The organism is Terrabacter sp. Soil811 (assembly GCF_001429655.1).
GTDB lineage: Bacteria > Actinomycetota > Actinomycetes > Actinomycetales > Dermatophilaceae > Terrabacter.
This window is the reverse complement of record NZ_LMSX01000008.1, coordinates 460,473-518,143: the sequence shown is the minus strand read 5'-3', so window position 1 is coordinate 518,143 and position 57,671 is coordinate 460,473. Positions and strand designations below refer to the sequence as shown.

The window sequence follows — 57,671 nt, the reverse complement described above, 5'->3', positions numbered from 1 at the left end:
GGGCATCGGTGTTGATGGCGATGAACTCGACACCCTTGAGGCCGACCTCGATCATGCGATTGATGGCATTGACGCCGCCGCCGCCGATGCCGACGACCTTGATGACGGCCAAGTAGTTCTGCGGTGCTGCTGCCACGAGAGTGGGCCTTCCTGACTGGTGGTGCCGGTGCTGCGGGTGGTCTGGGGGACGGGCGGTGCGTGGTCTGGGTGGTGCGGCTCGTTCCGAGCGTGTAGCCCTCAAACCTTAAACGTAGACATAAAGGTTACAGTTTGGTCACGAACCAGTGCCCTGACGGTATGACGAGGCACAGGGTCGATCAACCCACGCCGCGGCGTGTCGTCACCGGGATTGACCCAATTCCGGGAGCCGCGCCCCAAGGGCCACACCAGCACCACCGGACACTCGGGTCACGACCGCCCGGGGATCACCCTCCCACGACCGGCCTGCGGGCCCGTGGGCGGGTCCCGTGGCGGACGAGACGCCCCGGCCGTGGGTGTCAGCGTGTGACCGGTGACGACGGGACGCTGACGTCGATCGTCGAACCGGGTTCTGGCAGAAGGATCTTCACGAGGTTCGCCTTGCGTTTGCCGTCGGCGGCGCCACCCCAGACGACCGTCTTGCGCTTCTCCCCCTTGGCCTTGACGGTGAAGGAGACCTGGTCCGCCGTCGACACCGACACCCCTGAGACGTCGGCACGCAGCGACGGGTCGAGGGACCCCAGCGCGCCCAGGGCTGCCTCGACCCCGGCCTTGGTGACCTGCGCGGACCCCGAGCTGACGAGCGGGACGCCGTCGGGGGCACTGCCGACGGTGCGGAAGGCGACCCCGTCGCGGTCCACGACGTCCACCTCACCTCGAGGGTTGCGGACGGCGAGCACGGCGACCCTGGGGGTCACCGTGATGACGACGGTGTCGGGCAGACCGCGGCCGACGGTGACCGAGCTCCACGCCTTGCCGGCGAGCAGCCGCTGCGCGACGGCGTCGGTGTCGACGCGCATGAGCGGCCCGCCGAGCGGCACCCGGGCGACGGCACGCACCTGCGCGGAGGCGGCCGCGCTCACGCCGTGGACCTCGACGCGAGACGCCGTGAGGGTACTGCTGAACCACCCCACCCACACGAGCAGCCCGGCGCCCAGCACGAGGGCCGCAAGGATCCCCGCGACGAGGCGAGGACGGCGCCGAGCGGCGGCCGCGCGGCGCTCGAAGCGGGTGCGCGACGAGGCGAGCCCGGTGCCCGCGACCCGGCGGCGGGCGTTGCCGTGCTCGAGCATCATGGCGTGCCTCCCCCGAGGATCCGCAGCACCTCCGGGCCGATCATCGTGACGTCGCCCGCGCCGACGGTGAGCACGAGGTCCCCTGGCCGGGCGAGGCCTGCGACCCGACCGGCCACCTCCGACCACGAGGGCACGTAGTGGACCTCCACCTCGGGCCGGGCCGCCGTCACGGCGTCGGCGACGAGTCGGCCGGACACTCCGGGCACGGGGTCCTCGCGGGCGGCGTAGACGTCCATGAGGACGACGACGTCCGCCGGGGACAGACCGGCCCCGAGCTCGGCGGCGAAGTCGCGCGTGCGGCTGTAGAGGTGCGGCTGGAAGACGACGACGAGCCGGCCGGTGTCGCCGACGAGGTCCTTGGCGGTCTCGACGACCGCTGCGACCTTGCCCGCGTTGTGGGCGTAGTCGTCGACGACGACGACTCCGCCGGCCTCGCCCTTCGGCTCGAAACGACGGCGCGTCCCTGTGAAGGACGCCAGCCCGGCCAGGACCTGGTCGGGCGCCTGACCGAGCCCGTGGACGGCGGCGGCGTACGCGGCCGCGGCGTTGAGCGCGTTGTGGCGGCCCGGCACACCGAGCGTCATGCGTCGCTCGACGCCCTCGTCGAGCAGCGTGACCGAGGACGTGACGCCGTCCTGGTGGTGATGGTCCAGGACGACGTCGGACGACGGCTCGAAGCCGTAGGTCAGCACGCGCGTGCCCGCGGCCCGGGCTCGCTCGGCCAGCGCCACGGCACCGGCGTCGTCGGTGCACGTGACGAGCAGGCCCCCGGGACGGATCGTGCCGACGAAGGCGTCGTAGGCCGCCTGGACAACCTTGAAGTTCGAGTAGAAGTCGAGGTGGTCGGGCTGGACGTTGGTGACGATCGCGACCTCGGGACGGTAGACGACGAACGAGCCGTCGCTCTCGTCGGCCTCGACGACGAAGACGTCGTCGGAGCCGTCGTGCGCGTTGGTGCCGTGCTTCGCGAGCTCGCCGCCGACGGCGAACGACGGGTCGAGACCGCAGCCCTGCAGGGCCACGGTGAGCATCGAGGTCGTCGTCGTCTTGCCGTTGGCACCGGCCACGGCGACCGGCCGGCGTCCGCGCATGAGCGCGGCGAGTCCCTGCGCGCGGTGCAGCACGGGCACGCCACGCTGGCGCGCGGCGACGAGCTCGACGTTGTCGTCGCGGATCGAGGAGCTCATGACGATGGCGTCGGCACGCTCCTGGTGCGCCTCGTGGAAGCCGACCCACACGCCGGCGCCCTCGCTCTCGAGGGCCTTGAGGACGGGCACGTCCTTGGCGTCGCTGCCCGTGACGCGGATGCCACGCGCGAGCATGATGCGGGCGACGCCCGACATGCCGGCGCCGCCGATGGCGAGGAAGTGCACGCGACCGAGCTCGTCGGCGCCGGGCACGACGGCCCGGAAGTCGAAGCGCGCCGCCGCGAACGGGTCGTCGACGGTGGGGGTGCGCGGGGTCTGGGTCACGTGCGGTTCCTGCCTGCTGCGGCCCGGTCGACCAGGTCGGCGAGCTTCTCGTCGGCGGCGGGTTCGCCCAGGGCCCGGGCGGCCGCAGCCATCCGCGAGATCCTCTCGCGGTCGGTCGCGAGCCCGAGCAGCACGGCGTCGACCCACTCGGGGGTGAGGTCGGCGTCGTCGACGAGCAGGCCACCACCGGCGGACACGACGTCGGCGGCGTTGACGCGCTGCTCGCCGTTGCCGACGGGCAGCGGGACGTAGACGGCCGGCAGGCCGACGGCCGTCAGCTCGCACACCGTGTTGGCACCCGAGCGTGCGACGACGAGGTCGGCGGCGGCATACGCCAGCTCCATCCGGTCGGCGTACGGCACGACGACGTACGGGGCCCCCTCGGCCGGCGGCTCGGGGACGAACTCCTTGCCCAGCCCGGTCACGTGCAGCACCTGCACTCCCCCGCGGCTCAGCTCGGCCACGCGCGCCCGGAAGGCGTCGTTGAGGCGCTGGGCGCCGAGCGACCCGCCGGTGACGAGGACGGTGGGCCACTGCGGCTGGAGCCCGAAGAGCTCGAGGGCCTCGGCACGCACGGCTTCGCGGTCGAGCGTGGCGACCTCACGGCGCAGCGGCATGCCGATCCGCTGGGCGTGCGGAAGGGACGTGACCGAGAAGGTCGTCGCCACGGCACTCGCCCAGCGGGCGCCGAGACGGTTGGCCAGGCCCGCACGGGCGTTCTGCTCGTGGACGACGATGGGGACGTGACGGCGCCGCGCGGCGAGGTAGGCCGGGGTGCTGACGTAGCCCCCGAAGCCGACGACGACCTCGGCACCGGTCTCGTCGATGGCCGCGCCGGCGGCGTCGACGGCCGCCTTGAGACGGCCAGGGAGCCGAAGCAGGTCGGCGCTCGGGCGACGCGGCAGGGGCACCTTGGGCACGACCCTCAGGTCGTAGCCCCGGGCCGGCACGAGGCGCGCCTCGAGACCCTCCTGCGTGCCGAGCGCCGTGACCCGCAGGTCGGGGTGGCGCCGACGGAGGGCGTCCGCGAGGGCGAGCAGCGGCGACACGTGGCCGGCGCTGCCTCCCCCGGCGAGCAGGACGGAGGTGGGCGAGGACAGGGGGATCACCGGCTTCTGCGACGTTGCGGGACGGACCGGACGCGGGACGGGAGCACCGCGAGCGACCGACGGACGAGACTCGGGCGCGCGTCGAGCAGGGCCTTGCAGCCCGGTTCGTTGCGCGCGAAGGACAGCAGGATGCCGAGGGCCAGGAGGGTCGTCACGAGTGAGGACCCTCCGGCCGAGACGAGCGGCAGCGGGACACCGATGACCGGGAAGAGCCCGATGACGGCGCCGATGTTGATGATCGCCTGGCCGAGGAGCCACGCCATGATGCCGAAGCCGGCGATGCGCACGAACCGGTCCTGCGTGCGGCTGACGAGCCGGAAGCAGGCCCAGGCGAGGATGCCGAAGAGGAGCAGCACCATGAGCGTGCCCGGCAGCCCGAGCTCCTCGCCGATGATCGCGAAGATGAAGTCGTTGTGCGCCTCGGACAGCCACTCCCACTTCTCCTTGGAGGCCCCGAGGCCGACGCCCCACCACCCACCGTCGGCGAGGGCGTAGAGCCCGTGGACCGACTGGCCGCACCAGCCGTCCGGGTCGGCGTTGCAGGACGGGCTCAGCCAGTTCGCGATGCGGCTCGTGCGGTTGTTGCTGCCGGTCACCATGAGGGCGACCCCGAGGACGGCGAAGCCTCCCGCGATGGCGAACACGCGCTTCGGGGCACCTGCGACCAGCAGGACCGCGGCGACGATGACGAGCACGACCATCGCCGTGCCGAGGTCGTGCCCGGCGAGGATCAGGCCGATGACGACGGTGGCGATGGGCACGAGGTAGGGCAGCACGACGTGGAGCATGCTCGCCATCCGCGACGACTTGTTGGCGAAGATGACGGCCCCGACGAGCACGAGGCCCACCTTGGCGAACTCGGCGGGCTGGAACTGGATCGGCCCGACGGCGAGCCAGTTGCGGTTGCCGTTGACACTCCGGCCGAACGGGATGACGGCTGCGAGCAGCAGCACGGACACGATGATCGTCGGGAAGGCGAGGCGCTTCCACGTGCCCACGGCGACGCGGCTCGCGACACCCGCCGCGACGGCGCCGATGACGGCGAAGAGCAGCTGGCGCAGGAACACGGTGTACGAGGCCTCGTCGGCGAGCAGCTGCTCGACGCTGGAGGCCGAGAAGACCATGATCAGGCCGAAGACGACGAGCGTCGAGGTGGCGCCGAGGATGAGGTAGTACGTCGTCAGCGGCGACTCGAGCTTGCCGATGACGGGCAGCGACCGGTGCGTGGTCGCGGTGTCGGCCGCGCCCGCGGTGCCCGCGGCCGTCTTGTCGCCGGCGGTGGTCGCGCTCACTCCAGCCCCCCGTGTGCCTCGAGGTGCCGCCGGACCGCCTCCTCGAAGGCATCGCCGCGGGCTCCGTAGTTGGTGAACATGTCCATCGACGCGGCGGCGGGGGCGAGCAGCACGACGTCGCCCGGCTGGGCGAGTCGGGCAGCCTCCCTGACGACACGGTCCATGACTCCAGTGTCGGTGTCGGACACGTCGACGACCGGGACATCCGGCGCGTGTCGGGAAAGGGCCTGGGCGATCTGGTCGCGGTCGGCGCCGATGAGCACGACACCCCGCAGGCGCGAGGCCATCTCCTCGACGAGGCTGTCGACGTCGGCTCCCTTGAGCAGGCCTCCCGCGACCCACACGACGGAGTCGAACGACCGGATGGCCGCAGCGGCCGCGTGCGGGTTGGTGGCCTTGGAGTCGTTGACGAAGCGCACGCCCTGGACCGTCGCGAGCTCGGCGATCCGGTGCCGGTCGGGCCGGAAGGCCCGCAGGCCGTCACGCACGGCGATGGGACCGACGCCATAGGCACGGGCCAGCGCGGCCGCCGCGAGGGCGTTGGCGACGTAGTGCGGCGCCACCGACGGAGCGTCACCCCGCAGGTCGGCGATGGTGCACAGCTCGGCGGCCGAACGCTGGCGCTGTTCGACGAAGGCGCGGTCGGCGAGGACGTCCTCGACGACGCCGACCATCGAGGGCGCCGGGATGCCTGTCGTGAACCCGATCGCACGGCACCCCTCGACGACGTTGGCCTCCATGACGAGCTGCTCGGTCTGGATGTCCGCGACGTTGTAGATGCACGCCAGGTGGGTGTTCTCGTAGATCTTGCCCTTGGCCCGGAGGTACTCGGCGTAGCTGCCGTGCCAGTCGATGTGGTCGGGAGCGACGTTGAGCACGGCGGACGCGACGGCCGAGACCGAGCGCTGCCAGTGCAGCTGGAAGCTCGAGAGCTCGACGGCCAGCACGTCGTAGGGCTCGGGGTGGAGCACCGCCTCCAGCAGGGGCGTCCCGACGTTGCCGGCCGACGTGGCGCGCAGGCCCGCGGCCCGCAGGATCGAGGCGAGCATGTTGACGGTCGTCGTCTTGCCGTTGGTGCCCGTGACCGTGAGCCACGGGGCGGCGCCCTCCCGGGCGCGCATGCGCCAGGCGAGCTCGACCTCTCCCCACACGGGTATGCCGGACGTGGCCGCCGCGAGCATGAGCGGGTCGTGCGGGGGGACGCCGGGCGAGGTGACGACGAGCTCGGTGCCCGGCGGCGGCTCGACGACGTGCTCGGGGCCCAGGCGGACGTCGACGTCGAGGATCTCGAGGATCGTCGCGCGCTCGCGGATCGCCTCGGTCTCGTCGCGGGAGACGGCCGTGACGCGGGCGCCGCGGTCGGCGAGCGCGTCGGCGGCGGCGAAGCCGGACACGCCGAGCCCGACGACGAGGACGTTGATCCCCGACCAGTCCGCGTCACGGTGGGTCAGTCCCTCGCGGGGCTCGTAGAGCGGGTCGAAGCTCACTGGGACCCCACCACCCACTCGGCGTAGAAGACGCCGAGGCCGAAGGCGACGAAGAGTCCGGCGATGATCCAGAAGCGGACCACGACCGTCACCTCGTTCCAGCCGACCATCTCGAAGTGGTGGTGCAGCGGCGCCATCCTCAGCACCCGTTTACCGGTGGTCTTGAACGAGGCCACCTGGGCCACCACCGACAGCGTCTCGAGGACGAACATGCCGCCGAGGATGATGAGGAGAAGCTCGGTGTGGGTCGTGATGGCGAGGCCGGCGAGCGCGCCGCCGAGGGCGAGCGAGCCGGTGTCACCCATGAAGATCTTCGCGGGCGTCGCGTTCCACCAGAGGAAGCCGAAGCACGCGCCCATGCCCGCAGCAGCCACGAGGGCGAGGTCGTGCGAGTCGCGCACCTCGTAGCACTTGATGCCCGGGTTGGTCTGGCAGTTCTGGTTGAAGGTCCAGATGCTGATGAGGACGTAGGCGCCGAAGACCATCGTCGAGACGCCCGTCGCGAGACCGTCGAGACCGTCGGTGAGGTTCACGCCGTTGGACGCGCCCGCGATCATGACGTTGGCGAACACGACGAAGAGGATGACCCCGACGACGGTGCTGCCACCGAGCGCGAGGCTGATGTTCGTGTCGCGCACGAACGACACGAGCAGCGAGGCGGGATTGCGGTACTGCTCGTTGGGGAACTGGAGCGCCAGTCCGGCGAAGGTGATGCCGACGAGGGCCTGCCCGAGGAGCTTCTGCTTCGAGCGGAGGCCGAGGCTGCGCTGCTTGCTGATCTTGATGAAGTCGTCGAGGAAGCCGACGAAGCCGAGACCTGCGGCGAGGAAGAGCACGAGCAGCCCACTGGCCGTCGGTGGGTTGAGGGTCAGCAGGTGCGCGAGGAAGTAGGCGCCGAGCATCGCCGCGAGGATGACGGCTCCGCCCATCGTCGGCGTGCCGCGCTTCGTGTGGTGCGAGGTCGGCCCGTCGTCGCGGATGAACTGGCCGTAGCCGCGCTTGACGAGGTACTTGATGAACAGCGGGGTGCCGAACAGCGAGATGAGCAGCGAGATCGATGCTGCGAGAAGGACGCCCTTCACCGCGAGACCGCCTCTCCGGAGGTCGTGGGGACGGGTGTGGTGGTGCTCGCGCCCTCGGAGGCGAGGCGGTCGCCGAGCCAGCGCAGTCCGCTGTCGCGGCTCGACTTGAGCAGGACGACGTCGCCGGCGCGGAGGCGCGCGGCGAGCAGGTCGTGGGCGGCGTCGGTGTCGGGCACCCACTCCGAGCCGGGGACGGCCTCGGCGAGCGGACGGGCGCCCTCGCCGACGGCCACGACGTGCTCGAAACCGCGCGACGCGGCATACGACCCGACGGCTGCGTGCTCGGTGTCGCTGTCGGGGCCGAGCTCGAGCATGCCCCCGAGGACGGCCCAGCGCTCCCCCGTCACGTGCATGGCGGCGACGGCGTCGAGCGCGGCACGCATGGAGTCGGGGTTGGCGTTGTAGGCGTCGTTGACGACGACCACGCCGTCGGCCCGGTCGGTGATCTCCATCCGCCAGCGGCTCACGGCCTCGGCAGCGCCGAGCCCGGCCACGACCTGGTCGAGCGACAGCCCGAGCTCGAGCGCCGCCGCGGCGACGGCGAGGGAGTTGCCGACGTGGTGGGCACCGCTCTGGCGCAAGGAGACCCGGGCCGAGCCCTGCGGGCTGACGAGGGTGTATGCCGCCCTCCCGCGCTCGTCGAGGGTGACCTCCTCGGCGCGCACGTCCGCCTCGGGCGCGAGCCCGACGAGCTGGACCCGGGACGCGACGCCGGAGGCCATGGCGGCCACGACGGGGTCGTCGGCGTTGAGGATCGACAGCCCCTCGGCGGGGACCGCCAGGGGCAGCTCCGCCTTGGCGCGGGCGATGTTCTCGCGTGACCCGAACTCGCCGATGTGAGCGGTGCCGACGTTGAGGACGATCGCGACCTGCGGCGGTGCGATGCGCGTGAGGTAGTCGATGTGGCCGATGCCCCGGGCGCCCATCTCGGCGACGAGGAAGCGCGTGGTCGGCGTGACACGGCACACCGTGAGCGGCACGCCGATCTCGCCGTTGAGGGAGTTGACCGGTGCGACCGTCTCGGCGACCGACGACAGCACGGACGCGAGGAGGTCCTTGACGCTGGTCTTGCCCGACGAGCCGGTGATGCCCACGACCCGCAGCTCGGGAGCGCGGTCGACGACCCCGCGGGCGATCCGGCCGAAGGCCGTCTGGACGTCGTCCACGACGACGCACGGCACGCCGTCGACCGGACGCGAGGTGAGGGCTGCGGCCGCTCCCGCCGAGACGGCGGCAGCGACGAAGTCGTGCCCGTCGGCGCTCTCGCCGACCCGCGCGACGTAGAGGCTGCCCGGCCCGCACTCGCGGGAGTCGGTGGTCACCGGACCGTCGACGACGACCGCCTCAGGCGTGTCTGTGCCGTGGACGGCACCTCCGGTGAGGTCGCGGATCTCGCTGAGGGACAAGGCGATCACGACGTCACCCCCGACGAGGTGACGGCTGCGAGGGCGGCGCGCACGGCGTCGCGGTCGTCGAACGGGTGCTTCACTCCGTGGATCTCCTGACCCTTCTCGTGTCCCTTGCCGAGCACCACGACGGTGTCGACAGGGCGGTCCTCCCCCGTGCCGACCACCGCGAGGGCGATGGCCTCGGCGATCGCGCTCGAGCGCGTGCCGCCGTCGATGATCTCGGACGCCCGCGCCGACCCGGCACCGACCTCCTCGCGCGCCCCGGCGATGACGGCCGAACGGATCTCGGCCGGGTCCTCGGAGCGGGGGTTGTCGTCGGTGACGACGACGACGTCGGCGCGGCGCGCAGCGGCGGCCCCCATGGCCGGTCGCTTGCCCCGGTCACGGTCTCCCCCGGCACCGAGGACGGCGATGAGGCGACCGCCGGTCGAGGCACGCAGCGCTGCGAGGGCGGCATCGACGGCGTCGGGCGTGTGCGCGAAGTCGACGACGCAGCGCGGGCCCTCGGGTCCACCGGGCGCGACGACCTCCATACGGCCCGGCACGTCCGGGGCCACGGACATGGCGCCCTCGACCTCGCTCGGCTCGAGGCCGATGCGCAGGAGCGCGAGGGCGGCCAGCGCGGTGTTGGCGACGTTGAAGTGACCGGGCAGGTGCGAGACGAGGCTCAGGGCGCGGCCCGTGGACCGCTCCCGGAGGGTGAACGCGCCGTCCTCGTCCTCCTCGACGCCCCAGTCGGCGTCACGGGCGCCCTCGGTCGTCGTGGCGAGGGTCGTCGTCGGCACGTGGGCCTCGGACGCGAGGCGCCGACCCCAGGCGTCGTCGACGCAGACGACCGCGGCGCGAGAGCGCTGCGGCGTGAAGAGGGAGGCCTTGGCCGCGAAGTAGTCGTCCATCGAGGGGTGGAAGTCGAGGTGGTCCTGGGAGAGGTTCGTGAAGAGCGCGACGTCGTAGACGACGCCGTCGACCCGGTGCAGCTCGAGGGCGTGGCTCGAGACCTCCATGATGCAGGCGTCGATGCCCCGCTCCCGCATGAGCCCGAGGAGGGCGTGCAGGTCGGTCGCCTCGGGCGTCGTGCGCACGGACTCGACGCGCTCGTCACCGATCCGCGTCTCGACGGTGCCGATGAGCCCCGTCCGCTGACCGTGCGCCCGCAGCGCCGACTCGACGAGGTAGGCCGTCGTCGTCTTGCCGTTGGTGCCGGTGACCCCGAGCATCGTCAGCGAGTCGGAGGGCCGGCCGTAGACCTGCGCCGCGACGTCGCCGAGCACGCTCCGTGGGTCCTGCGTGACGACGACGGGCACCGTGAGGTCGGCCAGCTCGGCGAGGCCGGCCGTGTCGGTGAGAACCGCGACGGCTCCGGCGGCCACGGCGTCGGCGACGAAGCGCGCGCCGTGCACGTTGAAGCCCGGGAGGGCCGCGTACAGGTCGCCCGGGAGCACGGCTCGACTGTCGAGCGTGACCCCTGTCACGACGGCGTCGACGCCGGCTCCAGAGGGCACCTCGGCCCGGATCCGGGTCGTCAGGTCGCGGAGGCGCACACCCGACGTGGCGGGTCGAAGGGGGGAAGGTGACACGTCATCCCAACTTACAGGCCATCCCGCTTCGCCCGCGCATTGCTGATGACCTCGGGGTCGTCGGACGACAGGGGCTTGTCTGCCCAGACGTGGTAGTCGAGGGTCGACGTGGGGCTGGGCGGGGCACCGGTGCGCTCGAGCAGGTAGGACATGACCTGGTTGAAGACCGGTCCGGCCAGCGCGCCACCGAACATGCCGGAGCTGGGCTTCTGGATGAAGACGGCCACGACGTACTTCGGCGCCTCGGCCGGCGCGAACCCGATGAACGAGGCGGTGAAGCCGTTGTAGCGGCCCAGCTTCTCGTCGTAGCGGTCGGCCGTGCCGGTCTTGCCGGCCACGCGGTAGCCCTTGATGCGGGCCGCGCTCGCGGTGCCGTTCTCGCCGGTGACCTCCTCCATCATCCGCGACAGCTTCACCGCGGTGTCCTCGGTCACGACGCGGCTCGGCGTCGTCGGTGTCGACGGGATGACGGTGCCGCTGTCGTTGACGGTCCCCTCGACGAGCGACGGCGGCACGCGGACACCCTTGTTGGCGATCGTCTGGAAGACGCCGGCCTGCTGGATCGCCGTGACGGCGTAACCCTGGCCGAAGAGGATCGTGTAGCGCCGCGTCGAGACCCAGTCCTTGGCGCCGGCGAGCAGGCCCGCCGACTCCCCGGGGAAGCCGACGGGGGTCTTCGAGCCGATGCCGAACTTGCGGTAGTACGCCTCCATGATGGTCGGCGAGACGCGCTCGCCGATGAGCATGGTGCCCATGTTGGACGACTTCGCGAGCACGCCCGTGGCCGTCATGTTCTCGACGCCGTGCGGCTCGTTGTCCTTGAAGGACGTGCCGGCCCGGGGCAGGCGCGGGGGCACGATGACCCCGGTGTCGGGCGTGATGACGCCCTGCTCGAGAGCGGCAGCCATCGTCATGAGCTTGCCGGTCGATCCGGGCTCGAACGCGTCGTTGAAGGCGTAGTTGCCGAGCGAGGACTTCGAGGCGTCGCCCAGGTCGTTCGGGTCGAACGTCGGGTAGCTCGCGGCGGCGCGCACCTTGCCCGTGGCCACCTCGAGGACGACCGCGGTGCCGGACTCGGCCCCGACGGCGGTCACCTGCTTGGCGAGGGCGTTCTGGGCGTACCACTGGAGGTCGGCGTCGATCGTCAGCTTGACGTCGCGCCCGTTGGCGACGGGGGTGTCGACCCGCTGCGATCCCGGGATGATGTAGCCGTCCCGGGCCCGCTCGGCGACGCTGACACCGGGAGTGCCCTTGAGCGCCGTGTCGAGCATCTGCTCGATGCCGCCTGCGCCGCTCTGGTCGGAGGGGCGCACGAAGCCGACGAGCTGGCCGAGCGCCATGGAGGTCGGGTAGATCCGCTGGGCCGTGCGCTCACCCGTGATGCCGGGGATGCCCAGCGCCCGGATCTCACGGTAGATCGCGGGGTTGACCTCCTTCTTCACCACGACGTAGCGGGTGTTCGAGCGCGTGAAGAGCTTCGTCAGCGCCGACGGCGTCATGCCGAGCAGCGGCGCGAGGTCGGCAGCGGCGCGGGTGACCCCGACCTCCTGCCGCACGCCGTCGACCTTCACCGTGTAGAGCGGGATGATCTTGGGGTCCGCGGCGATGGTGAAGCGCTCGACGGAGTCCGCGAGGACCTGTCCGTTCGTGTCGAGGATCTGGCCACGCATGGCCGGCGTCGTCGTCTTGACCGACCGCTTGAACAGCGCGGCCTCCTGGGTGGCCGACGCGTCGAAGGCCTGGATACGCAGCAGCTGCCCGGCGAAGATCGTGAAGACGAAGAGGATGGCGACGAACATGACGCGCGCCCGACGGCGCGGGTTCGCGCGCGAGATCTTGAGCGGGCGACGGGGCCCGCGCGGACCTCGAGGGCCTCGGGGTCCCCGAAGTGCCGCGGCACGCTGAGCTGCGGGCCCGCGACCGCGGCTCGAGGCCGTCTGGGTCCGGGGAACGCTCGTCCGCGTGCTGGCTCGGGGGCTGCCGGACGGACTGCCGCTGCGGCTACGAGCCGGCGCCGCGCCCCGCCCCGCCGAGGTCGCGCGCACCGACGTGCTCGCGCGCGCGCCCGCGGACGAGCCCGGCTTCTGGCCCGGCTTCTGGCCCGGCTTCTGGCCCGGGGAGCTGGCTGCACCGCTCTGCCGGACGGAGCCCGGCTGGGCGGCCCGCCCCTGGCCGGACCGACCCTGGGCGGGCCGGCCCTGGCTTGCGCGCGCCTGGCCGACGCGGGCCGTGCCCGTCGCGGAGGAGGCGCGACGGGTGTCCCCTGCGGGCGCAGCACCGCGACCGGTCCGTCGTGGATCGGTCGCTCGGTTCTGCGTCACGGGATCACCTCACCGTCGTCTGCTGGGCCTGCCCTGCCTGGCCCGCCCCGGTCGCGCCCGTGGCCTGCCCCGACGCTCCGGGCGTCGTGCCCAGTGTGGGTGCTGCGGGGGTCTCCGGCTTGGCACCGGGCGTCGTCGGCGTGGCGGCCTGGGACGGCGTGGCCGGCGTGGCCGAGGCCGCCTTGCTGGCCTTCGTCGCGGAGGACAGGACCTTCTTGACCTTGGCCGTCACGGCGGGCGGCGTCGGGCTCGTGACGATCGGGAAGGCGTTGTTCTTCGTCGCCGGCTCCGGCTCGCCCGACACGGTGCCCGTGGAGAGGTCGATGTAGCCGCGGGTGTTCATCCGCACCATGCCGATCTCGGCGGCGCTGCGCGCGAGCGCGCCCGTGGCAGAGGCCCGGTCGATGTCCTCCTGGAGGTTGCCGGCCGTGTCGCTGAGGCGTGCCGACTCGCGCTGGAGGTCGCCGACCGCCAGCGAGCCCTGGGCGAGTGCCGTGTTGAGCAGGAGCAGGGCGATGAGCCCGGCCGTGAGCAGCCCGATGCAGATCGTCACGAACGCGCCGTTGCCGGTGCGCGTGATGCTGCTCGGGATGACCCGGAGCGGCGTGGGGGCTGGGCCGCGCCGCGGCGCGCGGAGCGGCCGGGCCGTGGCGGTCATCTGGCTCATCGGGTGGGTCCCTTCCTGGTCCTGCTGGCTGGGGTGTGCGTGGAGGTGTCGCGCACGCGCTCGGCGACGCGAAGTCGGGCCGAGGCGGCCCGCGGGTTCGTGGTGACCTCGTCATCGCCGGGCGCCTCGGCGCCGCGAGTGACGAGGGAGAGGTATGCCGCGTGCTCGGCGAGCTCGACCGGCAGACCTGCGGGGGTGCTGGACGTGGCGCCGGCGGCGAAGGCCCGCTTCGTCGCCCGGTCCTCGAGCGAGTGGTAGGACAGGACCGCGATCCGGCCGCCGACGGCGAGGACGTCGATGGCCTCGTCGATGGCGCGGCGCCAGACCTCGAGCTCGTCGTTGACCTCGATCCGCAGGGCCTGGAAGGTGCGCTTGGCCGGGTGGCCGCTCTGTCGCTGCGAGGCGGCGGGGATGACGCGACGCAGCATGTCGACGAGGCGACCGGACGAGGCATACGGCTCGATCGCGCGGTCCTGCACGACGGCCTTGGCGATCTTGCGCGCGTAGCGCTCCTCGCCGTAGTCGCGCAGGATGCGGGTGAGGTCCTCGACCGAGTAGGTGTTGAGCACGTCGGCGGCGGTCTGCCCCGTCGACTGGTCCATCCGCATGTCGAGCGGCGCGTCGACCCGGTAGGCGAAGCCCCGGTCGGCCTCGTCGAGCTGGAGGGAGCTGACGCCGAGGTCGAAGAGGATGCCGTCGACCGCGGACACGTCGAGGTCGCCGACGACGTCCTTGATGTCGTCGTAGACGGCGTGGACCGGGCGGAAGCGGTCGCCGAACCGGGCCAGTCGCTCGCCCGCGAGAGCCAGGGCCTCACGGTCGCGGTCGATGCCGACCACGGTGCAGTCGGGGAAGCGCTCGAGGACGCCCTCGGCGTGGCCACCCATGCCGAGGGTGCCGTCGATGTGCACCGCCCCTGGCCGCTGCAGCGCGGGGGCGAGCAGCTCGAGGATCCGGTCGCGCATGACGGGGACGTGACGCTCCTGCGCCTGTCCTCGATCGCTCATGGTGCGTCCCTCTCACGCTCGTGCTGCTGGGCCCTGTGTGGTGCGTCTGTGACGCACGGGGCTGATGTGACTGGTGTGACCTCACGGCGAATAGGGATCCGCCGTGAGGTGATGTGGTGGTGGCCGGTCGGCCGGAGTGGCAGCGAACAGGTGGAGGGAGCTGGTCGCGTGCCGGTCGGGAGTGGTGCTGTCGGTGCTGCTCTGCGGTGCCCGTCGACCTGGGGGCTGGTCCCCATCCGCTGCCTCGCCCGGGACGGGGGAAGTCGTCCCGGGTGTGGAGCGGCTGGAGGCCGGCGCTCAGGTGCTGGTCGGTGGTGCGGGTGATGTCGTGGCGGTCGTCGTCGGCGACGGTGGTCGTCCCGACTCAGAAGAGTCCGGGGATCACCTCCTCCGCCGTGTCGGCGAAGCTCTGCTCGGTCTGCTCGAGGTAGGCGTTCCAGACCGCGCTGTCCCAGACCTCGAGGCGCGCGCCGGCACCGATGACCGTGACCTCGCGGTCGAGGCCGGCGTACTGGCGCAGGTTGGCCGGGATCGTGAACCGGCCCTGCTTGTCGGGGATCTCGTCGGACGCGCCGGAGAGGAAGACGCGCATGTAGTCGCGGGCGACCTTGCTCGTCGTGGGGGCCTGGCGCATCTGGTCGGCGACCTTGACGAACTCGTCCATCGGGTAGATGAACAGGCTGCGTTCCTGTCCGCGCGTGACGACGAGCCCACCGGCCATCCGCTCGCGGTACTTCGCGGGCAGGAAGAGCCGACCCTTCTCGTCGAGCCGGGGCGTGTGCGTCCCGAGAAACATGGTCCGCCACCTCCCCTTTGTCGACCCGAAGGCGTCCCCATTCCCTACCTTGAAGCCCCACGATACTCCACTTTGCTCCACCGTCAACGAACTTTGACCCTTTTTGGCCCGGCGAGTCCCGCGTTTACGCAGGTCAGACGGGGTGGAGTGAAGTGGAGCAGTTGGGGCACCACCACTCGCCCGAAGACCCCACGGCGGTGACGGCGACGCCCGCCCCGGGCCACCCGGCCGACGCCCGCGCCCTGCGGATCGTGCTCAACAGCGGGTTCGGCCCCACCAGGACCCGCACGAAACCGAACCGAACGGCCACACCGGACGTTGGAGGTGGAGGAAAGTGGAGGTGGTCCCGGGCGCGCTCCCGGGGGCGTCGACCACGTGCCCACGACCAAGGTCTCCATCCGGTCACGACCGGGGCAGCCCTACCGGTGTCGAGGGTCCATGGGAGAAGATCACCTGACGGGTTACGCAGCCCGCCACGAGCAGCGCTGCGCCACGACATGGGGACGACGACGGAGGACAGTGTGACGACGACGGACACGGGGCTCGGGACCACGGCATCACCGGGCGCGGCCGCGACCACGGGCGCAGCCGACCTCGACCTCATCCACGACGTGGCGGAGCGGCTCATGGGTGCCATGACAAGCGTCATCGAGGGCAAGCCTGACGTCGTCCGCACCACCGTGACGGTCCTCTTCGCCGGTGGTCACCTGCTCATCGAGGACGTGCCCGGCGTCGGCAAGACGATGCTCGCCAAGACGCTGGCCCGGTCGATCGACGCCACGGTGCGCCGCATCCAGTTCACACCCGACCTGCTGCCCAGCGACGTCACGGGCGTCAGCATCTTCAACCAGGACGCCCGCCGCTTCGAGTTCCGGCCGGGCGCCATCTTCGCCAACGTCGTCGTCGGCGACGAGATCAACCGCGCGTCCCCGAAGACGCAGTCGGCCCTGCTCGAGTCGATGGAGGAGCGCCAGGTCACGGTCGACGGGACGACCTACACCCTGCAGGCCCCGTTCATCGTCATGGCGACCCAGAACCCCATCGAGATGGAGGGCACCTACCCCCTCCCCGAGGCCCAGCGCGACCGCTTCATGGCCCGGATCTCGATGGGCTACCCGGCACCCAGCGCCGAGCTCGACCTGCTCGAGACGCACGGCTCGAGCTCACCGCTCGACGCCCTGACCCCCGTGACCGACGCCGAGACGATCAACCGCGTCGTGCACGCCGTCAGCCAGGTCCACGCGAGTCCTGCCATCCGTCAGTACATCGTCGACCTCGTGACCCGGTCCCGGTCGACGACCGCGCTGCGGCTCGGCGCATCACCGCGTGCCGCCCTGCACCTGCTGCGCGCGTCCCGCGCCTTTGCCGCGCTCGAGGGTCGCGACCACGTGATCCCTGACGACGTCCAGGTGCTCGCGGGGCCGGTCCTCGCCCACCGGCTCATGCCGTCGAGCGAGACCCAGCTCGCCCGCCGCACCACCGCCGAGGTGGTCACCGACCTGCTGCGCCAGGTGCCGGTGCCGCCCGCAGCGCGCTGAGCGGGGGCAGGCGCCCATGCGCTCGCTGCGCAGCGTCCTGACGACGAGGGGCCGGGCCTTCATGGGCTCGGGCGCGGTCCTCGTCCTCGCCGGGGTCATCTTCGGCTTCCGCGACCTCACCCGCTTCGGGGTGCTCCTCGTCGCGCTCCCCCTCATCTCCGCCGTGCTCGTGCGCACCCGCAAGACGCGGATGCGCATCGAGCGGCACAGCCACCCCGAGCGCATCAGCGTCGGCCAGGACGCACACGTCACGCTGTCCTTCGAGAACGTCTCGACGAACACGACGCCGATCTTCCTCGCCGAGGAGCGGCTCGACTACGTCCTCGGCGACCGGCCGCGCTTCGTCGTCGGCCGGATCCCGCCGGGCCGCGTCCGTGCCATCGACTACGCCGTGCGCTCCCACCTGCGTGGACGCCACCACCTCGGGCCCCTCGGGGTCCAGGTGCAGGACCCGTTCGGCCTCGCCAACCGCAACGCGGTGCTCGAGGGCACCGCCGACCTCGTCGTGCTGCCGGCCGTGCACCCGCTGTCGTCGAACCGCCAGCCGAGCGCGGGCGTCGGCTCCGAGGGCGAGCAGGCCCACCTCATCGCGCTGCACGGCGAGGACGACGTCACGATCCGCGAGTACCGCGACGGCGACGACCTGCGCCGCATCCACTGGCCCGCGACCGCCCGCACCGGCGACCTCATGGTGCGCCAGGAGGACCGCCCCGCGCAGCGTCGCGCGGTCGTGCTCATCGACCCGCGGCCCTCCGCGCACGGGGGCACGGGAGTGAGCAGCTCGTTCGAGTGGGCGATCACCGCGGCTGCGTCCATCGCCGTGCACCTGTGCGACTCGGGGTATGCCGTCCACCTCGTCTGCGCCGAGACGGTCGAGACCTCCCGCGCGGCCGAGACCATGACGCCCGAGGAGATCCTCGACGTGCTCGCCGTGGCGACGCCGCGCGACGACACGGGCGAGGACGAGATCCTGCGTGCCGGACAGGCCCTCGCCGCTGCCGGCGGCTTCCTCGTGGCTGTCGTCGGACCGCAGGGACGCGACATCACCTCCCGGGTGGCGAGCCTGCGCCAGCCGGGCACCACCGGCCTGGCGCTCGTCCTCGACGCCCGTAGCTTCGGCACGACCGATGCCGAGGAGGCCGAGCCGCACGTCGACACGCTGCGCCTCGCGGGGTGGCGCGCCGTCTCGGTCCAGCGCGACGAGGACGTCGCGCACGTCTGGGCCGTCCTGACGGCCGCCACCGTCGGAGGCAGCCGATGACCCGCCGTCGCTGGAGGATCACCCTCCTGGCCGCCCTGGCCACCCTGGCCGCCGTCTACCCCATCACGAGCCTCTTCGTCGAGTCCACGTGGCTGCCGCAGGCGGCCTTCGTCATCGCCCTCGTCGCCGGCCTCGGCCTCGTCGCCCGGGGCCTCACCCGCTCGCGCGGACTCGTCGTGCTCCTCCAGGTGCTCGTGACGTCCTACGTCATCCTCGCCCGGTACACGGGTGAGTCCTTCACCCTCTTCGTGCCGACACCTGCCACCCTCGAGGCGGCCAACTCCCTGGGGCTGCAGGCCCTCGAGACGATCAACCGCTACTCGGCCCCCGCGCCGCTCAACGACGGGCTGACGTTCTGCCTCGTCGTCGCCGTCGCGCTCGTCGCCATCGCGGTCGACGCCATGGCCGCCACGTGGCGCAGCCCGGCCGCCGCCGGACTGCCACTGCTGACGGCATACCTCATCACGGCGGCCAACGGCGACGCCGCCCTCGCGCTGCGCTTCTTCGTCGTGCCCGTCGTGCTCTGGCTCGTCATGCTGCACACGACCGCCCGGGCCCAGTTCGGGCGCTGGGGCACGGCCAGCGCGGCCGACGAGAGCGAGATCGACGAGGCAGCCCACGACCGCGACGCCCTGCGCTCGTTCACCGCGGGGGCGCTGAAGCTCGGCGCCGTCGGGGTCGTCGTCGCCCTCGTCGTGCCGGCCGTCATCCCGCACTTCCCACCGCGCTACCTCACCGAAGGGCTCGGCCGGTCGGGCGGCGGCGCCGGCGAGGGGTCCGTCGGGTTCAACGACACGCTCGACCTCTCGCGCAGCCTCAACAACCAGGACCAGTCGCCCGTCCTGACCTACACGACGACGGCCTTCACGCGGTCCCCCCTGCGGGTGCTCGCGACGTCGTACTACTCCCGCGGGCAGTGGAGCGTCGCCGGCGCCACCGGCGATCGTCCCGACAACCCGTCTCCCCTGCCGCCACCGGACAAGCGACGCGACTACGTCATCACCGTGACGGACAACACCCTCGCCGCGCCCCGCATCGCGGCGCCCTACCCGGTCGTCGCCGTCGCGATGGAGGGCACGCCGTGGAGCATCGACCCCGTCACGCGCGACGTCCGCGTCGACCGCGCGGTGAGCACCTACCGGGTGACGTATGCCGATCTCGCGCCCTCACCGCCGGAGCTGCGCGAGTCGGGAGCCCCGGACTCGCCGGACATCACCGACGACGACCTCACCATCCCGGACCGCTCGCGTGACCTGATCCAACAATGGTCCGACCAGGTCACCCGCGGCGCGGACAACCCGCTCGACAAGGCGATCGCGATCCAGGACCACCTGCGCGACCCGAGCCGCTACACCTACTCCCTCGACCTCGGCGAGCAGCTCCGCGACAGCCAGGGCCGCCTGCTCGAGCCGATCCAGAACTTCTACCAGACCCGGCGCGGCTACTGCGTGCAGTTCGCGACGGCGATGATCATGCTCGCCCGGGCCCAGGGGATCCCGGCCCGCATGGCGATCGGCTTCCTCCCGGGCCAGCTCTCGGACGAGCGCTACATCGTCCGCGCGAGCGACGCCCACGCGTGGCCCGAGCTCTACTTCCAGGGCTACGGCTGGCTGCGCTTCGAGCCGACCCCTGGTGCCCGTGCGGGCTCGCCGCCACCGTATGCCGTCCTCGGCGCGGGCTCCGGCCCGACGGGTGGTGGGCGCGAGGTCAGCGAGACGAACACCGCGAGCGGCACGGCCTCGGCCACCAGCTCGACCACGGCGGCAACGGCGGCCCCCGTGCAGAAGGAGGAGACGTTCCTCGGCTCCGTCGGGCACGTCTTCACCGTGCGCAACGTCGTGCTCGCCCTCGCGCTGGTGCTCGGCCTGCTCGCGGCGTTCGCGATGCCGATCACGGCCTGGCTGCTCCGGCTGCGTCGCCGACGCGCCGCCGTGACCCAGCAGGACCTCATCGAGGCCGAGTGGGACGACCTCACCTCGCACTTCGGCGACCTGGGGCTCAGTGCGCCCGAGGGCGTCACCCTGCGCCAGCTGCGCGAACGTTACGTCGCCGACGGGCACCTCGACGAGGAGAACGCCACCGCCATGCGACGGGTCACGGCGACCCTCGAGAAGTCCCGCTACGACCGGCCCGAGCGCACGACACCGCAGGAGGCCTTCCGGCTGCACCACGACATCCGGTCGATCCGGCGTCAGGTCGGCCGCACCCGGGCCTGGCAGACCCGGGCACGGTCCTTCTTCTGGCCCGAGGCTGGTGTGTCGTTCTGGCGCTCCCTCCCGGACCGCCTGCTCCCCCGGCGCCGCTGAGCCCGGCACACGGCACACGCAGACCACGGGACACCGCAGACGCGAAGGAGCCCACGACGACGTGTCGTGGGCTCCTTCGGTGTCCGGGCGGGCCGGCGCGGCGCGTCCTCAGTCGAGGTAGTCGCGCACTACGAACGCCCGTGCGCTGTGCTCGCTTGCGGGTACACGCGCAGGTCGGGAGCGCTGTGCAGTGAATTATCCTCGACTCAGCCAGTGCCAAAGTCTCCACTGCGCCAGTTGACGGCGAACTCGCTTCCCCGACGGCCTAGCCTCTCGAGTCGGCCGCGAGGCGGGAGTACGTGACCGGCTGGCTCCCGCAAGCTGTCTGGGACGTCGCCCCCCCGGGCTACGAGGCTCCCGCTGCAGCCATCCTTCACTTGGAGTGATGTGGGCGCCACGACTTGGGGCGATATTCGACGCCGGCGTCCTCGAGCAGCTTGCGCACCCGGCCAATCGAGTACCCCGTGGCCACGCAGAGTGTCCGAATGGAGGCCCCAGCGTTGTACCGCTCCAGCAGAACCTTGCCCACACGCTCACGGTCAGCCCGAGAGAGGCGCCGTCGGTGACCCGGGTTCGGGAATGTGCTCACGACACGCACCCTAGCTGCGTCCGAGTTGCCTCGGCCACACGAAGTGGGCGGAAGGACTGTCTACCCAGATGCATGCGGCCTTCAATCGCCGCCGAGCAGGTACGAGGTGTTGTCCCAAAGCGGCACGGAATAACGGCACGCCGCTGGCTGGAGTTCAGTTGACGCCGCTAACGGCGAAGAAGCAGCCCGGACATCGTTCGCACCGAGTCCAGTCCCAAACGCAGCGACGATGGCTCGCGCGATTCCGAGGTTGGTCTGGGAGGCGCAAGCCCTGCGCATCGTTCGTGACTGGCTAACGCAAGAGTCGGTGAACGCGGGCCGCCGGCGTGTCTCATGCAACGGCAACCTGCGGGAGCAGGCCGTCAATCCCCGTGGCGCTGGCCCCGAGTGTCGGAGGTACCGTGACGACGCGGAACGCACCACCGCCGCACCAGCGGGTCGCCGCACTGATCCCACCCGAGTCGGTCCCAGCCACCACGTGGGACAGGCGCGGGAGCAGAACCGTCTCGACGGTCTGCTTAAGGCGCTCCGAGGTTATCCATCTACGGCCCATCTTGTGAGCTGTCGCAGCAGTGCTGCCGGACCCGGCGAAAAGGTCAACGACAAGGTCCCCAGGGTTCGTGCCGATGTGCAGGATCCGCGCCATGAGCGTTTCCGGCTTCGGCGTGTCAAATAAGGTCGAGGCGTCTGGGAACAGTGTCGCGAGATGCCGCTTGGCATCGTCATTCGTACCGACGTCGCGCCCGCCCCAAATCGTGCCTGGAACCTGCAGCGCGTCGATGTCGAAGTTCTTCATCCGCGGCTGACCAGCTCCGCCCTTGGTCCACCAGATCCTCCCCTCCTGAAGCAGTCGCCGGAACACCGGCTCCGTCGCGAACCAAGAGCGCCCACGTGATGGTGTGAGCTCCACTCCGGCAGGGTTCACAATCACGTATTGCTGCCCCGGCCGGAAGCCGGGAGCGGTGAACGGTGCGTCACGCCAAGGACCCCTGGGGTCCCCATCCCGGTTGCTGGCGGCAACGACACCGGCGACGCGATTGCGGACGGTCTTCCAGTGCTTCGGGCCACCCATTGCGTATACGAGGATCGGATCGTGACCGACCGAGATCGCGGTGCGGGACTCGACGGTGAGCCGCTTCTGCCACACGACCGTGGCCACGTAGCCGCCTTCCCCCAGGACGTCGTCGAGGATGAGCCGCATTTTGTGGCTCATGGTCTCGTCCAGATGCACCCAGATGGAGGCGTCTGCGCTCAGGAAGGGCAGGATGGCCGCCAACCGGTCGCGCATCATCGACAGCCACGCGGACTGGGCCAGCGTGTCGACGTAGTGCCCGAACCGTTTGCCCGAACCGAACGGGGGGTCGATGTAGAGCAGTTTGACTGACTGCTCGGATAGGTCACCGGCGGCAGCGAGCGCGTCGATCACGTCGAGGCCATCGCCACATGCGACGATGCCGCTCACCGGGCCCTCTCCCACCCTGCCGACGTTGACCATGGCAGGAGGTTCGGGACGACCGTCGACCCACGCGTAGTCACTCTCCCCTTTCGCGATGAGCAGCCGCTCGCAGTTGGCCCAAGAGAAAGTCGTCCGGTTCGTCACAGGACACAGTCAATCAGGCCGCACGGACACCAAGTCGGAGAAACTCAACGGCGCGCCGTTCCGAGATCATCGGTTGAGGGTGGCGCACCCTAGGCTGCCTGCCATGGCGAACCCGCTCCCACCCTCCTCCCGACAGCCGCTGCGCCCCTTCCTGAAGTGGGCGGGGGGCAAGGGCCGACTTCTCGCGAGAATCCTGCCGTACGTGCCAGATCGAATCGAGAACTACCACGAGCCCTTCCTGGGCGGTGGTGCGATGTTCTTCGCGCTGCGTGATCGCATCGGCGGAACCGCGCACCTGCACGACCTCAACCACAAGCTGATCACGGCCTGGCAGATGGTTCAGCAGGACCCGGTCGCTGTCCGCCAGGCGATGAAGTATTTCAGTGCGAACGACTCGAAGGAGTTCTACCTTTCCCAGCGGCAGGCTTCCCCTGCGACTCTTGCTGCGCAAGCGGCGTGGTTCATCTACGTGAACCAGACCTCGTGGAACGGCTTGTGGAGAGTCAACCGGCAGGGCCAATTCAACGTGCCTTGGGGAGACCGGCCGTTTCGCGGCATCGACGAGGAGACGCTCCACCGAGTCAGCGACGCGCTCATCGGAGCGACCATCACCACAGACGACTTTCGGCTCACCCTAGACAAGCCCCAGCCGGGCGACTTCGTATACCTCGACCCGCCGTACATCCGGATCAGCCTCACCTCGAAGTTCGACTTCTACCACGAGAAGCGGTTCCGAACCTCGGACCTGGAAGAGCTGGCCGCCCTGTGCCACAACCTCACGCACCGGGGGGTGCACTGGGTCATGTCCAATCGCGACACCCAACAGGTACGCGACCTCTTTCCCGCAAACGAGATCGTGCGCTTCACCGCTCGCCGTTCGCTCGCAGCACAAAACCGGCGGGACGTCGAAGCAACCGAGTCGCCCGAGGCACTAGTTTTGGGATCGCCCTCATGACCAGGCGGCCCGTCGACGCCGTGTTCTTCTGGCCCATGACCAAGGACAGCGTGTTCAAGCCTGTTTATGGTCGAGCGCCCAAGGACACCAAGGCCGGAGGCAACCGCGCCTCGTACACGAAGGACTACCTCCAGCCCACTCAAACGATGTCACGCGCCCTCGAGGCAGTCCTCGGGGTGGTGCCCGCGTCCGGGACACTTCCCCTCGAGTGGCGCTGGCCCGGCGGTCTCGACTCTGATGGCTCGCTGCGTCACCACGACGTCGGCGGAGTACGTCTGGACCTGGACTGGAGCACGACGACGGGCGCTCCTAGGCCGTGGCGGCTAACGCCGCACCCTTCTTCGTCCACCGTCGAAGCCGTGGCAGGCGATCCCAGTCGGCTGTCGATTGACGACGCCGACGCGGAACTTGAGCAAATTCGCAGCAATGGCGAGCGCCCATGGTTGCTCGCCGTCCACCGTCGTGACGAGGGCGCAGTTCTGCACGCGCGAGTCGTCCTCGAGAACCCCGCCACGGGTCATGAGTACGCGTCCTGGGAGCGAATCCCCGCGAAGGTGCGCCGGGAAATGTCCAGCTTGGCCGGCAACCAGGTCATGGGTGTTACTACTTTCGAGGAGACGGGATCTGGCATGCGTGCTGAAGCGATCGTCCATAGGGTTCTGAAGGCCCTGAAGGACAACCCGAACGTGCTGCTCGTGGGACCTCCCGGGTGCGGAAAGACTGTGGCCCTCGAGGACCTCCGGGCCGCGTACGAGAGCGGCACAGCCGAGGTCACGTTCGACGACGCATCGCTCCACGGCGGCTTCTCAGAGGTCGCAACTGCCTTCGACGGGCAATCTCGTGTGCGGTCGCTCGTGTTTCACCCGTCGTACGCGTACGAGGACTTCGTTGTCGGACTCCTGCCAGAGCCAGTTACAGACGCCGGAGGAAACCGAATCGGTGGCGTCACCGTCAAGCCCCGCGTCGGACCACTGCTCGAATTGGCTAGGTTCGCGTCCAAACCCAACTGTCGTGCGCTGCTCATCGCGGACGAGTTCAACCGCGGTGCTGCCGCCGCCATCTTCGGTGACACCCTCGCGCTGCTCGACGGGGACAAGCGCCGCACACCTGGCGAAACCAACGGATCCACGATCGACACTCCGTTCTTCCATCTGGGGCCGCAGACCGCGGACGGCGACGCGCTAGAACCACAGACCGCGCTTCCGCAGACACTTCACATCATCGCGGCCATGAACAGCGCCGACCGCTCGGTCGCGCCGCTCGATGCAGCGCTGCGCCGCCGTTTCGCCATCATCTACGTGGGACCTGACTACGGCCTTCTGCGTGAACGGCTCGCCCTCCCTGCCGATTTTGTGCTGGGCCAGCCATCCACGTGGAGTAGCCCAGAGCACGTCAAAGCCCTTGCGGTCGCGATCCTGCAGGCACTGAACGAGCGCATCGAGGTGGTTCTCGGCCGCGACTTTCTCCTTGGCCACTCAGTAATGTGGGACGTCGCAGGCGACACCGTCGAGGCCGCGCTGCGCTCGCTGGCAGCCGCCCTAGACAACAGCGTCCTGGGCACACTCGCCTTGTCCTTCGTTGACAACGACGCCGCCTTGGCGGCCATCCTGAACGTGCCCGGTAGCGACACCGAGACCACAGGGCCCCAAGCTGCAACTTGGCATCAGCCAAGCGAGAGCGTTCGCCAGGTGGCCGCCCCCAGGCTGCGGCTCGCGGAATTCCAGGCCCTCCCCTTCGAAGAGCTGGTACCTGTGCTCGCGTCCCTGCTCGACTGATCTAGACGCACGCCTACCTGATGAAGCGACTCACCGTCCGCGAAGGGGTACCTGTTTCCCTCGACGCCAACATGGCCTTAGCCGTCCGTCGTCGACTCATCGCGCTTCAAGGCGAGCTGCGACCGAGGATCGGGTTCCTGTCGGGGACCGACGCGCTACCGGTCGTACGCAACCTCGTCGGCTCGGTGCAGATCAGCCCTGACCTCGTGCTGGACATCGAACCAAAAACCGAGCCCAACGGAAACTGGGCCGCTGCCCTTATCGACCTCATCGTGGACGACCGGGTCGAGTACGGAGGCCAGACTCACGAGGCCTCGCACCTGCCCCGGCTCGTGCTGGCCGATGCCCTTGCCCGCCTTTACGCCGAGCAGTTGGATGGCGCCGTGCGCCGAGAGGGCCCATTGGCGGTACTGGTCCAGCAGGACACCACCCGCCAGCGACTCGTCGGCCGGCTCGACGTCAGCAAGTGGGTTACGCACAGCTTGATACACCCCACCGAGTTTCCGCAGCGACAGACGACCCTCACCATCGATAACGACTACACCCGAGCGCTCGGGTGGGTCGCAGAAGCGCTGGCCGTGCGGTGCACGGATGCACAGTTGGCCGCTCGCCTGAGGCACATCGCCGCGCGGCTTCGACCTGGGCTTGCCCCCCACACGACGGTGGATCCCGGGGTCGCAACGCGCCACATTCCGGCCCAATGGCGCGCGTACGCACCGGCTTGGAGCACTGCGTGTGCGGTGCTTCGTCGCGTGTCACCCGTGCACCGTTCTGGCCTGCTCGAGGGCTTCGGTTTAGCTCTGGAGCCATGGCCGCTGCTCGAACGTCTCCTGCTTCGGTCGCTTTACGCCGCGGCGGAACAGTCCGCGGCGGCTGGGAAGCCGCTGCGTGCGCAAGGCCACAGCAGCCATGCCCTGCTCAGCGCGGCGCAGGTCGGGGACCCAAGACCCCCGCTCGCGCGTCTGGCACGTGCTCGCGGAGTCGAACCCGACGGCAGCCTGTGGGTCGGCTCACGAGTCGTCGCCACATTTGAGGCGAAGTACTCCCGGGCAGACTCCGACACGACATTCCGCAGCCATGTGTTCCAGGCAATGACGACAGCCGCCGCGCTCGACTCCCCGATGGCTGTACTCGTCTACCCAGAGGCCTCCGAACCTGTGACCTGGGCCGTGCACGGATTCCACGGGAAGCCGATGCGGTTCTCTGCCATCGGTATCGACATGTTTGGCTACCGCCGCGGCGCTGGAGACGAGCTGCGCGGACAGCGCCTGCTGAGGCTGGTCACCGATCAGCTTGGGGGGTCACCTACCGACCCGCCCTGTTAGGGACCGGCTCTCGTGCCTAGCTCCTGCGCCCAGAGCAACGCCCACTCCGTCGTTCGTCGGCGCGTCGCAACCGACGATGCCCCCAGGCTTGGGAGGGATCCCGAGCAAGCCCACGTGTGCGCCGTCTTCGCTCCACGTACGGTCTCGGGACCCCGTCGATCTGCAACGCAAGGCGTGCAACAAGCCCGCCTTCAGAGCCCTAGTCGCTTCCGGTCCTCGCCGAGGACCACCGTGCGCGGTGCCCACGTTGCCGGCGGCTTCGCCCTCTCATGCAGCCCGAGCAGGCGGCACCGAGCCATGATCACCGCGCGGAGCTCCCGGGCCGCCTCCACGTCGCCGGCCATGGCCTTGTCCGATGGCCAGGGCTGCTGCCGGCGACTCCGTCTGCACCAGCCCGCTCGCTCTGCCACTGGGAAGGGACCACGGCATACGGTCTGACCAGCACAGGTAACGCAGCAGCAACGAGCAGGAGGCCCCGATGTACGTGGAGATCGACAACGACCTGGCTGAGCTCCTGGAGCAGCACATGCGACTCGACGAGCCGCTCGGGGAACTCGTCAACCGGATGCTGCGTGCGGCCGTCGACGGAAAAGGGCGGCGGGGGTTGCAGCCGACACCGCCTGCACGCAGACGGACCGTCGGGGCGGGTCAGCTGTTGGATTTGTTGCGGGCAGGACTCGTCAATGCTGATGACGCGGTTGAGTTCACGGAACGCCGGCGGGGAATCGTTCACAGGGGTCGCGTGACCGCGGACGGTCTCATCGCCACCGATGGTCGGCCGCCTGCTGCGCCCTCCGGTGCGCTGGGACAATTGGTCGGCTACTCGATCAATGGCTGGAAGTCGTGGGTTCACGTGCCCACTGGGAAGACATTGTCGGCCCTGCGCGATGGACTGGCCTCATGACTGAGATGGTCGCCACCGAGGCGGAGCAGGCGGTCCGCCGGCCGTTGCTGGTGCGCCGACTGTTCGACGTTCTCCTCTCGGCCACCGGACCGATGCAAGCTGGCGATGTCCTCCAGCGGGTTGCTGATCTCGAACCGCTCACAGCGCGAGAGATGAGCACTACCGGGAGTGGCGAGTCCCGCGCCAACAACTTGCTGCGGTTCTGCTCGAGCTGGGCCCGCGCAATCGGATGGCTGGACAAGTCGGGCGACGGGTGGCAGCTGGCTTCCGAGGGGAGGAAGGCTCTGGCAGCCCTTTCGGACGAGGACGACTTGTACTCCCTGCTCACCAGGAAATACCGCCAGGTCCAGCGGAGCCGTCGTGACGCAAGCCGAGACTCAGCCGAGAGTGAGAAGGTCACGATCCTCAATAAGGCGCTCGACCTGGTGGAGGACGGGCAATGGACCGCCTACTCAGATCTGGCCGAGCTGACGGGCTTGGCGAACCAGAACGTCGGCACCTTCGCCAAGGACAGCGACCACCCCAACGGCCACCGTGTTCTGCACTCCGACGGCCAGGTCTCCGCCTCATTCCGATGGAGGGATCCCGAGCGGACCGACTCTCCCCGCGATGTCCTGGAGGCGGAGGGCCTGGAGTTTGATGAACGCGGCCGAGCGAGTCAGGGGCAGCGGCTGACGGCACATGACCTCCGGGACATGCTGGCGGAGCTAGCCGGGGAGGAGCGCGAACCCCGAGCCTGGCTAATTCGTGGGAGCAGTGTGAACGGCAGGAATCTGGTGCCGACATGGCTTGCCCAGGGCACCTGCTCGATCCCCGCCAGCCAGGTCCGCACCCTGCCCCTCCCGGTCACCCGCAGCGAGATCGCCACGATCGTGGAAGAGGACTACTCGCAGAAGTCCTACTCGACAAGGACAGAGAAGGTCGCCGAAATCGACACCTTCGTCAACCGCGTTCGGGTCGGCGACCTCGTGGCGACCAACTCCGGCGCCGACCTCTACGTTGGCACGGTCACCGGCGAAGCAGCCGCACTGAAGAGTTCGGACGACCGATCAAACGTCCGACGCGCGGTGCAGTGGCACAACGTCGACAAGCCGATCGACTACGCCGCCATCCCAAAGTCTGTGTCCGCCAAGTTGTCCAGCCAACACACGATTGTCGATCTCACGAACGACCTCGCGGCACTGCGGTCCCTGCTCGAGTTTCAGGCGTCTCCATCGGTGGAACAGCCGTTCCCGACAGTCGTCGAGGAGCTGTCCCTGCGACCTGTATCGGCTCAGTTGGCCGACGACCTATTGGTGAAGGTCGAGTGGCTGCAGTCGTGCGTGGACCTACTCGAGGACCGTCGCCAGTTGATCTTCTACGGACCCCCGGGCACCGGCAAGACGTATTTAGCTCAGGCGATTGCCAGGCACTTGACAGCTCCGGAGGCGACGAAGCTGGTGCAGTTTCACCCGGCATACAGCTACGAGGACTTCTTCGAGGGCTTCCGTCCAGCTGCGGCCACTGATGGCAGCGGGACGGTCGGGTTCAAGCTCACCCCCGGCCCCTTCCGCCGACTCGTCGACGCTGCCCGTGAGAACCCTTCCATCCCGTACATCCTCATCATTGATGAGATCAACCGAGCCAATCTGGCCAAGGTCTTCGGTGAGCTGTACTTCCTGCTCGAGTACCGCGACAGCGCCATCGATCTGCTCTACAGCAGCGGTGACGACCTTGGGTTCACGATGCCTCAGAACGTCTTCATCATCGGGACGATGAACACGGCTGACCGGTCCATCGCGCTCGTTGACACCGCCATGCGTCGGCGGTTCGCGTTCAAGGCTCTGCACCCGAGCACCGAGCCAACGAAGAGCATGCTGAGCAAGTGGTTGGCTAAGCAGGACCTGCCGCAGACAACCGCGAAGGTGATGGACCACCTCAACGACCTCATCGAGGACGAGGACTTCAAGATCGGTCCCTCCTACTTCATGCGGAAATCCGTGCACGAAGGAGATGGCCTGTCGGTCGTTTGGGAAACGTCCATTCTGCCGCTGCTGGAGGAGCACCACTTCGGCGAGGGTCGGGACGTATCCAAGGACTACTCGCTGAGCCGCATCATCACGAAGGTCAGCGGCGTCTCCAAGGAGGCAGGCTTGGAGACAGAACCGGGGCAGGGCGCCGAACTGACCGGGGTGAGTCCCGAGCCGACCGAGCAATGATCCGGGTTGACCTCACCGAGAACGGCGCCCCGGTCGAGGTGGAGATCGCCGACCGAGTCGCGGTTGCCCTGCGCAGTAGCGGGCTCGTGACGGCGACGCCTGCTCTGTCGCATGGGTGGTGGAGCATCGGCCCGGCCGGTAAGGTTGGCGTCGCCCAAGTCGCTGGGGTGGAACTGTGGATCACCCCGAAGGTCGATATCCGCCGGCTGCTCTTCCTTGTCGGCTTCGCCACGGACCACAGAATCTGGCGTGACGAAGACCTCGGACTTACAGAGGATTCGGACCTGCTCAGCGCGATCGCCGCGGCCTTCGCTCGACAAGCGGACAAGGCGACACAGCAAGGCCTTCTCCAGGGGTACCGACTCGAAGAGGACGCACTACCAGTCCTCCGAGGCCGGCTGCGGAGCGCAGAGCAGCTGACACGCCGATACGGACTGGCCGTTCCCGTCGAGGTGCAGTTCGACGAATACGGCGTGGACATACCGGAGAACCAGCTTCTCCGAGGCGCTGCAGAGGTGCTGCTCAGGGTCCCCGGCGTCAAGTCCATGGCACGAAAGCGCCTGCTCCGGCTGGTTCGATCAATGGCCGATGTAACACCCGCTCGACGAGGCAGGGTCAGGTCCACGTGGCAGCCTTCAAGGCTGAACGCGCGATACCACCTCGCCCTGCGCCTGGCTGAGCTCATCCTGCGCGGAGGTTCCGTCGAGCAGCAGACCGGCGCCAGCATGGTCAACGGCTTCATGCTCGACATGGCCAAGGTCTTCGAGGACTTCCTGACTGTCGCCCTCGGCGATGCCCTTACGGCATATGACGGCCACTGCAACGCCCAAGACCGCTGGCACCTCGACGAAGCCGATGAGATCACGATGCGGCCTGACCTTGTCTGGTACCGCCGCAGCGGTGAGGTCGGCGCGGTGGTCGACGCCAAGTACAAGGCGGAGAAGCCCTCGGGCTTTCCCTACGCCGACCTATACCAGATGCTGGCCTACTGCACCGCGCTCGGGCTCCCGCGCGGGCACCTGGTGTACGCGAAAGGGAACGAGCCCGCGGCCACGTTCGTCGTCCGCAATGCTGGCGTCGAAATCGTGCAGCACTCCTTGGACTTGAGCCAGTCCCCCCAGCTTTTGCTGTCGCAAGTCGCGCGGATCGCACAACTCATCCGTGAACCGGTCTGCCAGGGTGGTGAAACCGCATGACTGCGTTCCGGACGGCGCACGCGGAGGTGGGTGGGAAGAACTTCCGCTCGGCCCGGTGCGAATATAGAGGGCCGCCCTGAGTCGAGCTGACGCGGCCCTGCTTGGGCAGGACTGTCCTAGGGACATCCCCTGTGCCGGCTGCCGACTTCGTCATTTAGCCCAACCGCCCGCCTGCCTGGAAGTCCGAGACCCAAGCTGGCGAAACGTTCCCGGTGGCGTCGGTGGAGCACGCGGCATCGGGACTGGTCCCAGGGAGGCTCACGCCGAAAGACCCGACCTCACTGGCGCTTGAAGACAACGTTCGACAGGCCAAGGCGCGGTGGCGCTAGACGTGAGCGACACCGCGCGACTCGAGCTAGCGCTGCCCCCGGTGGCAGTCGGCTCGGACCTGGACGCCGCCGCTCCCGGCCTCCAGAACCACCGCTTGTCCGGCAAGCCGCATAGGGTCAGGCAGGACGAGCGGGATGCACCATCGAGACAGGGGCGACCACCATGACAGGCCGACGCGAGCAATTCGAGGTACCTGCGTCCCTCCGCGACGCGAGTGACGCTCGCGCCGCCGCCGTGTTAGCTGCCTACTATCAGCCACTGACGAGCGCGGGCGCCGGCTACACCGGCGGCAAGTTCGACACGTTCGACCCGAGTGGTACCCGGTCGGCGTGCGCCAACACCTTCACGGCCGATGACCTCGTCGCCGTCTCGTTGCTCTCTGTCGAGGTACCAGCGCGGGCAGCAGTGGAGTTGCTGGTGTCCCAGCGTCGCCGTTTCGAGGTGCTCTTGGAGAGCATCGGCCCGGACCGGGAGCTCGTGACCGAGGCGTCCGTGGACGAACCAGACTTCCGTCCAGCCTGGGAACTGTGGCGCGCGCTCCTGGAGCTCCCCGGGCTCGGACCGACTACGGTCAGCAAGCTCATGGCCCGGAAGCGTCCGCGGCTTATTCCCATCTTTGACTCCGTGATCGACAAGAGCGTCCTCGGTGGCACGGGAGTTTTGTGGTCGCCACTGCATGCGGCCCTCATCGCAGACGACCGTGCCCTGCAGAAGCGCCTGCTCCGCTTGCGAGCCGCCGCGGAGCTCGATGCGTCCGTCAGTGCCCTACGCGTCTTCGACGTACTCGCGTGGATGGACGGCTCGGGCAACTCCCACAACGTCCTGACCTCGTCGTCGTTCCCGCCTTTGGCAGCGAAGACTGCGGCGTCCGCCAGCGCATGACAGACCACCGCCCACCTCACGAAGTCTCCCCCTCGACCGCACGCGTGCGGGCCTCGGTGGGCGCCGCCGTCAACAGTCTGGCTGGGGCGTTCGAGGACGGGGAACTGGCCTTCCTCGCCGCGACGAGCAAGCCCGAGTTGCCGATCCGTGACCGGGTCGCGTGGCACGCTTCCCGAAGCCTCGGAGATGAGTACGTCGTCTCACGGGAGTGGCGACGCGCGGACATCGCGATCCTGCGGGGCAGTGACGTGGTCACGCAGATCGAGGCCAAGGCGATGTATAGCTTCGACGTGCTCCAGCAAGGGGGTCGGCAGGCGTACCTGAAACGGATGATTGCTGACGCAGTCAAGATGTCGGCTCTTGCCCGCTCCGACCGGTACTTGCTGTCGACCGTTACGGATGTCCGGGGCAACATCAGCGAAAGCATCCGGAAATACGTCGTCAAATATTCGCCCCTGATCGCAAGGGCCGCCGGCACCCACGGTTCCGACGCTGTTCAACACCTGAGCCGACAGCGCTGGTCGAGGGATCTGGAAGACACGTTCGGTGGGGAGACGGCCGTCACCCACGTGGAAGGCGGTCGGGTGTGGGGTCTCGAGGTCAGCGTCGACGTGTTCCTGACAGGCCCTCTCACGGGCGAGGAGCACACGACTGCAAGTTCGGTCGCGCTGGAAGCCAGCGCCGGCCTGACGTGAGCGTTGGCGAGCGCCGGTGCCTCAGCATCGGCGCGTACCAGGGTGCCACGATCCTCTCCCGCGCCATCCTCGAGGTGACCTGCAAGCACAAAGGCGCGAGCGCTGGCGCCCTCGCTGCACGCATCGACACCTTGAAGGACGCCGACTATGTCCGCCCCCACCTGGCCGCGGTGGCGCACGAGGTCCCGTAACGCGCCACAACCGAGGGCGGCGAGTGATGGGCTACTTCGCTGCCGGGCCCGTCGCAGCCCGATCAGTCGCCAGCTCCAGCCAAAACTCAATCGGTGGCGCCGCCTTCTCGAACTCCTCGGGCCCTGATAGCCACTTCAACACGACGCCCTCCCACGCGATCACGGACTGTTGCAGCTGCACTCCATCGTTGGCCTCGGCCAGGTTAAGAACAAGCGCCGACAAGTCGCCGAAGACGGACGCCAGATGCGGCGACGAGCGATGCGCCTTCGCCATGACCAGCAGCGACGCATACGAGGCCGGGGCCAAGGCTTCAGCGAGCTGGCCTTGGTTGTACAGCCGCCCGACCACCATGGATCGCAACGGCTTGACTGCTGCCTCGAACTGCACAGCCGCCGCCTCCAGAGCCTCCAGATCGCGCCGCTGCAGCTCCCGACCCCACTGCGCCTTCGTCGTGGCCCACGCGGCCCAGCTCGTCAGTCCGCCACCGATCACCGCGCCGATCAGCGCTGCCCACAGCTCATCCATGCCCGTGAGAGTACGAAACGCCGTCCGAGGTTCCCACGCTCTGCGGCGCGAAGACTCGCAACGGCGGCACCTGCCGCAATGCGCCCCTGCATGGCGCGTCCCGCTGCTGCATGCACGGCCACTCCAGCCCGCAGGCCAAGGTAAACGCTCAGGAGCTGCTCGCGATCGCCAACGTCGAGCAGGAGGTTGCGAGGCGCGGTGCCCGCCGCGACTCCCACCCCCCGCCGACACGCTCCTTGAGCTCGTGCACTGGACCGCGGGCGTACCTCGCTGATGGCGCGCTCGCGTCGACATTGCCGTCCAAGACCCGGTCGCATATCTAGGTTGCCAATCTGATTCTGCCCTGGTGGTGTGGGTCCCATGACCAGACCGCCGCTCCTGCCTCAGAAGTACTTCGACTGGATCGCGACTAACTGGAGCTTGGAGGACGCCCACCGCATTGATAAGGAGGTCATCGAGGGCACGCGTTCCGCAGAAGACGTGATCCGCGCCATTGACCGCCCGGATATGGAGCCAGAGAATTGGCAGGCCTTCGAAGACGGATGGCGACCGGACGGTTGGTGAGCCACGGACGGCTACTAGGGCCTGCTCCTCGTCCAGAGCTCATTACTCTTGGGCGCGCTTCGCTCTGGCTGAGCGTGCCTCGCAGGCGTCTGGTTGCGGGAACCTCCGTCGACGTGCAACCCAGGACAGGCAACACGGCCTGACCTAGGAGCCCAGCGCTTCCCGGTCATCAGCCGACAGGACCACCGTTAGCGGCGTCCAGCCGACCGGAGGCTTTGCCTGCTCCTTCAGCCCGAGCAGCCGACATCGAGCCTCAATGATGGCTCGCACCTCACGGACCGCTTCGAGATCACCCGCCATGGCCTTGTCCCACAGGGCAGCCTGCAGGGCGTCCAGTCGTGTCAGCTCGAGCTGCTGGTGCGACTCGGCTGCGCCCTTGCGGTCCCGAACCAGCGCGTCGTGGACGATGTGGTGCACCGTGCCGCGGTTCGCGTAGCCGAGCTCGTCGGCGATCGCCTGGTAGGTCAGACCCTCCGTCGCCAGCTCGACCGCACGGGCGTGCCGGGCTGAGGCGAGGGCCCGGTTGCGGTGCCGGCCGGTCACCCGGGGCAGAGCTGCTGCAGTCATGCAGCCATTCTTACCCACGGTAAGGACGATCGCATGACTGTGGGCCTTCCGCAGCATTGCCCATCATTCACCGAGAGACTGAACGCATGGCGGAGCGGACGGTGAATGCGCGACAGCTCGAGGTGCTGAGGTGGATCGTCGACGGCTGCCCCGAGGGCGTCATGACCAGCACGACGCACAAGACAACCGCTGTCGCGTTACAGGGTCGTCGCCTTGTCGTCGTGTCGAGGAAGCGCGGTGTCTGGAAGGCCGAGGCAACCGAGGCGGGCAGCTACTTCGTCGATCATGGCGAGTACCCGCCCGGGCACTGGCCAGCCGGGACTCGACGATCCAGGCCGGCCGGTCCGTCGCGCCCGAGCCGCAAAGAGCCGCGGAGCGAGCGCAAGGTCACCGGGCTTCGGCCGGTGGATCAGATGATCGCCGACCTCATCGAGGCTGGCGGGGAGATGACCGTTGAGGCAACGGAACACGGCTACTGGGAAGGGCTCGTCTCGTCGGGCACCCGGTACAACAAGGTCCCGGACGGCAAGCTGCTCAAGATCCGGCAGGGCAGGACGTGGGCCGAACGCGTCATCACCCTCGAAGACCCGCCGGCATGGATGAGCGCCGAGCTCGACCCGGTGCCCGTAATGGATCTGCTGCGCAGCCCCCATCCCGTCGTCAAGGCCCTCCGGGATGATCGCTCACGGCTGGCGCTCAGGCGCGAGACCAGAGCCCGAGCCCTGCGCATCCTGGACGCGATCGCGAAGGCCGCGACTGCCCGCGGCCACCAGGTGAGCCAGCCCATGGCGGAGCACGGCTACCCATATCCCAAGGGCTACCTGCGGCTGACGATCGACGGTCACGCGAACGCGCTGGACATCGACGAGCTGACCGACAAGGTCCCGCACGTGCCGACCCAGGCCGAGGTGCGGGAGCAGCAGCGCTACCCGACCATCACCAGGATCCCGACCCACGACCGCGTTCCATCCGGGCGGCTCCGGATCAGGCTGCTTCATGGGTGGGCGGTGCGGCAGGACACCTTCTCGGACACAAAGACGGTCACCCTCGAGGACCGGCTCCCCGTCGTGCTCCTGGAGCTGGAGCTGCGAGCGGCCGCGCTGGAGGATCGGGACCAGCGACTCGAGCGTGAGCGGCAGGAGCGGCGGCGCCAGTGGCAGGAGGTGCGCGACGGTGCGGTGGTCCGAGCCCGCGAGCACCACCGTGCTGACATCCTCTTGCACCAGGCGAACCAATGGAGGCAAGCACGCCTCCTCGGCGCCTATCTCGATGCGATGGCGCGGCGAGTCGAGGCGCTTGAGGGCGGCGAGAGGGCCGCGGCAGAGGAGTGGCTGGCGTGGTCACGGCGGCACTGCGGGGAGGGGCTCGACCCGCTGAGCCAGCCCCTGCGGATACCCGACGACCCCGAGTTCACGGCGGACCTGCTCGCGCCCTTCATGCAAGGGCTGTCGCCGTATGGCCCACCCAGCTGGTAATAGGGCTCGAGGACAGCCTGCCCGGTGCACGCGGGCGGGTCGCATCGGTACGGGCGGCACAGGGGCACAGGGTCGCACGTCGCCATGGGGCGTGCCACGGGGCGAGCGCGGCGAGCGCTTACGTCTGCCGAATCGGGCTACTCGCCGAGAAAATTTCTGAACGACTCGTCCGTCGCCTGCTCGGAGTCCGAGTCTTGAAGCGCCTTCAACACGGCATCCCATTTTTCACTCTGGGGCTCCCACTTCGTAGTGAAGTGCCCCGTGAGGAGTGCGCACCTTCCGCAGTTCACCACGCCGGCACCGCGCTGCTTGACGCCGTGCGACACGTCGTGCCTGGCGCCACACCTCGGCCGACCCGACCACGACTCGTGGACCACGAGTTGAGAGACCTCTTCGCCGACCCGCACGATCTGGCAGGTGAACTGTGTCTGATACTTCTCCGGGTAATTGACCTTCACGACGACACCTCAGCCGAGCGGTCCGCTTTCGCGGCGTGGACGTGCGGGCAGCATAGTGGCGGGCGTCCGGCCTGCTGGACGATGTCGTGCACCGTGCCCACCACGTCCGACTCCCCTGCCGCCTCGCTGTGTCACCCAGCGCACAGACAGCACCGCCCCCGCGACGCATCCTTCATGTCATGAACACCACCAAGAGCATCAGTTGCAATATTGGCCGACACCACTGGCAGCCCACCCCGGTCGCCGGCATGCACGAACAAGTCTGCGTCCACTGCGGCAGCCACCGCTTCAACGCCTCGATCCACCCGGACCACGACGCACGCGACGGCGGAGCCGGCAGCCCCGCGCTTCCCGCCCCTGCAGTCTTCCTTGCTGACGGCGGCTTGGGCACGGGAGGGTTCAGCGGCGGAGGGCTGGGCGGCGGCCTCTCCTGAACACGCTAGCGCGCCTCGGGCCTCCATGATGGCTCGCACCTCGCGGGCCGCGTCCACGTCGCCAGCCATCGCCCGGGTGAGCTCTGTTTGGGACGGCGCAACGGGTGGCGTCGGTGACGGTGCTGACCTCGCTCCCCTCCCTATCCTTGGAGAACCACCGAAGTTGACGCCATTCAGCCGTCCGCGCTCCATGTGAGACCGCACTGCTCGCATTGCCGGTCATACCCCGGGTGGATGCACCCGACCCACTCGACCCAGGGGGGCGTCTCGGTCAAGGCATCTGCGGCTGCGGGGAGCCCGATCACAAGATGCCGGACATGGCTGCTCCCGCAGGCCGCGCAAGTGCCCCTAGGAAGGTCATAGGGCGAAGCGTCGTCGGCGTCGGTTCCGCCGGTGGGAATCGTGATCATGCCCGATTCTCTGTTCAGGCGGTGGCAGTATGCAGCGATTCGGTGACCAGACCGGGAGGCAAGCGTCGGTCATCCGATCCGGGTGAGCAGCTCGGCCGAGAGCCACTGCTGCACCAGGACGCGGTCGGCCTCGATGAGGTAGGCAACCAGGGCGAACCAGGCACCGTCGCGCTGCTGCCACTCGAGCACCATGCCCGGGTGAGGCCCAGGCGCGTCCTGCCCACCGCGGACCCAGCAGTGCCGGCGGCTCGGCGGCGTGGGCGGGATGGGGTGCTCGTGCCCCCGTCCAGATCCGCCAGCCATGGCTCCAGTGTGGCGTATGCTCGAACGCCTGTTCGATCAACCTTGAAGGGTGGAGTCGTCGTTGCAGGTCACTGATGGCGTCGCCAAAGTCAGGCCGGGTTCGTCGGCACGCTGGGATCCGTCGGCGGATCTGTGGGACTCGCCGGTGCCCGCTGCACGTCGTCGAAGGCGTAGCCCGATGCTTGCGCGCCGCGTCCTCGTGGCGGCCGCCCTGGAGATGCCCGGCTCGCCAGGACATGCGGAGACCGCACGACCTCGCCGGGTGGGTTCGGGTCCTTGCCGTCTATGTAGTTGATTGCAACATTTCACTGAGGCGACCTCCGAGGGCGTCATGGGTGCCATTGTTGGCTTCCTGGAGCGACGTGGCCCTTCGCGTCGCGCGCTGAACGGACGGCGAGGTCATTGCCGACGGGAAGTCGCCGCAGATCTTGAACACGGACGACGTGCACTTCAAAGCGTGCAACACGGCCTAGACGATCGCGGCCTTCGTGACGTCCTGCTTCTTGAACTCGGAGGCCAGGACGTAGAGGAGTTGGGTGGGCTGCGTCTCGAGAAACTCCCGGAAGAACGGTCCGTAGGTGCCGTCCAGAACATCGAGCAACTCGACCGGCTGGTATCTGGTGAGGCTCCCCAGCCAGAACAGCGTCGAGTAGATGCTGAGCCACTGCGGCATCCGCATGTCCCCGGCAGGTGACAAGTACAGGTAGTAGCCCCTATACGGCTTGGTCGCGAGGACCGTCTGCCAGAGCTTCGTCCTGAGCAGGCCGACGACATCCATCACGACGTCTGATGCGCGCCCGGTGTACGTGGTCGGGTCGATCTGCTCGAAGACGTGGAGCGCACTCGAGATCTCAGGGTCTGGATCAGCGACGGCGCGGAAGTCGGTCGCGAGCGTGGACTCCAGGAGCGTTTCTGAGACATTCCGTTGCCGTGCCCTGAGCGTGTCTCGACGGACATAGATCCGAGACCAGATTTGATTCGCGCTCGGGTCGTGGAATAGCCGTACGCCCTCGACTGTGATGAACCGTTCTACCCTGGTCTGCGCGAATGCCTCACGCCACATCCGGTGAGCAACGACGGACTGAGCGATGACATCTCGTACCGGATAGTTCGCGGCCCTGACGGGTGCGCCCTCGAGAGCATGATGCAACTCGTCAACCGCGCTCATCTTGCTGCCGTTCGCAGCAGAGGCCTGGATCACCAACTCAGCCACCGGCGGTGTGTGGCCGCGAGGATCAACCGCTCCGACCCCATGACTCACCTTGCCGACCATCCCGGACCGGCCACGAGCGATTGAGAGCGCCTTTCCTAGATTGAGGAACGAGTAGTAGTAGAGCAACGGGCGCGTCTCGATTGTGTTCGCGCGCTCAGCCGCAGTGAAGTACTCGCGCGCCTGTCGGACGAAGGACTTGGCAGCATCGCGTTCCGCTGGGTGAGCGACCTGCTCCCCTACGGCCCCGCCGATCACCGCCCAGGGGTCGGCGGCGTAGAGCATCGAGTGGATACCCCAGCGCCGACTGGTGCGGCGCATGACATGGAAGGTGAAGTCGAGTTCGCGGTCCTTGATAAGGAGCGGGGAGCCCGTCCGAGCGGGTGGCAAGGTCACGCGCCGGAGTCTGCCAGCGATTTCCCATCTGCGCCGAGCGTTCAACTGTATGCCGGGTCGTGTGTTACCCAGCGCCGTGGAATCTCACTTGTGTCGTACGACCCCTTACGGCGTTCCCGTGAGGCCTCGAGGTTCGCATCAAGTCAGCCCTGAGTGGCGGTCCCAGTCCCTTTCGCTAGAGCCGGGGATCTCCACATCGGCCCGGAAGGGGCCTTCTGGGAGCCGCTCGCTGATGTCGAGCTGGGCGTCGACTCGATTCACACCTTTGAACGGCCGCCCGTCCGTGCGACAAGATCGGCGAAATAGCGAAGGCGCATGCTCGCCCACATGCCTTTGAGGTGTCCCGGCTGCTGCAACACTCAGGCGTTCAAGGTCTCGCCCTCGTGCCTAAAGTAAGCGAGGAACTCTGGCCGAAGCCGCTCCTCATCGAGAACCCGGCCTGCGCTCCCTCCTCCGGCGCCGGCTTGAGGACAACGGCGGCGGGGCCACCGCCGACCCGGCAGTGCCCACCGCTAGGGGCTGGCGGTTGTGTACATCGCCCTCGATTCAGGACGGTGGTCAGTCTCCAGGGTCCGCATCACCTTCGTTCGCGGCGGTCGGGACGATGAAGGACACGAGCGAGTGGACTGCGTGGTCGTCGAGCTGCGTGCGGTTCCGGTCGTAGCGCATGGTGGTGCGCGGCCAAGGTGTCGCCTGGGCGGTAGTAGTAGCGTGGGCGCCGTGTGTGGACGGCGGGGTCCCGGTCCATGGCCCCTTCGTGGTAGCCGAAGCGGTAGAGGCCCCGGACAGGGGTCAGGGCCGTAGCCACGCTCGACGGGCGCAGACCGAGCTCCACGTGGAGGTGGTGGACGTAGCGCTCGACGTCCGCTCGGGTGACGGTCAGCGGTTCGTACGCCTGAAGACCGCACCAGTCAAGGTACCGGTCTAAGTAGTACGAATAGAGGTGCCGGGTGCCGCCGACGTAGGGCAGCAGGTACTCGTCGCGAATGATCTGAACATCTGGGCTGAGTGTCATCTACCTGATGAAACTCCCACCGGCAAGATCCATGCCAGGGTGCCGAGAGTCGCGGTGATCCGATGAGGGCCCGGGCCACAGCACCGACCGGGAAGCGCGATGCCCACGCACGGCAGGGCCTGACGCTATGCGGTCGCGTCCAAGCCGTGTGACGCCAGAGGGCTTTCCGAGCTTGGCAACCCGTGTCACTCTTGGCGCGTCAGGTCTAGCCGGTGAGGAGCAACATGACGAATGACGCCTTTGGTCGCGTGCTGCGGCGATCCCTGGATGAGTTCCCTGAGGAACACCGGTTCCGGCCAGTGGTCAGGGTGCTCGAGGCGCTCTGCTCATGCGGCGCCATCCAGACCTGGCGTTTTGAAGCGTCCCGCCTCGCCGCAGATGTGGATGACTTTGACCTGGGTCCGGGGGGCGGCCCTAACCATCTTTCTCCGGTGTTCGTTCTCGAGATCCGAGGGGAGACGGTCAAACTGTATTCACGTGAAGCGCGGGCCTTTTGCCTTGGAACGGAGGCGGGCTTTCGCGCTGCCGGTGTCCCGGACTCCCGTACGTGACAGGCGCGGCGCCCGCGCCGAACGCGTGCGAATCCGCCTTGAGCGGCTGGGTTCGTCGTGACGCCATCATCCGGCCAAAGCAGGGGGCGCGGGCACTACTACGAACGCGCCCGAGGCAGTGCCAAGGGCCACCTCCATCACTGGCCAACGAGGCGCGATCCAGAGGCGGCGAAACACTCTGAAACCACCCTCCACGCTCGCTCCCACGTGCAATTATCCGACAGACAGCGGGCGGGGGCCTGGCCCGAGCGGCTGAGGGGGAACCGAGTGTTCGAATTCCGGCGGTGGACGGCCGTCGTAGGCCTTACGCCGAGCGCCTACCTGGCACTCCTGTTCTGGACTCAGCCTCGGCCAGCCACGGTGTCCGCGGTAGACACGCTCGAGGACGCCCTCTTCCTCTCGCTGACCGTCGTCGTGATCGTCGGCATGGTTGGGGCTCTGCTCGCCGCGTGGCCGCTCGCCGGGTACCTCTGCCTTGCCGGAGCCGTGGCCGCCGCGATGGCGAGCCTGATGGTGCTCCTCGCCGGGCTTCCCACTCCCGCTCAAGCGGGAGTGATGTGGCAGGCAGGTGTCGCCCTGGCGGCGGCGGTGACGATCGCCGCGTGGATGTGGCGCACCCTTCCCGGAGACCTCCTGGCCGACCGGCGAGACAAGTTCCTGGCCGCAGCCCTGGCTGCGATCTTGCCGGGTATTCAGGCCTGGCACACCATCGCCTTCACCGAGGCCACGCAGAAGGTCGCCATCTCGATCACCACCGCGCTCGAGACTCAGGGCGTTGATGCAGCATCTGGGGCGCCCAAGGTCCGGCTCTCGATGAACGTGGAGAACGAGGGCCAGACCCGGGCTCTTGTTCTGGTCTCGCTGGCGAGCTACTGCTGGGTCGAGGACCAGGGCACCGTCGGGGACGATCTCGTGGCGATGGGCCACCAGCCGAACTGCGGGTGGACGCGTCCGGTGGCCCAGGCGTCGTGGATAGACGCCGGCACCGTGCTCTCGGACTCGCTCGCCCTCGTCGCCCCTGCAAACAAGACCCACCTCATCGTCGGAGTACACATCGCGTATGCCCGTGGAGACCGCCTCCAGACCGAACCGGTCCCGAACGGCCCGATCCGCGTGCCCGACGACCAGCCCTGCGTCCACGCTTCATACCTCCCGGTCATGGCGGAGTCCCGCGTGAAGTCCATGGCTCACGGTCAGACGTACCTGATGTACGCCGACAGGAACAACGACGGCGGGCTCAACTACTGGATCGCGACTGACACGACATGCCAACCGGAGGGCGATACGCCGGGCAGCGAGGACTACGTGCAGCACTACGCCATCACTGAGACCACAGCGTGGTTCGAGACCTGGGCACAGCCAACGCCGACGCCTGCCAACTAGCAAACACCTCGGGACTTGCCGGCGGGGATGACAGGGTGTGCAGGCGCGTCACGTGGCGGGTGGTGAGGAGTGTCCAGTCAGTTCGAGCCGCCGGACGACCTCCTCCAACCTTGTGACGGCAGACTGGCCTCGTTTATCGGCGTGTTCTACGTCCGCCTCTATCTGAACCAGCGTCGCCATCAACTTGTCCGTGCGCGATCGAGCAGTATCCACCGTGCCAGATCCCCAGCGCTGACGAGCCTCGTCTCTGGCACAGGCCCAGAACCACCGCCATGAGCTGTTGTGTGAGGACGAGATGGTCGTCATGCGCCAAGACTACGAAGGTTTGGCCGTTCAACCAACGGGCCGCGCCGACAGAGCCGAAACCGTCTCTGACGCAAGGGAATTGGGGTGGTAGAATGGATACCACGAGGCATAGGGACAACCACGTCCGATGATGGGCTGGAGAAACCCCCTCGCAAGAGTTCACGAAGGGCCCGCCACATCCGTGGCGGGCCCTTTCGCATGCCCGGACATCGGCCGGGCCACCGAAAGGAAGAACATGACCGCACCACCAGTCACCCTCCGCAGCCCAGCCGAGCTGCTCGCCGTCATCCCCCACCTGCTCGGCTTCGAGCCGCGGCAGTCCATCGTCGTCGTGGCCCTCCGCGACAGCAAGATGAGCCTGACCCAGCGGATGGACCTCCCCGACCGAGGACGCGTCGAGGAGGTCGCACACGCCCTCGTAGGTCGCATCCTCAGGGACCTCGCGACCGCCGCCCTGCTTGTCGGCTACGAGGACACCGCCGGCGAGAGCGTCGCCCTCATCGAAGCCCTGACCCATCGGCTCAATGCTCGTGGACTGTCCGTCCGTGACCGGATCGTCGTGCGCGACGGGCGGTGGCGCTCCCTCGACTGCGACCAACCGTCATGCTGTCCACCCCAGGGCAGTCCGTTACCGGGCTCGACCGAGGCCGCCTCTGCGGTCGCCGAGTTCATCGGCGCCGGCAGCGCCCCGCTGCCTGACCGGCAGGCCCTCGCCGCGCAGGTCGAGCCCACGACTGCCGCCAGCGACGTTGACCAGCTCATGAAGCGCGGACGGACGGCGCGAACCAACCTCAGCAGCAGCGAGGTTCAGCGTCAACTTGCCGTGGTTTGGGCTCGGGTCCTGACCATCGGTGGGGGTCCGATCAGCGCCGCTGACGCCGCCGTCGCGCTGCAGTCCCTGACCGACATCAGCACCCGGGACGGCATCGCCTCGCTGCTCATCCCCCACAGCCTCGACCACGAGAGCCTGCCCGAAGACACCCAGACACTGCTCCGCGAGATCACTGTCATCGGCGCAGCACACACCAACCCGGAGGCGGACCTCCCGGTCGGGGCCACCAAGGCTCGGCTCATCGAGCTCTGCCAGCACGCCACCGACGACCACGCCGCACCCGCCCTGACCCTCCTCGCCACCTACTCATGGTGGCACGGCGACGGAGCCCTAGCCCGGGTCGCGATCGACCGGGCCCTGCGGTGCGACCCGACCTACCGCCTCGCACGACTGCTGTGCCTGATGCTCGACGAGGGCCTCCGCCCCGAACGGTCCTGACCGTCATACCTTCCGAACACCCCAGGCCTGCCGCCCGACGCGGCAGGCCTTCGTCATGCCCGGAGGCGACCCCACCGCCGGGTTCAATAAGAAGGAGATCCACCATGTCCACCGCGACACCCATCGACCGGGGCCTCTACGCCGTCCCGGCCCCACCCCAGCAGGAACGGTTCGCGCTCCTGCTTCGCCTCCGACGAGCCGCCCGACAAGCCCTTGACACCCTCCTCGCCCTACCCCGCGGCGCAGCCGGCTGGGTCCTGCGTCAGGCACGCACTGTCGTGTCCGCGCTGGGCGGCAACCCCCTCCTACAGCGCCTCGGTGCACGGCTCTCGAGCGTCGGGGACCTCTTCAAGTCCGTTGGACCTCTCACAGCCGCCGCGGCTGTGCTGAGCATCCCAGCCGTCTGGAAGGCGACCGTCCGAGTCGCACGGTTCCTCGGCTCCAAGATCGCCGCAGGCGCCAGCGTCCTGTGGCAGCAGACCCGCTCGCTGCTCGGGAAGCTCGGACCGACCGGCACCCGTGTCGCTACCGGCCTCGCCAACGCCGGCACCGTCGTCCGTGGAGTGTTCGCCGCAGTCGTCACCCACCCGGTCACCCAGACGGTGGCCCGCGGGGTGGCTGGTCTGGCTGGCCTGGTCCGCCCGGTCAGTCAGACCACCGTCCTGCACCAGCTACTCGGCCGGCTCATCGGGTCCACCTGGCTGCGCTGGGGTCTCGAGGTGATCCTTCTGCCGCTGGTCCTGATTCCGGGCAGGCTCGCGGATCTCACCGCCGGACTACGGGCTACGCCAGCACCATCGACGAGTGCCACGTCACAGCATCCGGACCGTTCGGCCCCCTTCGCCCCGGTCCCCGACACGCACGTGGACGAGAACCCCGTCCCATCAGAACCCCCAACCAAGCCGGACAACGGCGGCGACACCTCTGGTCCACACAACCGGGCCGAACGCCGCGCTGCACAGCAAGCCCAGACCCACGCCAAGCGCACCCACGCCAGGCACTGACCACCACCACGGCAGGAGACCCGTCAGGCAAGGACGGGCCTCCTGCCCCCGTCTCCCGAGGAGAACCCATGCTCATCGTTCTATCCGTCGCCGCTGCAGCGACCCTAGTCGTCGTCGCCTACGCGAAACTGCGAGAACACGAACCCGAGACCGCGACAGCAGGTCTGCGAGCCGTGCGCGACCTCGCAGACGTCGTCATCGTCTGCGTCAAAGCAGTCGAGGGCGTTGTAGACGTGCTTTCACGGCCCGCGCGCCTCAAAGACGGAACGCAGGGCCGTCACTGGTCCTACGGTTCCGAAGACGGCAGAGACCACGACCTTGAGGACGAACTGCTGTGAACGCCGAGCGTCCTCACCTCGAGGCCTCCAGTGAGGTGGGCCGCAACTGGACGTCAGCCGGCGCGGCCGCAACCTGTTCGGCGGGGGACGCGTTCCAGCGCAGCCGGACGCATCTGGGACTTGCCTAGAGATGGCTCGACACGTGCTTGCATACGTCCGCATCTCCACCGCTGACCGGAGCCCAATCGGCAATTCGCCGCCACCCGCGAGGCTGGGCCAACGGGCGCAGCGTCCCCTCGGCGGAGGCGGGTTCGGTCTGTCACACTGATGGCTCGCCGGTTCGAGTGGGGGTGGAGTCGTGCATCTTCTGTATGTCGTTGACTTCGACGCGGAACCGGCCTCGCAGGATGTCTCCGCCTTCGATTTGCTCGCGGGCCATGTCGCAGCTTGGCTGAGCCGAGGGTCAACGGTCTCCGTAAACGAGGCCGACCTCACCGTGTCGGGCTCAGTGGTGCTGCCACCGGCTGAGTTAGCTTCGCCGGCGGACGTCGAGCGCACAGCCGCCTGGGAGGTGCTCGCGGCGCCGGACGATCGGGCGCTCCGCGTCTCGGTGCAGCACCCACTAGCGTCCGGCGTGGAGCTCACGACCAGGGTCACGGTCAGCGAAGTCTGTGGACGGACCGCCTTTCGCGTCGGCATGAGTCGCGAGTTCTCAGGTGGTGCGCTCACGCCCGTCCGCGACACTTCCGTATTCCAGCCGGGGGTTGTCCGCGCTGCGGCCATGGACGAGCAACTGGTCTTGCGAATCGGCGGACAGCGGATCGACGAGCGATTCGCAATGGTGCGATCCGCTGAGGAAGCCTGCGAGTTGGTCGCGGCCCTGCGAGACCCGGCACGGCTTCCCGTGCTGTTGGTGCATCTGCGGACCCTCGCTGGCAGAGATGCCGCGTTTGTCGCGTCGCGGAAGCTCATCGGCTTGGTTCGTGTGGTGACGTTGAACTACACAACGAGGGAGGCGGTGGAGGCGGCGATCCCTGGCCTGTTGGTGCCGTTCGGGGGCGCACAACTTGTCTGGTCTGATCTGGGCGCGTCCGGCATCTCGGTCTCATCGGTGCAGATCCAGAAGGCCGGACGCGAGGTGTTGCGAGACGCCCTCATGCCTCGCCTAGCACCGGTCTCGGCTCTGGCGCGAGGCACCGATGAGGGCTGGCGCCAGGCAAGGCGAGCGGCCCAACGCGCCGCCCGGATGGATGCCGACGCGCGTCTTCGCTTGGCGCAGGAGGCAGCCGATGTGGGTGCCCAGAGCGAAGCGCTCGAGGAGAAGGTTCGCCTGCTCGAGGCCGAGCTAGCTGACACCCAGGCCCTAGCCGAGGCCTACTCCGCCGAGGCGGACGACCTGCGGGCTCTTGCACGCTCAGCTGAAGACCTGCGGGCTCAGGTGGAATATTGGAGAGGTCAATACCTCGCCCAGTACGCCCCCGAGGGTGACGCTGACGTGGACCCTTGGGAGCAGATCCCGGACCTCGTCGCGGCGACCGACCCCACAGACACCTTCCTGGCTCTTACGGATGCCAGCGAGTCCCGGATCGTCTTCACTGAGGCGGCCGAACGTTCTTGGAAAAGGATCTCTTACCCCCACCCCGACGACATGACCGCGGCCCTCACAGCACTCGCGAGAGCAGCTCACAAGCTATACAGCGAAGATGCCGGACCGATGGGGCATGTCGACGAGTGGTTCAAGACGGGCTTCGGGCTCAACATTTCCACCGCTGACGACACCATCGAGAAGAACAAGGCCATGCGGTACTTCGACTTCGCGGACAAGCGCCGCGACCAGACCCCGCATGTCAAAGTGCGGGACGCCGTGAAACCGAACGAGGTGGGGCGCATTCACTTCGCCTTCGATAAGGACGGCTGTCGCCTCATCGTCAACCACGTGGCCCTCAAGCTGTACGGCCTGTAACCGCAGGGTGATGCAGCCGCGGGTCTTGGGCGACTCCTGCACGTCACGGTGAGGTGCAGGAGCCCAGAGCGAGCGGGAGGTACGCCAAGGCGGGAGCGTGTTTTGCAGGGTCAGTGGGGCTCCATGACTGTGACCGGATGGTTCGGTAGATTCTGCTCCACGCTGCTAAGGCGCGAGCGCAGCTGGGGCCGCCACCGCCGCCTGCCGCTGCCGCAACGCCGCCACCGCCCGTGTTGGGAGGGTCCCCGGAGCTTGCCGGCCATTGCGGATCGACTGGATGGCCTCATTGAAGCAATGCGGGGTCCAGCCGGAGACCCACCAGTCGCGGCACGTGAGTGGCACGAAGTGCTAGAGACGTGGGATCAGATATCGCCAAGAGCGGAAAGTGGTGGCCGGGATGGGGCCCAAATTCGGAAGGCCAAAGCGGAGCCGCGTGAGGCCACACATTGAACGCTTAAGGAACCCCAACCAAGACGTCAGCGTGTCGCCCCGCCAATCCTGCAGATTCTTCGGCTTGGAAGAGCACTAATCTGATTCGCGTTGTCAGCGGGCGCGATGGCGGTTCACCCGACGTCGTACGCTCCGCCTTCGGTCTCGACCGCGCGAGCGGTTGGCTGACGGTTCTGCAGGGGCAGTGCCACGAGCCATTTCATCACTTGATCCTTGATTCAACCCGCAGGCGACTGCTGCGGCCGCAAGTCCTTGTGTGCCTTCGGTCAGTCCAGCAACGCCACGTCCCAGGCCCTCTATTTGGCTTCGAGGGGGCACGGATGGATCCGCCTGCCCGGCAATCAGTACTTCCATGGTGCGAAAACACGACGCCGCGAAGACCGCCAGGGCAGCAGCCGCAGGCGGAAAATCGTGCCAATCAATCAACTCGGGCGGCTTGACATCAGAGGCCAACCAACTGCGGAGCAGTCTTTGAACACGCAACGAGGCCTCAAGATCATTGGCAGGGGCCACACTGAGCATGGCCCGCATGCGCTGCTCAAGATCCTGTTCGAGAAAGCCACGGCCCAAATCCTGCCAGCGTGGAAAGGCTAGTGGCGTCTCGCGGTAGTGCTCTACACAGGACCGCGCTCCCCTCAACAAGTCTCGAGGCAACCCTCCCGACCAGACGTGACACAGAAGTGCCAACTCCTCTGGAAATGCGGTGACCCGGGAATTCATGACCTCCAACGACTCCTCCACCGTGAGCCGCTCGACTCGGACGACAGTGTCGAAAGAACTATCGAAAGCATCCCTTTCAGTGAGGCCCCGCATTTGAAACGAGTTTAGCGCCTCATCCGACACGGTCACGATGAAGTGAACGTGCTCTAGATGGAAAAGGTCCTTGAGCGCATTTACTGTCTGAATCAGGCCCTCTACCGTGTTCAACTTGTCCAGTTCATCGACGACGATGACGACGCGCCCATCCTCGCCAACAGATTCGCCGAGGGCGCGAAGTAGAGTACGTACGCGGTCGACAAGGTCACCGTATGTCATGGACCGCGTGCGACGCGCCTCTGCTCTTGACCTCTCCATGGCAAGAATGGAATTAATGGAGACTGAACCCTTAGTGGAATCTGTGGTTTCGGCCTCAAACTGCAAATCATCGAGAAGTGCATGTGCCATATCCTCTGCATACCCCTCCGACGATCCGACTCGCCTCGAGCGAAGGGAAGCCAAGGTAGCGAAATAACCAACGGTGCCGGCGACAACCAGCAGAGCTCCGACCACTGCGGCGGCGCCAAGCCGTTGAAATAGGGGCAAATCGAGCAGATCTATATAAATGATGGCTCCGCCCAACCCCAGAGCCGCCATCGAAGCGGTACCTCGGAGCACGACCGCCTGGCGCCGCCTGGACGCCGCCCGTTCGTACTGCCATGTATGGATATCACGTGCGTTCTCATCCCCGTTGAGTGAGCTGATAATGGCCCGCGCCAGCCTGCGGATGAAGTCTAAGTCGTCATACTTGACCGAAGTCGGAACGGCGACAATTACTTGTGCGAAGTCTTTGGATGCGATGGCACGAAGAAGAGTGGACTTGCCTACGCCACGAGGACCCGCGATCCCGATCGCTGACGTGGCGTGGCTCTCAATAAAGTCTCGGATGTATGCGATCGTCTTGGACGGAACAATCTTGGCGGAGTTGAGTTCTACTAGTCGCGGGGCCTGCAGTGGGAAGGAGGTCAAACCTTGGCTCGCGAACAGCGTGTTTACCGCCCTCGTGTACGCCGCAGTTAGTTGTGCGCGCGCATAGTTTTGCAGCTCGCCTGTCGCTCGCTCTCTCCGATACTGATCAAGAGCTTTGGAACCCCTCAAGGTCTCAACGACGTCGGCCCCCAGACTGTAGGTGATCAGCGCTCCAATCAAACAGGGCACCAATGCGACCAGACGCTGCCACCACTGCTGAAGCCATGCCGGCTCCTGCAGCCACGCGAAATCAAAGAGCCATGTGAGGGCCAGATATGCGACGACCAAGGAGAGGGCGAGGCACGCGAGCCAGGCGGCCCCTGCTACGACAAAACGTCTGCGCCTACCCCGACGTGTCTCGGTCCATGACTGCGACTCTCGTTCTGTCGCTTCGAGCGCCTTCCGGGCGACGTCTGCTTTCAACCGGGCTAGATCGCTTGCGCGAACCTCATCCTTCACCTCTTCGGCATGTGCGTGGAACCGGCTGAACTCGGGAACGTCCACGATTTGATCAAGCATCATTGCCAGGTCCGGTGGCTCAATCGGTCGACTTGGCAGTGCTCGCTGGTCCACCACTGCACCCCTCCAAACTCGACTTCAGTCGCCTGCGACGTACCCTGCACACCTGCTATTCGGGGCGTCGGACGCGGATGACGGCCGCCCGCACCTCGCCGCTCAAGGATGCATCAATTCTCTAGCACGTGCACGCCCAGCACTTCATTAGCGTGCCGCTGTTCGACACCGACGCAACCCCGTAGGGCTCCCGCCTCGGGCCGGAGGTGCCTGAACACAAACGAGCGTTTGCGAACGGTCAGACGCTCCCGCCTAGACCGAGGCAGGGGCGCCTGTCCTCTACCCATGTCCGAAATCAATGTCTCAGAAGGAGGCACTTCGATGAGTACTGCGACTTCCATCCCTGGCTACTTCGTTGGCTATGCCCGCGTCTCGACCTTCGAACAGGACGCTGCGCTGCAACAAGACGCCCTGGCAGCGGCCGGCTGCCAAAGCATCTTCACCGACAAGGTGTCCGGCAAGCTTGAGCATCGGCCAGCCCTCGACGCGACGTTCGGCCAGCTCCGCCCCGGTGACACCGTGGTCGTGTGGAGGCTCGACCGGCTGGGCCGCAGTCTGCGCCACCTCATCGACACCGTCCAGGCACTCGACTCACGTTCAGTTGCGTTCCGCAGCCTCACCGAGAGCATCGACACCTCAAACCCTGGCGGCAAGCTTGTCTTCCATGTCTTCGCGGCGCTTGCTGAGTTCGAGCGCGACCTCATCCGCGAGCGCACCACGGCAGGCCTCGCCGCTGCCCGTGCGCGAGGTCGGAACGGCGGCCGGCCAACCGTCTGGACTCCCGACAAGCTAAAGGTTGCGCGCGACATGTACGAGAGCCGGGAGCACGACATTTCAGCCATTGCTCGCGTCGTCGGCGTCAGCCGGGCCTCGGTCTACCGCGCGTTGCAGGAACGATCCTCTTAACGCCGCCGCCCCTCTCGCCTCAAACGGCGGGAGGGGCGAGGGCGGCTTTTCTACGTTCACGAGCCAGGAGAGTTGGGCCGGCCGGCGGGAGGCGCCGGTATGGCCACGTGGGACGGATCGCCAGGGCCCGATATCTGTCGGTTCTCCTGGGCTTGTCGCAGGACACTGACCGCGACAAGCACCGACAGCATCGCGTTCACCGGGGTGTACTGCTCGAGAGAGACAATGTGGGCAACGGCGTGACGGTTCGGCGTCGTTGGTGGCAGATCTATACCGGACACGAACCGTTCAAGAATCGGCGCGACCGCCAAGAGCGTCATTGCGGCCTTCACGCCGCCAGCGCCGGTATAAGCATCCATCTCCTTCATCGAGTCCAGGAACCGTCTCAACGACGCAAAGTTGGCGTGCTTCGTCTCCTGTGCGGCGAGGGCCGCGGCTGCCTGCAGACTCAGGGCCTGGGCTGGGGCATAGCTGGTTTCGACGCACGCAAGCGCCTGCCGGAGCACCACAACGTAGTCCTTCAACTCATCGTTGGTGACCTCGTCGAGGACCCCGTGCGCGTGTCGCAGCACGTCCTCCGAGCGCGCCAGCAGGGCTTGTCCTCGCACGTCTGGTGACCCGATCCGCATAAGTTCGTCGAGTACGTCCGGGCCCGGCACCCAGGCGACAGGAAAACCTTCCCGGGCAAGCCGGTCCATCAGGGGGTACGTGAGGAGGGATGGCCAGTTCGGCGGCCTAGTTGCCTCTAATTCGGCGAGCTTCTCGATGAGGGGCAGCAGGGCCTTGCCCCACGTGCTCAAGCCTTCGTTGGCGGCGCGCACGGCGGGACCGAGGACCAAGACAGCGTGCTGGGCGAAGTCTGTGAGCGTGGTGCTGAGTCGGCGGAGGCCGGGCGCCACCACCTTGCCGACCTCGACCATCGCCTCACCAAGCTGCTGTGCCTGTTCCGGGGTCAGCACCGTAGCTGACGTACTGCCTGACGTGAGAGGGTCGGTCGCCCATGCTGGGCGATTGCTAGTCGCCGGCAAGACCCGAGCGTCGTCGGCGGGACGGCTGCGTCCATTTGAGGTCACGCGGCAAAACTCTAGACGCAGACCCCGACGCTCCCGGGTCTTCAGGCTGCGCTCGCTCCGTAGGGGTCGGTGGTCGTGCCAGCGTCCCGCCGCTGCCAGCTCAAAGCCGTGGCGCACTCCATGAGCCACAACACCTGGTGATCTATTCGGCGCTCCAACACGCCATACACATTCACGAGCCCCTGAACGACTCCATTGCGTTGAGCAGGTCGTCACCGAGGCCAAGCTCTGCCGGCAGATCGGACGTACCTTCGACTCTGGCGGAGGAGGCCAGGCCTAGATCTGTGGCGAGGCAGGCTCAAGTCGACCCGTAGGCGAGGTCTGAGGTTTCACGCTTTCGTTCGAGGATCTCCATCTGCCTACCGATTTGATCGGTGTCTGGGAGGACGAGCCAGTGCCGAAAAGACCGGTGCGGCGAGCCGATGCGCCGCAGTCGGCCTTCGCGTTGCGCTTCCCTCGCCGGGTTGTAGCTCATTCCAACGCTCACAAGGGTGTTGGCGGACTGCAAGTTGAGTCCGTACTCGAGGACCCGGCTTCCGAGCAGGACCGGAACCCCTCCGGCACAAAAAAAGTCGACGGCATCGCTTCGGCGCGACTGCGGCGTCGACCCCTGCACTATCAGATGTGGAATGCGGGCTTCTTCGAGCAAGACGTGGAGCCCATCGAGATCGTCGAGATACTCGGTGTAAAGGACGACCCGGCGTCCCTGTCGCACTTCACGCCGGACGAGGGCCACCGCGGCGGAGTGCAGGGGAGACCCATGCGCCGCTCCTCGAGAGGCCTCTCGCAGCCTCTGATGCCGTCGCAACGGGTCATTGATGCGCTCCGCCTTGGCGTAGTCCGCCGCCTGCCCACGGCCAAGTTTCACGAGCACGGGGGAGGTTTCCTCGCGTACGGGCAGCCTGAGTCCGACCTGGTCCGCTGTCCTGCGGAGGAACGAGGACTCGATGCGCTGCATCGCGTCACGCGCGTGCAACTCGGACTTCCAGCCCTTCACTACTGAGGGCCGACGGTCGAAGGTGGAGACGCGACAGTACTGGTTGAGGAACTGACCGCGAGAGCCGAGCGGGTAGGTCCCGACAAGCTCGAACAACGTCCATAACTCGAGGGGGTTGTTCTCGATTGGGGTGGCGGTCGCCACGATGACGCGGCTGGCGTGGTCGCACACCTCACGGACGGACTCGAACTGCACTCCCCCGCCCTTGAGGCCACTGGCCTCGTCGACCACGACGAGCCGGGGCCGGATGCGCAGCAGCGCTCCGACTTTGGCGTGCACTAGGTCGTGAGAGACGACCACGACGTTCGGGAGTAACTCACCTGCAGATATCCGGGCGGGCAGCGCCGCTCCAACGGACAAAGTTGGCAGCCACGCCCGCAGCTCGGCAACTGTCTGGGTGATGAGGCTGGCCGCCGTGACGTACAGCACCGACCCCTCGGGTGCCCGCGCCAACTCGTCTCGCCACAGCCGGCCAATGGCGGCGGCGATCTGAATCGTCTTCCCCAAGCCGGGCTCATCTGCGAGGAGCCGCCTGCGTCGCCGGATGAGGAACTCGACTCCATCTCGCTGGAATGGATACAGCTTGGCCCGAACAGGTTTCATCTCTAACGCCTTTCCCAACCGGAGGTTGCTGACTGGACCCAAACGTCGGCGTTCGCACTGTCGAGGTGGTCGTGGGCGGAGGGTGTCTGGAACCGCTTGGCCGGGTGCCCCGGTAGTGCCAGATTTGTCAGTACAGGGGGACAAAGGAACGGGTAGGAGGCATCAGTGGGCATGGGCGTCTGTCTCCTGACATTTCTGGCACTCCTGCATCCACCGCAACGCCCTCACGTCGACGCCGGCCGCGAGCGAGTACCACCACACGGTGCGCTGCTTGCCGTTCCCCTCCTCCTCACTGACGGTCACGAGATCGAGCATGTGGAGCGCCTGCAGCGTTCGGTCGACGGTGGCGCGTGGCTTGTCGATCCTCTTGCGGACGTTGGTGGTGGTGGATTCGTCGTGGCGCATGAGGTCGAGGAGCACGGCCAGTCGAAGTGGCGGGATGGAGTCTCGGGCGATCCGGGTCACGATCCGCAGGATGTGCTGGCGGTCCATCCCGAGGGCAAGGCCTCCGCGCATGACCTGGGTCAGCTGCTTGGCGAAGCGAGTCGGCATCTCCGGGGCGTGCGCGTCGATGACATCGCCTCGGTAGTCATGGTCGACACCGGTTCTCGCCAGGGTGACCACGTTGGCCAAAGCCAGTATTTGTTCCGTCTCCGCCTTAGTCAGCGCGAGTTCGGCCTTGTCGTCGACGCCCGCGAGCACACCTGCCACTGCATCACCTAGCTCCGCTCGCATGTCGACCTCGTCCCCGGTGTTGGCGATGGCTTGCCGTCCGGAGGCGACCCGCCCGCTTGTGGAGTCCAAGCGGATGAGCAGAAACCGGTCGCCCATGCTGGCGATGACTTCATGCGCGCGGTCCCAAGCGGTCGTCACGGCTCCGATAACGACGATTCGCCCGTCCCATGCGAGGGACTGCCCTCCGTCGCTGCCGAGGTTGCGCTCCCACCTGCCGTCGTACACCTCCCTCAGGGCTGCAAGCACCGAGGCGCGGGAGTCGCGGTTCATCGACAGGATCGAGGTCACATCCTTGATCACCAGCACGCCGCTGCCACCGATCTTGCGTAGCAGTCCGCCCGTCGCTGTCTTTGCCCGCTCCTTCTGCGAGGTCCCTGAGAGCAGGGCGCCCTCGCTCGAGATGGTCGAGGTGACGAAAGCCCCCGCGACCGCCAGCGGTGCGACGGTCTCCGTCTTGGCAGCGCCTGAGCCGGAGACGACCAGTAGCCAAGCGGGGTCGCCGCTCAGCTTCTCTACGGCCGCGACGGCAAGTACGGCGTCCAACACATCCAGGTCATAGTCCGACCCAAGCCAGCGCCTGAAGACGGCGTGGGCCGCCCCAAGCGGGACCGCCTTCAGCGGAGCCGTTGTGCTGTTGAGGGCCTCGCCGGAGGGCGGAATCATGGCGGCTGCCCGGACCCGGGTCGCCTCGGGGTTTGCCCGTTTTGCGTGTGCCACGGCCCACGCCATAATGCCGTGCCATTCCTTTTCGGCAGCGTCAACCGTCCGTGCGGCTCGCTGGCTGTCACCGCGCGTTGGCTGGCAGACCGCTTCGAAAAACACGCGCTTCAGAGTCTTGGCTGCCTCAGCCGCATTCAGCAGTCCGGCTGCTGCCTCCTCCATCGCCCCCGTAGCCTTCGACACCATGGCCTGGTGCCGTGAAGCACCCGCCGCCAGTTCATTGGTGTAGAGCCGAGCCCAGACGCCCAGCAGCTCGGGGCGCTCGGCATCAGTGTGCGTGTCGAGGAAGGATCGAACCTCGGCATCCGTGGCGGCCCTCAGCGACTCGGTCGCGTCGGTCAGTGCAACAGCAAGCTTCGGGGGGAGGATCGGGATCGGTCCCACAGTGGCCCACTCGTAAGACCCGCCTTCCTCGCTCTTCTGGTGCACTGACGGCTGGACGATGATGACGCCGTTGCGGCCGCGGACCTCCCCCCAGCCCCTCTCGAGGCTCCCCAGGCTGTTGCCGATCATCCGACCTGGCGGCTGCAGGAACACGTAGTGTCCGCGTCCTGACCTGTCCGCGCGCGTCTCCTGAAACGCAGGTTGCTGGCATCGGATGGCCTCGGCCAGGAGAGGCGGGACCCGGTCGGGGTGGTCGACGTCGAACACGACGAGACCAGACCTGCCGCAGTGAACGAACAGGCCGCGATCTCGGCCCGTGAACCATTGCTTGATGACGTCCGCGTGGCGGCTGGTGAGCTCTGGCCAACGTTTGCCCAGTATCGAGCCAGGATCCTTGCTGCCCTTCTTCGTCGGCCCTACGTAGAGCCCAGCCTCCGCGTAGGCCTGCGCGGCTTGGAGAGCGCTCATGAAGGAGACGTCCGGCACGTACGGGCCGCCGTCAGTGCTTGCCCGTAGTTTGGAGTCAGTCACCTTGGCCGGAGACTCGGACGGCGTCCTCAACGGGCGCCGTTCGTCTGTGCTCATCGCGCGCCACCGCCCGCCGGAGTCGCAGCGTCAGCCCCCTGGCTTTCACGGTCCGACGCGGCGGGTGGACTGCTTCGTTCGGTCAGCTCGGCGAGAAGCCTGGTCGCTTCGGCTAGCTCCTCGAGGGCCTGGCGGCGTGGGCCCTCGCCACGCCGCACCGCGGCAGACTTGCGGGCGAGGTTGGCGAAGTAGGCCTTTCGGGCGTTCGTGGCCCGCTTCGCCCGCTCGTCGGGCGAGAGAACTCGATCGGGATCGACCTGGTCCTCGAACTTTGCGAGGAATGCGGTCCGAGCGGTGGCGGTCCGGGCGGTTCTGTTGGCTGTTGCTGCCCAGGACTGGTGAGCAGCGGCTCGAGCGATGAGACGTCGCTCGGACGGGGATGAAGCGGGCATGACGCACCTAGGGTCTCTCCCAGAGCGTCACTCCTGGGCACGCCACCGGCGCTCGCGCGATTACCACTGTTCGCGGCTACGGAGAGGATACCGCTCCGACGGTGTGCAACCCGATCACCGTCGGCTCTCGCGTGTCGCGACCCTGTCGTCTGCGCTTGGCGTCCTCAAGGTAGGCGAGGCCCAACTTGCCTCGGTCGACCTTCGCAGGGCCGTGGTCGACGCACTTGACCCAGAGCTCCGCCTCGAACGTGCTCGGGTCATCGAGGAAGAGCCGGACCACCGTAACCGGCAGCGCCTCCCAGACCGGGGAGAGGCTCGTCGAGGGGAACAGCGCGCGCCGAGCGTCCCGCTGCTGCCTGGTCAACACGGCGGTGGGCGGAGCGAACGGGTCGTCCGGATCATCGGGCGGGTCAAAGGCCGCGCCGGCCAGTCTGGATAGGAACAGCGGCCCGTGGGCATCGGTGTGCCAGAGCTCCGCCAGCTTTGGGCACTCGTGTGCCCGGTGCGCTGCGTGCGTACACACGACTTGGAGCAGCGACCGAGTCATCGACGGCGGGATCGGCAGCCACTGCAGCTCCTCGGCGGGATCCTCGGGATGACGCGCGACCTGCATCTGTCTATCGCTGGTCGCCTGGATGTAGGCCTTCGTGAGGTCGTAGAGTCGTTCGTCGTCCTCACCGAAGTTCGGCCAGAACCGCCGCACCTCACTCTCGTAGGCCCGCTCGGGCCGGCCGTGTCTCACAGCTCCCCCAGGTTGAGGGTGCGGGCCTCCGCGGCGGCGCGGGATGCGGCCTGGGCTTGGGTGTACCGCATCAGCATGTCGGGGCGGGTCCAGCCGGCGACGGCCATCAGGCCGCCCTCGGATCCGCCAGCTGCGAGCCATCGGTGGGCGGCGGTGTGTCGCATCCTGTGCGGGTGGAAGCCGGTTATGCCGGCCGTCTCGGCGCGGTGCTTGAGGGTCTTGTGCAACCCGTCGTAGCTGAAGCCTTTGCCGCGGTCGCCGACCCACAGGTTCACGGTGGCGGCGAGCCTGTGGTGGGCGCGCAGGCGCAGGTAGCGGTCCAGAGCCCGCGCGGTGTGCGGCCCGAACGGGACGACCCGGCCGCGCCCGCCCTTGCCGCGGCGGATCACGGCGGTGCCGGCGGTCAGGTCGAGGTCGGCCACCTGCAGGCCGACG

The 57,671-nt window shown here is 68.0% G+C and carries 49 protein-coding genes and 1 pseudogene (2 of these 50 cut by a window edge); 23 read left to right on the top strand and 27 right to left on the bottom strand.

Features of this window, described 5'->3' with window-relative positions:
- The 13 genes from ftsZ to mraZ all read right to left on the bottom strand — a co-directional run.
- Positions 1-136, bottom strand: the beginning of a protein-coding gene (gene ftsZ / locus ASH01_RS12810; protein WP_056776251.1) for a cell division protein FtsZ. 1,154 nt of this gene lie to the left of the window's left edge; 136 of the gene's 1,290 nt are visible here — the first part of the coding sequence; its start codon is at positions 134-136; its stop codon lies beyond the left edge, outside the window.
- 361 nt (positions 137-497) lie between these two features.
- Positions 498-1,274 carry a cell division protein FtsQ/DivIB gene (locus ASH01_RS12805; RefSeq protein ID WP_082619809.1) on the bottom strand — a complete coding sequence of 259 codons (777 nt, stop codon included), beginning with the start codon at positions 1,272-1,274 and terminating at the stop codon, positions 498-500.
- The gene (gene murC / locus ASH01_RS12800; protein WP_056776249.1) at positions 1,271-2,746 is read right to left on the bottom strand and encodes a UDP-N-acetylmuramate--L-alanine ligase; all 1,476 of its coding nucleotides are present in this window, start codon (positions 2,744-2,746) and stop codon (positions 1,271-1,273) included. The genes ASH01_RS12805 and murC overlap by 4 nt, the downstream gene beginning before the upstream one ends.
- Positions 2,743-3,855: an undecaprenyldiphospho-muramoylpentapeptide beta-N-acetylglucosaminyltransferase gene (gene murG, locus ASH01_RS12795; RefSeq protein ID WP_056776247.1), complete on the bottom strand. Its 1,113-nt coding sequence runs from the start codon at positions 3,853-3,855 to the stop codon at positions 2,743-2,745. Before murG ends, murC begins: the two co-directional genes overlap by 4 nt.
- Complete coding sequence (gene ftsW / locus ASH01_RS12790; protein WP_056776245.1) at positions 3,852-5,147, bottom strand: putative lipid II flippase FtsW; 1,296 nt, start codon at positions 5,145-5,147, stop codon at positions 3,852-3,854. The genes murG and ftsW overlap by 4 nt, the downstream gene beginning before the upstream one ends.
- Positions 5,144-6,634, bottom strand: a complete 1,491-nt coding sequence (gene murD, locus ASH01_RS12785; protein ID WP_056776244.1) for a UDP-N-acetylmuramoyl-L-alanine--D-glutamate ligase — start codon at positions 6,632-6,634, stop codon at positions 5,144-5,146. The genes ftsW and murD overlap by 4 nt, the downstream gene beginning before the upstream one ends.
- Positions 6,631-7,716, bottom strand: a complete 1,086-nt coding sequence (gene mraY, locus ASH01_RS12780) for a phospho-N-acetylmuramoyl-pentapeptide-transferase (RefSeq protein WP_056776242.1) — start codon at positions 7,714-7,716, stop codon at positions 6,631-6,633. Before mraY ends, murD begins: the two co-directional genes overlap by 4 nt.
- Positions 7,713-9,131 (bottom strand): UDP-N-acetylmuramoyl-tripeptide--D-alanyl-D-alanine ligase, encoded by a 1,419-nt coding sequence (locus ASH01_RS12775; RefSeq protein WP_056776241.1) that lies wholly within the window; start codon positions 9,129-9,131, stop codon positions 7,713-7,715. Before ASH01_RS12775 ends, mraY begins: the two co-directional genes overlap by 4 nt.
- Positions 9,128-10,702 (bottom strand): UDP-N-acetylmuramoyl-L-alanyl-D-glutamate--2,6-diaminopimelate ligase, encoded by a 1,575-nt coding sequence (locus tag ASH01_RS12770; protein ID WP_235509608.1) that lies wholly within the window; start codon positions 10,700-10,702, stop codon positions 9,128-9,130. The genes ASH01_RS12775 and ASH01_RS12770 overlap by 4 nt, the downstream gene beginning before the upstream one ends.
- Before the next feature lie 11 nt (positions 10,703-10,713).
- Positions 10,714-12,501, bottom strand: a complete 1,788-nt coding sequence (locus tag ASH01_RS12765) for a peptidoglycan D,D-transpeptidase FtsI family protein (RefSeq protein WP_056776237.1) — start codon at positions 12,499-12,501, stop codon at positions 10,714-10,716.
- A gap of 526 nt (positions 12,502-13,027) precedes the next feature.
- Complete coding sequence (locus ASH01_RS23045) at positions 13,028-13,690, bottom strand: hypothetical protein (protein ID WP_056776235.1); 663 nt, start codon at positions 13,688-13,690, stop codon at positions 13,028-13,030.
- Positions 13,687-14,697, bottom strand: a complete 1,011-nt coding sequence (rsmH, locus tag ASH01_RS12755; RefSeq protein WP_056776234.1) for a 16S rRNA (cytosine(1402)-N(4))-methyltransferase RsmH — start codon at positions 14,695-14,697, stop codon at positions 13,687-13,689. The genes ASH01_RS23045 and rsmH overlap by 4 nt, the downstream gene beginning before the upstream one ends.
- A 364-nt stretch (positions 14,698-15,061) precedes the next feature.
- A complete protein-coding gene (gene mraZ, locus ASH01_RS12750; protein ID WP_020144649.1) occupies positions 15,062-15,493 on the bottom strand; it encodes a division/cell wall cluster transcriptional repressor MraZ in 432 nt (143 codons plus the stop codon).
- A 497-nt stretch (positions 15,494-15,990) separates the two neighbouring features.
- Between mraZ and ASH01_RS12745 the strand changes: the two genes are divergently transcribed.
- Genes ASH01_RS12745 through ASH01_RS12735 form a run of 3 tightly spaced genes read left to right on the top strand, consistent with a single transcriptional unit; the run spans position 15,991 to position 20,598 of the window.
- Entirely contained in the window at positions 15,991-17,031 is a 1,041-nt protein-coding gene (locus ASH01_RS12745) for an AAA family ATPase (RefSeq protein ID WP_056776232.1), read from the top strand.
- A gap of 16 nt (positions 17,032-17,047) precedes the next feature.
- A complete protein-coding gene (locus tag ASH01_RS12740; RefSeq protein ID WP_056776231.1) occupies positions 17,048-18,292 on the top strand; it encodes a DUF58 domain-containing protein in 1,245 nt (414 codons plus the stop codon).
- On the top strand, positions 18,289-20,598 hold the full coding sequence (locus tag ASH01_RS12735; RefSeq protein WP_056776228.1) for a transglutaminase family protein: 2,310 nt from the start codon (positions 18,289-18,291) through the stop codon (positions 20,596-20,598). The genes ASH01_RS12740 and ASH01_RS12735 overlap by 4 nt, the downstream gene beginning before the upstream one ends.
- A 373-nt stretch (positions 20,599-20,971) precedes the next feature.
- Here ASH01_RS12735 and ASH01_RS24045 read toward each other — a convergent pair whose 3' ends face one another.
- Both ASH01_RS24045 and ASH01_RS12730 read right to left on the bottom strand, forming a co-directional pair.
- Complete coding sequence (locus ASH01_RS24045) at positions 20,972-21,187, bottom strand: helix-turn-helix domain-containing protein (RefSeq protein WP_082619808.1); 216 nt, start codon at positions 21,185-21,187, stop codon at positions 20,972-20,974.
- A gap of 331 nt (positions 21,188-21,518) precedes the next feature.
- The gene (locus tag ASH01_RS12730; protein ID WP_162263884.1) at positions 21,519-22,787 is read right to left on the bottom strand and encodes a site-specific DNA-methyltransferase; all 1,269 of its coding nucleotides are present in this window, start codon (positions 22,785-22,787) and stop codon (positions 21,519-21,521) included.
- Between the two features lie 103 nt (positions 22,788-22,890).
- Between ASH01_RS12730 and ASH01_RS12725 the strand changes: the two genes are divergently transcribed.
- The 9 genes from ASH01_RS12725 (at position 22,891) to ASH01_RS24040 (ending at position 33,238) form a co-directional block, all read left to right on the top strand.
- The gene (locus ASH01_RS12725; RefSeq protein WP_162263883.1) at positions 22,891-23,742 is read left to right on the top strand and encodes a DNA adenine methylase; all 852 of its coding nucleotides are present in this window, start codon (positions 22,891-22,893) and stop codon (positions 23,740-23,742) included.
- The gene (locus ASH01_RS12720; protein ID WP_056776223.1) at positions 23,739-25,517 is read left to right on the top strand and encodes an McrB family protein; all 1,779 of its coding nucleotides are present in this window, start codon (positions 23,739-23,741) and stop codon (positions 25,515-25,517) included. The genes ASH01_RS12725 and ASH01_RS12720 overlap by 4 nt, the downstream gene beginning before the upstream one ends.
- Before the next feature lie 20 nt (positions 25,518-25,537).
- A complete protein-coding gene (locus ASH01_RS12715; RefSeq protein ID WP_082619806.1) occupies positions 25,538-26,842 on the top strand; it encodes a 5-methylcytosine restriction system specificity protein McrC in 1,305 nt (434 codons plus the stop codon).
- 478 nt (positions 26,843-27,320) lie between these two features.
- Positions 27,321-27,746: a DUF4357 domain-containing protein gene (locus tag ASH01_RS12710; protein WP_056776219.1), complete on the top strand. Its 426-nt coding sequence runs from the start codon at positions 27,321-27,323 to the stop codon at positions 27,744-27,746.
- A complete protein-coding gene (locus ASH01_RS12705) occupies positions 27,743-29,944 on the top strand; it encodes an McrB family protein (RefSeq protein ID WP_056776217.1) in 2,202 nt (733 codons plus the stop codon). Before ASH01_RS12710 ends, ASH01_RS12705 begins: the two co-directional genes overlap by 4 nt.
- Entirely contained in the window at positions 29,941-31,140 is a 1,200-nt protein-coding gene (locus ASH01_RS12700) for an McrC family protein (protein ID WP_056776216.1), read from the top strand. Before ASH01_RS12705 ends, ASH01_RS12700 begins: the two co-directional genes overlap by 4 nt.
- A 492-nt stretch (positions 31,141-31,632) precedes the next feature.
- Complete coding sequence (locus tag ASH01_RS12695) at positions 31,633-32,352, top strand: DUF6308 family protein (protein ID WP_056776214.1); 720 nt, start codon at positions 31,633-31,635, stop codon at positions 32,350-32,352.
- A gap of 56 nt (positions 32,353-32,408) precedes the next feature.
- On the top strand, positions 32,409-33,047 hold the full coding sequence (locus tag ASH01_RS23245; RefSeq protein WP_162263882.1) for a hypothetical protein: 639 nt from the start codon (positions 32,409-32,411) through the stop codon (positions 33,045-33,047).
- Positions 32,939-33,238, top strand: a complete 300-nt coding sequence (locus ASH01_RS24040) for a DUF4145 domain-containing protein (RefSeq protein ID WP_443081130.1) — start codon at positions 32,939-32,941, stop codon at positions 33,236-33,238. The genes ASH01_RS23245 and ASH01_RS24040 overlap by 109 nt, the downstream gene beginning before the upstream one ends.
- 31 nt (positions 33,239-33,269) lie before the next feature.
- On the opposite strand, the gene ASH01_RS12680 is transcribed toward ASH01_RS24040, so the two are convergent.
- Positions 33,270-33,764: a hypothetical protein gene (locus tag ASH01_RS12680; RefSeq protein WP_056776210.1), complete on the bottom strand. Its 495-nt coding sequence runs from the start codon at positions 33,762-33,764 to the stop codon at positions 33,270-33,272.
- Between the two features lie 53 nt (positions 33,765-33,817).
- Between ASH01_RS12680 and ASH01_RS24035 the strand changes: the two are divergent.
- Positions 33,818-34,087: pseudogene (locus ASH01_RS24035) on the top strand (hypothetical protein); the annotation flags it as partial.
- 37 nt (positions 34,088-34,124) lie between these two features.
- A complete protein-coding gene (locus tag ASH01_RS12675) occupies positions 34,125-34,328 on the top strand; it encodes a hypothetical protein (protein WP_056776208.1) in 204 nt (67 codons plus the stop codon).
- A gap of 144 nt (positions 34,329-34,472) precedes the next feature.
- Here the strand turns inward: ASH01_RS12675 and ASH01_RS12670 are convergent, their stop codons facing one another.
- Entirely contained in the window at positions 34,473-34,895 is a 423-nt protein-coding gene (locus ASH01_RS12670) for a hypothetical protein (RefSeq protein ID WP_156415570.1), read from the bottom strand.
- A gap of 86 nt (positions 34,896-34,981) precedes the next feature.
- Between ASH01_RS12670 and ASH01_RS12665 the strand changes: the two genes are divergently transcribed.
- Positions 34,982-36,370 carry a hypothetical protein gene (locus ASH01_RS12665; protein ID WP_056776204.1) on the top strand — a complete coding sequence of 463 codons (1,389 nt, stop codon included), beginning with the start codon at positions 34,982-34,984 and terminating at the stop codon, positions 36,368-36,370.
- Positions 36,371-36,507: 137 nt separating this feature from the next.
- On the opposite strand, the gene ASH01_RS12660 is transcribed toward ASH01_RS12665, so the two are convergent.
- A complete protein-coding gene (locus ASH01_RS12660; protein WP_056776203.1) occupies positions 36,508-36,828 on the bottom strand; it encodes a hypothetical protein in 321 nt (106 codons plus the stop codon).
- 179 nt (positions 36,829-37,007) lie between these two features.
- Between ASH01_RS12660 and ASH01_RS23040 the strand changes: the two genes are divergently transcribed.
- Positions 37,008-37,262, top strand: coding sequence for a hypothetical protein (locus ASH01_RS23040; RefSeq protein ID WP_156415569.1), 255 nt, complete (start codon positions 37,008-37,010; stop codon positions 37,260-37,262).
- Positions 37,263-37,741: 479 nt separating this feature from the next.
- Here ASH01_RS23040 and ASH01_RS23035 read toward each other — a convergent pair whose 3' ends face one another.
- From ASH01_RS23035 to ASH01_RS24030, 3 genes are all read right to left on the bottom strand, one after another.
- Positions 37,742-37,975: a hypothetical protein gene (locus tag ASH01_RS23035; RefSeq protein WP_156415568.1), complete on the bottom strand. Its 234-nt coding sequence runs from the start codon at positions 37,973-37,975 to the stop codon at positions 37,742-37,744.
- Between the two features lie 469 nt (positions 37,976-38,444).
- On the bottom strand, positions 38,445-39,581 hold the full coding sequence (locus ASH01_RS12655; protein ID WP_056776201.1) for a YaaC family protein: 1,137 nt from the start codon (positions 39,579-39,581) through the stop codon (positions 38,445-38,447).
- Positions 39,582-40,158: 577 nt separating this feature from the next.
- Positions 40,159-40,596: a phage integrase N-terminal SAM-like domain-containing protein gene (locus ASH01_RS24030; RefSeq protein WP_156415567.1), complete on the bottom strand. Its 438-nt coding sequence runs from the start codon at positions 40,594-40,596 to the stop codon at positions 40,159-40,161.
- A 224-nt stretch (positions 40,597-40,820) separates the two neighbouring features.
- Between ASH01_RS24030 and ASH01_RS23025 the strand changes: the two genes are divergently transcribed.
- The 6 genes from ASH01_RS23025 to ASH01_RS12630 all read left to right on the top strand — a co-directional run bounded on the left by ASH01_RS23025 (position 40,821) and on the right by ASH01_RS12630 (position 47,351).
- Positions 40,821-41,147: a hypothetical protein gene (locus ASH01_RS23025; RefSeq protein WP_156415566.1), complete on the top strand. Its 327-nt coding sequence runs from the start codon at positions 40,821-40,823 to the stop codon at positions 41,145-41,147.
- Positions 41,148-41,507: 360 nt separating this feature from the next.
- Positions 41,508-42,530, top strand: coding sequence for a hypothetical protein (locus tag ASH01_RS12650; RefSeq protein ID WP_156415565.1), 1,023 nt, complete (start codon positions 41,508-41,510; stop codon positions 42,528-42,530).
- A 541-nt stretch (positions 42,531-43,071) separates the two neighbouring features.
- Entirely contained in the window at positions 43,072-44,106 is a 1,035-nt protein-coding gene (locus tag ASH01_RS12645; RefSeq protein WP_056776198.1) for a DUF4192 domain-containing protein, read from the top strand.
- Positions 44,107-44,210: 104 nt separating this feature from the next.
- Positions 44,211-45,110, top strand: a complete 900-nt coding sequence (locus ASH01_RS12640) for a hypothetical protein (protein ID WP_056776196.1) — start codon at positions 44,211-44,213, stop codon at positions 45,108-45,110.
- A gap of 68 nt (positions 45,111-45,178) precedes the next feature.
- Positions 45,179-45,448, top strand: coding sequence for a hypothetical protein (locus ASH01_RS12635; RefSeq protein ID WP_056776194.1), 270 nt, complete (start codon positions 45,179-45,181; stop codon positions 45,446-45,448).
- A 298-nt stretch (positions 45,449-45,746) separates the two neighbouring features.
- Positions 45,747-47,351: a hypothetical protein gene (locus ASH01_RS12630; protein WP_056776192.1), complete on the top strand. Its 1,605-nt coding sequence runs from the start codon at positions 45,747-45,749 to the stop codon at positions 47,349-47,351.
- Positions 47,352-47,894: 543 nt separating this feature from the next.
- Here the strand turns inward: ASH01_RS12630 and ASH01_RS22540 are convergent.
- Positions 47,895-50,099, bottom strand: coding sequence for a P-loop NTPase fold protein (locus ASH01_RS22540; RefSeq protein ID WP_156415564.1), 2,205 nt, complete (start codon positions 50,097-50,099; stop codon positions 47,895-47,897).
- Between the two features lie 321 nt (positions 50,100-50,420).
- Here ASH01_RS22540 and ASH01_RS12625 point away from each other — a divergent pair, with 321 nt between their 5' ends.
- Complete coding sequence (locus ASH01_RS12625) at positions 50,421-51,005, top strand: recombinase family protein (RefSeq protein ID WP_056776190.1); 585 nt, start codon at positions 50,421-50,423, stop codon at positions 51,003-51,005.
- Positions 51,006-51,061: 56 nt separating this feature from the next.
- On the opposite strand, the gene ASH01_RS12620 is transcribed toward ASH01_RS12625, so the two are convergent.
- From ASH01_RS12620 to ASH01_RS12600, 5 genes are all read right to left on the bottom strand, one after another.
- Complete coding sequence (locus ASH01_RS12620; RefSeq protein WP_056776187.1) at positions 51,062-51,964, bottom strand: hypothetical protein; 903 nt, start codon at positions 51,962-51,964, stop codon at positions 51,062-51,064.
- A 412-nt stretch (positions 51,965-52,376) separates the two neighbouring features.
- A complete protein-coding gene (locus tag ASH01_RS12615) occupies positions 52,377-53,678 on the bottom strand; it encodes a DEAD/DEAH box helicase (RefSeq protein ID WP_082619801.1) in 1,302 nt (433 codons plus the stop codon).
- A 162-nt stretch (positions 53,679-53,840) separates the two neighbouring features.
- On the bottom strand, positions 53,841-56,102 hold the full coding sequence (locus ASH01_RS22535; RefSeq protein WP_082619800.1) for a bifunctional DNA primase/polymerase: 2,262 nt from the start codon (positions 56,100-56,102) through the stop codon (positions 53,841-53,843).
- Between the two features lie 468 nt (positions 56,103-56,570).
- Positions 56,571-57,197, bottom strand: a complete 627-nt coding sequence (locus ASH01_RS12605) for a hypothetical protein (RefSeq protein ID WP_056776184.1) — start codon at positions 57,195-57,197, stop codon at positions 56,571-56,573.
- 35 nt (positions 57,198-57,232) lie between these two features.
- On the bottom strand, positions 57,233-57,671 hold the 3' end of the coding sequence (locus tag ASH01_RS12600) for a tyrosine-type recombinase/integrase (protein WP_082619799.1). Its footprint extends 485 nt past the window's final position; the window shows 439 of its 924 coding nt (coding positions 486-924); its start codon lies beyond the right edge, outside the window; it ends in the stop codon at positions 57,233-57,235.

Coding starts and splice junctions, on each gene's coding strand:
- ASH01_RS12805 (WP_082619809.1), bottom strand. CDS start 1,274: ATGATGCTCGAGCACGGCAACGCCCGCCGCCGGGTCGCGGGCACCGGG.
- ASH01_RS12765 (WP_056776237.1), bottom strand. CDS start 12,501: ATGTTCGTCGCCATCCTCTTCGTCTTCACGATCTTCGCCGGGCAGCTG.
- ASH01_RS23045 (WP_056776235.1), bottom strand. CDS start 13,690: ATGAGCCAGATGACCGCCACGGCCCGGCCGCTCCGCGCGCCGCGGCGC.
- rsmH (WP_056776234.1), bottom strand. CDS start 14,697: ATGAGCGATCGAGGACAGGCGCAGGAGCGTCACGTCCCCGTCATGCGC.
- mraZ (WP_020144649.1), bottom strand. CDS start 15,493: ATGTTTCTCGGGACGCACACGCCCCGGCTCGACGAGAAGGGTCGGCTC.
- ASH01_RS12745 (WP_056776232.1), top strand. CDS start 15,991: ATGGGGACGACGACGGAGGACAGTGTGACGACGACGGACACGGGGCTC.
- ASH01_RS12740 (WP_056776231.1), top strand. CDS start 17,048: ATGCGCTCGCTGCGCAGCGTCCTGACGACGAGGGGCCGGGCCTTCATG.
- ASH01_RS12735 (WP_056776228.1), top strand. CDS start 18,289: ATGACCCGCCGTCGCTGGAGGATCACCCTCCTGGCCGCCCTGGCCACC.
- ASH01_RS12725 (WP_162263883.1), top strand. CDS start 22,891: ATGGCGAACCCGCTCCCACCCTCCTCCCGACAGCCGCTGCGCCCCTTC.
- ASH01_RS12720 (WP_056776223.1), top strand. CDS start 23,739: ATGACCAGGCGGCCCGTCGACGCCGTGTTCTTCTGGCCCATGACCAAG.
- ASH01_RS12715 (WP_082619806.1), top strand. CDS start 25,538: ATGAAGCGACTCACCGTCCGCGAAGGGGTACCTGTTTCCCTCGACGCC.
- ASH01_RS12710 (WP_056776219.1), top strand. CDS start 27,321: ATGTACGTGGAGATCGACAACGACCTGGCTGAGCTCCTGGAGCAGCAC.
- ASH01_RS12705 (WP_056776217.1), top strand. CDS start 27,743: ATGACTGAGATGGTCGCCACCGAGGCGGAGCAGGCGGTCCGCCGGCCG.
- ASH01_RS12700 (WP_056776216.1), top strand. CDS start 29,941: ATGATCCGGGTTGACCTCACCGAGAACGGCGCCCCGGTCGAGGTGGAG.
- ASH01_RS12695 (WP_056776214.1), top strand. CDS start 31,633: ATGACAGGCCGACGCGAGCAATTCGAGGTACCTGCGTCCCTCCGCGAC.
- ASH01_RS12680 (WP_056776210.1), bottom strand. CDS start 33,764: ATGGATGAGCTGTGGGCAGCGCTGATCGGCGCGGTGATCGGTGGCGGA.
- ASH01_RS12675 (WP_056776208.1), top strand. CDS start 34,125: ATGACCAGACCGCCGCTCCTGCCTCAGAAGTACTTCGACTGGATCGCG.
- ASH01_RS12670 (WP_156415570.1), bottom strand. CDS start 34,895: ATGACTGCAGCAGCTCTGCCCCGGGTGACCGGCCGGCACCGCAACCGG.
- ASH01_RS12665 (WP_056776204.1), top strand. CDS start 34,982: ATGGCGGAGCGGACGGTGAATGCGCGACAGCTCGAGGTGCTGAGGTGG.
- ASH01_RS23040 (WP_156415569.1), top strand. CDS start 37,008: ATGAACACCACCAAGAGCATCAGTTGCAATATTGGCCGACACCACTGG.
- ASH01_RS23035 (WP_156415568.1), bottom strand. CDS start 37,975: ATGGCTGGCGGATCTGGACGGGGGCACGAGCACCCCATCCCGCCCACG.
- ASH01_RS24030 (WP_156415567.1), bottom strand. CDS start 40,596: ATGACACTCAGCCCAGATGTTCAGATCATTCGCGACGAGTACCTGCTG.
- ASH01_RS23025 (WP_156415566.1), top strand. CDS start 40,821: ATGACGAATGACGCCTTTGGTCGCGTGCTGCGGCGATCCCTGGATGAG.
- ASH01_RS12645 (WP_056776198.1), top strand. CDS start 43,072: ATGACCGCACCACCAGTCACCCTCCGCAGCCCAGCCGAGCTGCTCGCC.
- ASH01_RS12640 (WP_056776196.1), top strand. CDS start 44,211: ATGTCCACCGCGACACCCATCGACCGGGGCCTCTACGCCGTCCCGGCC.
- ASH01_RS12635 (WP_056776194.1), top strand. CDS start 45,179: ATGCTCATCGTTCTATCCGTCGCCGCTGCAGCGACCCTAGTCGTCGTC.
- ASH01_RS12625 (WP_056776190.1), top strand. CDS start 50,421: ATGAGTACTGCGACTTCCATCCCTGGCTACTTCGTTGGCTATGCCCGC.
- ASH01_RS12615 (WP_082619801.1), bottom strand. CDS start 53,678: ATGAAACCTGTTCGGGCCAAGCTGTATCCATTCCAGCGAGATGGAGTC.
- ASH01_RS22535 (WP_082619800.1), bottom strand. CDS start 56,102: ATGAGCACAGACGAACGGCGCCCGTTGAGGACGCCGTCCGAGTCTCCG.